At 58.8% G+C, this 57671-nt stretch carries 53 protein-coding genes and 1 pseudogene (1 of these 54 only partly in view); 13 read left to right on the forward strand and 41 right to left on the reverse strand.

Annotated features, from left to right (window positions below; translation table 11 throughout):
- Window positions 1-422 precede the first annotated feature (422 nt).
- From DW029_RS11145 to DW029_RS02845, 7 genes are all read right to left on the reverse strand, one after another.
- The gene (locus tag DW029_RS11145; protein WP_147351863.1) at window positions 423-920 is read right to left on the reverse strand and encodes a hypothetical protein; all 498 of its coding nucleotides are present in this window, start codon (window positions 918-920) and stop codon (window positions 423-425) included.
- A gap of 76 nt (window positions 921-996) precedes the next feature.
- The gene (locus tag DW029_RS02820; RefSeq protein WP_118345219.1) at window positions 997-1509 is read right to left on the reverse strand and encodes a hypothetical protein; all 513 of its coding nucleotides are present in this window, start codon (window positions 1507-1509) and stop codon (window positions 997-999) included.
- A 20-nt stretch (window positions 1510-1529) separates the two neighbouring features.
- A complete protein-coding gene (locus DW029_RS02825; protein WP_118345220.1) occupies window positions 1530-2081 on the reverse strand; it encodes a hypothetical protein in 552 nt (183 codons plus the stop codon).
- Window positions 2082-2090: 9 nt separating this feature from the next.
- A complete protein-coding gene (locus DW029_RS02830; RefSeq protein ID WP_117758847.1) occupies window positions 2091-2300 on the reverse strand; it encodes a hypothetical protein in 210 nt (69 codons plus the stop codon).
- Between the two features lie 106 nt (window positions 2301-2406).
- Window positions 2407-2943 (reverse strand): hypothetical protein, encoded by a 537-nt coding sequence (locus DW029_RS02835; RefSeq protein ID WP_118345221.1) that lies wholly within the window; start codon window positions 2941-2943, stop codon window positions 2407-2409.
- Window positions 2944-2959: 16 nt separating this feature from the next.
- Window positions 2960-4225: a hypothetical protein gene (locus DW029_RS02840; protein ID WP_118345222.1), complete on the reverse strand. Its 1266-nt coding sequence runs from the start codon at window positions 4223-4225 to the stop codon at window positions 2960-2962.
- 130 nt (window positions 4226-4355) lie between these two features.
- A complete protein-coding gene (locus tag DW029_RS02845; protein ID WP_147351864.1) occupies window positions 4356-6332 on the reverse strand; it encodes a hypothetical protein in 1977 nt (658 codons plus the stop codon).
- 412 nt (window positions 6333-6744) lie between these two features.
- Between DW029_RS02845 and DW029_RS02850 the strand changes: the two genes are divergently transcribed.
- From DW029_RS02850 to DW029_RS02865, 4 genes are read left to right on the forward strand one after another with little or no spacing between them, the layout of a single operon-like run.
- Window positions 6745-8337 carry a DUF3375 family protein gene (locus DW029_RS02850; RefSeq protein WP_118345224.1) on the forward strand — a complete coding sequence of 531 codons (1593 nt, stop codon included), beginning with the start codon at window positions 6745-6747 and terminating at the stop codon, window positions 8335-8337.
- Window positions 8318-8938, forward strand: coding sequence for a DUF4194 domain-containing protein (locus DW029_RS02855; RefSeq protein WP_118345315.1), 621 nt, complete (start codon window positions 8318-8320; stop codon window positions 8936-8938). Before DW029_RS02850 ends, DW029_RS02855 begins: the two co-directional genes overlap by 20 nt.
- Window positions 8928-12341, forward strand: a complete 3414-nt coding sequence (locus DW029_RS02860; RefSeq protein ID WP_118345225.1) for an ATP-binding protein — start codon at window positions 8928-8930, stop codon at window positions 12339-12341. Before DW029_RS02855 ends, DW029_RS02860 begins: the two co-directional genes overlap by 11 nt.
- A 4-nt stretch (window positions 12342-12345) precedes the next feature.
- Entirely contained in the window at window positions 12346-13527 is a 1182-nt protein-coding gene (locus DW029_RS02865; protein ID WP_118345226.1) for a DUF3322 and DUF2220 domain-containing protein, read from the forward strand.
- 68 nt (window positions 13528-13595) lie between these two features.
- Here DW029_RS02865 and DW029_RS02870 read toward each other — a convergent pair whose 3' ends face one another.
- From DW029_RS02870 to DW029_RS02980, 22 genes are all read right to left on the reverse strand, one after another.
- Window positions 13596-14924, reverse strand: a complete 1329-nt coding sequence (locus DW029_RS02870; RefSeq protein ID WP_118345227.1) for a hypothetical protein — start codon at window positions 14922-14924, stop codon at window positions 13596-13598.
- 2 nt (window positions 14925-14926) lie between these two features.
- A complete protein-coding gene (locus tag DW029_RS02875; protein WP_118345228.1) occupies window positions 14927-16654 on the reverse strand; it encodes a hypothetical protein in 1728 nt (575 codons plus the stop codon).
- Window positions 16655-16940: 286 nt separating this feature from the next.
- The gene (locus DW029_RS02885; protein ID WP_118345230.1) at window positions 16941-17600 is read right to left on the reverse strand and encodes a hypothetical protein; all 660 of its coding nucleotides are present in this window, start codon (window positions 17598-17600) and stop codon (window positions 16941-16943) included.
- A gap of 105 nt (window positions 17601-17705) precedes the next feature.
- Entirely contained in the window at window positions 17706-18248 is a 543-nt protein-coding gene (locus DW029_RS02890; protein WP_118345231.1) for a DUF5067 domain-containing protein, read from the reverse strand.
- Between the two features lie 121 nt (window positions 18249-18369).
- Window positions 18370-19023, reverse strand: coding sequence for a CPBP family intramembrane glutamic endopeptidase (locus DW029_RS02895; RefSeq protein WP_118345232.1), 654 nt, complete (start codon window positions 19021-19023; stop codon window positions 18370-18372).
- Entirely contained in the window at window positions 19020-19481 is a 462-nt protein-coding gene (locus DW029_RS02900; RefSeq protein WP_118345233.1) for a hypothetical protein, read from the reverse strand. The genes DW029_RS02895 and DW029_RS02900 overlap by 4 nt, the downstream gene beginning before the upstream one ends.
- Window positions 19478-21589 (reverse strand): DNA topoisomerase, encoded by a 2112-nt coding sequence (locus DW029_RS02905; RefSeq protein WP_118345234.1) that lies wholly within the window; start codon window positions 21587-21589, stop codon window positions 19478-19480. Before DW029_RS02905 ends, DW029_RS02900 begins: the two co-directional genes overlap by 4 nt.
- Window positions 21555-21938, reverse strand: a complete 384-nt coding sequence (locus DW029_RS02910) for a helix-turn-helix domain-containing protein (RefSeq protein ID WP_118345235.1) — start codon at window positions 21936-21938, stop codon at window positions 21555-21557. Before DW029_RS02910 ends, DW029_RS02905 begins: the two co-directional genes overlap by 35 nt.
- A 5-nt stretch (window positions 21939-21943) precedes the next feature.
- Window positions 21944-22954, reverse strand: coding sequence for a type IV secretion system protein (locus DW029_RS02915; RefSeq protein ID WP_158572598.1), 1011 nt, complete (start codon window positions 22952-22954; stop codon window positions 21944-21946).
- 176 nt (window positions 22955-23130) lie between these two features.
- Entirely contained in the window at window positions 23131-24021 is an 891-nt protein-coding gene (locus DW029_RS02920) for a hypothetical protein (protein ID WP_118345237.1), read from the reverse strand.
- Window positions 24022-24045: 24 nt separating this feature from the next.
- A complete protein-coding gene (locus tag DW029_RS11230) occupies window positions 24046-26862 on the reverse strand; it encodes a phage tail tip lysozyme (RefSeq protein ID WP_158572599.1) in 2817 nt (938 codons plus the stop codon).
- 177 nt (window positions 26863-27039) lie between these two features.
- Window positions 27040-29841 carry a VirB4-like conjugal transfer ATPase, CD1110 family gene (locus DW029_RS02930; RefSeq protein WP_118345238.1) on the reverse strand — a complete coding sequence of 934 codons (2802 nt, stop codon included), beginning with the start codon at window positions 29839-29841 and terminating at the stop codon, window positions 27040-27042.
- A complete protein-coding gene (locus DW029_RS02935) occupies window positions 29841-30341 on the reverse strand; it encodes a PrgI family protein (RefSeq protein ID WP_158572600.1) in 501 nt (166 codons plus the stop codon). Before DW029_RS02935 ends, DW029_RS02930 begins: the two co-directional genes overlap by 1 nt.
- A 4-nt stretch (window positions 30342-30345) precedes the next feature.
- Window positions 30346-30636, reverse strand: a complete 291-nt coding sequence (locus tag DW029_RS02940) for a hypothetical protein (RefSeq protein WP_117758863.1) — start codon at window positions 30634-30636, stop codon at window positions 30346-30348.
- Between the two features lie 502 nt (window positions 30637-31138).
- Window positions 31139-33244 carry a type IV secretory system conjugative DNA transfer family protein gene (locus tag DW029_RS02945; protein WP_118345240.1) on the reverse strand — a complete coding sequence of 702 codons (2106 nt, stop codon included), beginning with the start codon at window positions 33242-33244 and terminating at the stop codon, window positions 31139-31141.
- Complete coding sequence (locus DW029_RS02950; protein ID WP_118345241.1) at window positions 33244-34608, reverse strand: hypothetical protein; 1365 nt, start codon at window positions 34606-34608, stop codon at window positions 33244-33246. The genes DW029_RS02945 and DW029_RS02950 overlap by 1 nt, the downstream gene beginning before the upstream one ends.
- A 146-nt stretch (window positions 34609-34754) precedes the next feature.
- Entirely contained in the window at window positions 34755-36464 is a 1710-nt protein-coding gene (locus tag DW029_RS02955) for a hypothetical protein (RefSeq protein WP_147351865.1), read from the reverse strand.
- Between the two features lie 18 nt (window positions 36465-36482).
- Window positions 36483-37838 carry a hypothetical protein gene (locus tag DW029_RS02960; RefSeq protein ID WP_147351866.1) on the reverse strand — a complete coding sequence of 452 codons (1356 nt, stop codon included), beginning with the start codon at window positions 37836-37838 and terminating at the stop codon, window positions 36483-36485.
- Window positions 37816-38265: a hypothetical protein gene (locus DW029_RS02965; protein ID WP_118345244.1), complete on the reverse strand. Its 450-nt coding sequence runs from the start codon at window positions 38263-38265 to the stop codon at window positions 37816-37818. The genes DW029_RS02960 and DW029_RS02965 overlap by 23 nt, the downstream gene beginning before the upstream one ends.
- Before the next feature lie 10 nt (window positions 38266-38275).
- A complete protein-coding gene (locus tag DW029_RS02970; RefSeq protein WP_118345245.1) occupies window positions 38276-38608 on the reverse strand; it encodes a MarR family winged helix-turn-helix transcriptional regulator in 333 nt (110 codons plus the stop codon).
- A gap of 208 nt (window positions 38609-38816) precedes the next feature.
- Entirely contained in the window at window positions 38817-39290 is a 474-nt protein-coding gene (locus DW029_RS02975; protein ID WP_118345246.1) for a DNA-binding protein, read from the reverse strand.
- Window position 39291: 1 nt separating this feature from the next.
- Complete coding sequence (locus DW029_RS02980; protein ID WP_118345247.1) at window positions 39292-39579, reverse strand: hypothetical protein; 288 nt, start codon at window positions 39577-39579, stop codon at window positions 39292-39294.
- A 246-nt stretch (window positions 39580-39825) separates the two neighbouring features.
- On the opposite strand from DW029_RS02980, the gene DW029_RS02985 reads away from it, so the two are divergent.
- Window positions 39826-40251, forward strand: coding sequence for a helix-turn-helix transcriptional regulator (locus DW029_RS02985; RefSeq protein WP_118345248.1), 426 nt, complete (start codon window positions 39826-39828; stop codon window positions 40249-40251).
- 123 nt (window positions 40252-40374) lie between these two features.
- Window positions 40375-40794, forward strand: a complete 420-nt coding sequence (locus DW029_RS02990; RefSeq protein WP_118345249.1) for a helix-turn-helix transcriptional regulator — start codon at window positions 40375-40377, stop codon at window positions 40792-40794.
- A gap of 109 nt (window positions 40795-40903) precedes the next feature.
- Here the strand turns inward: DW029_RS02990 and DW029_RS02995 are convergent, their stop codons facing one another.
- The 7 genes and pseudogenes from DW029_RS02995 to DW029_RS03025 form a co-directional block, all read right to left on the reverse strand.
- Window positions 40904-41158 carry a hypothetical protein gene (locus tag DW029_RS02995; protein ID WP_118345250.1) on the reverse strand — a complete coding sequence of 85 codons (255 nt, stop codon included), beginning with the start codon at window positions 41156-41158 and terminating at the stop codon, window positions 40904-40906.
- 215 nt (window positions 41159-41373) lie between these two features.
- A pseudogene (locus tag DW029_RS11845) lies at window positions 41374-41718 on the reverse strand (BspA family leucine-rich repeat surface protein); the annotation flags it as partial.
- Window positions 41719-41733: 15 nt separating this feature from the next.
- A complete protein-coding gene (locus tag DW029_RS03005) occupies window positions 41734-42102 on the reverse strand; it encodes a hypothetical protein (RefSeq protein ID WP_199582484.1) in 369 nt (122 codons plus the stop codon).
- A 565-nt stretch (window positions 42103-42667) separates the two neighbouring features.
- Window positions 42668-44035, reverse strand: coding sequence for a DNA cytosine methyltransferase (locus DW029_RS03010; RefSeq protein ID WP_118345253.1), 1368 nt, complete (start codon window positions 44033-44035; stop codon window positions 42668-42670).
- A gap of 454 nt (window positions 44036-44489) precedes the next feature.
- Entirely contained in the window at window positions 44490-45263 is a 774-nt protein-coding gene (locus DW029_RS03015) for a hypothetical protein (RefSeq protein ID WP_118345254.1), read from the reverse strand.
- A 134-nt stretch (window positions 45264-45397) separates the two neighbouring features.
- A complete protein-coding gene (locus DW029_RS03020; RefSeq protein ID WP_233543786.1) occupies window positions 45398-45745 on the reverse strand; it encodes a hypothetical protein in 348 nt (115 codons plus the stop codon).
- A 71-nt stretch (window positions 45746-45816) separates the two neighbouring features.
- A complete protein-coding gene (locus DW029_RS03025; protein WP_118345256.1) occupies window positions 45817-46227 on the reverse strand; it encodes a PBECR4 domain-containing protein in 411 nt (136 codons plus the stop codon).
- A gap of 748 nt (window positions 46228-46975) precedes the next feature.
- Here DW029_RS03025 and DW029_RS03030 point away from each other — a divergent pair.
- Together DW029_RS03030 and DW029_RS03035 are read left to right on the forward strand one after the other, a co-directional pair.
- Entirely contained in the window at window positions 46976-47278 is a 303-nt protein-coding gene (locus DW029_RS03030) for a hypothetical protein (RefSeq protein WP_118345257.1), read from the forward strand.
- Between the two features lie 311 nt (window positions 47279-47589).
- On the forward strand, window positions 47590-49050 hold the full coding sequence (locus DW029_RS03035; protein ID WP_118345258.1) for a MutH/Sau3AI family endonuclease: 1461 nt from the start codon (window positions 47590-47592) through the stop codon (window positions 49048-49050).
- 6 nt (window positions 49051-49056) lie between these two features.
- Here the strand turns inward: DW029_RS03035 and DW029_RS03040 are convergent, their stop codons facing one another.
- The gene (locus DW029_RS03040) at window positions 49057-49548 is read right to left on the reverse strand and encodes a DUF5067 domain-containing protein (RefSeq protein WP_118345259.1); all 492 of its coding nucleotides are present in this window, start codon (window positions 49546-49548) and stop codon (window positions 49057-49059) included.
- A gap of 163 nt (window positions 49549-49711) precedes the next feature.
- Between DW029_RS03040 and dcm the strand changes: the two genes are divergently transcribed.
- Window positions 49712-50974, forward strand: coding sequence for a DNA (cytosine-5-)-methyltransferase (gene dcm / locus DW029_RS03045; protein ID WP_199582487.1), 1263 nt, complete (start codon window positions 49712-49714; stop codon window positions 50972-50974).
- Window positions 50975-51006: 32 nt separating this feature from the next.
- Here the strand turns inward: dcm and DW029_RS03050 are convergent, their stop codons facing one another.
- Complete coding sequence (locus DW029_RS03050; protein ID WP_158572603.1) at window positions 51007-51639, reverse strand: zinc-ribbon domain-containing protein; 633 nt, start codon at window positions 51637-51639, stop codon at window positions 51007-51009.
- Between the two features lie 85 nt (window positions 51640-51724).
- On the opposite strand from DW029_RS03050, the gene DW029_RS03055 reads away from it, so the two are divergent.
- Window positions 51725-52414: a hypothetical protein gene (locus tag DW029_RS03055; protein ID WP_147351869.1), complete on the forward strand. Its 690-nt coding sequence runs from the start codon at window positions 51725-51727 to the stop codon at window positions 52412-52414.
- A gap of 79 nt (window positions 52415-52493) precedes the next feature.
- Here the strand turns inward: DW029_RS03055 and DW029_RS03060 are convergent, their stop codons facing one another.
- Complete coding sequence (locus DW029_RS03060; protein WP_118345262.1) at window positions 52494-53762, reverse strand: DUF6273 domain-containing protein; 1269 nt, start codon at window positions 53760-53762, stop codon at window positions 52494-52496.
- A gap of 648 nt (window positions 53763-54410) precedes the next feature.
- Here DW029_RS03060 and DW029_RS03065 point away from each other — a divergent pair.
- Window positions 54411-55574, forward strand: a complete 1164-nt coding sequence (locus tag DW029_RS03065) for a restriction endonuclease subunit S (RefSeq protein WP_118345263.1) — start codon at window positions 54411-54413, stop codon at window positions 55572-55574.
- A gap of 70 nt (window positions 55575-55644) precedes the next feature.
- On the forward strand, window positions 55645-56280 hold the full coding sequence (locus DW029_RS03070; protein ID WP_118345264.1) for a HEPN domain-containing protein: 636 nt from the start codon (window positions 55645-55647) through the stop codon (window positions 56278-56280).
- A 190-nt stretch (window positions 56281-56470) separates the two neighbouring features.
- Here the strand turns inward: DW029_RS03070 and DW029_RS11150 are convergent, their stop codons facing one another.
- On the reverse strand, window positions 56471-56677 hold the full coding sequence (locus tag DW029_RS11150; protein WP_147351870.1) for a hypothetical protein: 207 nt from the start codon (window positions 56675-56677) through the stop codon (window positions 56471-56473).
- 228 nt (window positions 56678-56905) lie between these two features.
- On the opposite strand from DW029_RS11150, the gene DW029_RS03075 reads away from it, so the two are divergent.
- A complete protein-coding gene (locus DW029_RS03075; RefSeq protein WP_118345265.1) occupies window positions 56906-57343 on the forward strand; it encodes a DNA-binding transcriptional regulator in 438 nt (145 codons plus the stop codon).
- Between the two features lie 92 nt (window positions 57344-57435).
- Here the strand turns inward: DW029_RS03075 and DW029_RS03080 are convergent, their stop codons facing one another.
- Window positions 57436-57671, reverse strand: partial view of a site-specific integrase gene (locus DW029_RS03080; protein WP_118345266.1) — the end only. 1252 nt of this gene lie beyond the right edge of the window; 236 of the gene's 1488 nt are visible here — the last part of the coding sequence; its start codon lies beyond the right edge, outside the window — the gene reads right to left on this strand; it ends in the stop codon at window positions 57436-57438.

Genomic DNA, 57671 nt, shown 5'->3' on the forward strand with positions numbered 1-57671 from the left:
CCCCCCCCCCGAGGCGAAAATGCCGCTGCATGCATATGCGGCTCCCTTCGCTCAGGGTTTGCAGATACGCTGCAATCGTAGGGGTGGCGCGGGTTTTTGGAGTGGTCTTGCCGCTGCGGCATCCATAGCAACTAGGCACTACACCCAGAACAGCAGACGGGACGCCTTCCTCGGCGTCCCGCAGTACAGCAACTTGTTATTATTCCCATCCTTCCAAGACACTTAGCTCCCAGCCTTCCCACCCAAGTTGTTCCCTCACCCCAAACCCGCATGAAAAAAGCCGTGCCAGATGAAAACCACCCGGCACGGCGCCCCAAACACGATGGAGGGCGAGACAGGAAAGCTCTAAAGCATAACCCTCCATCTGTTCGAGTATCTCAAACGGCAAGAAGTGGCAACCCCTCGTGCCGCAAAGGCACACCTCAACGCTCCAAGGCAACTTCCACCTCATCTGGCTCCGCCTGATTGCCATACACCTCAGCCAGCTCATCGAGCGAGACCGACGGCTCGTCCTGCTCGCGTACCGTGAGCCCTCGACGCTCATCCATATCCTGGTCGGCGTTCAGCCTGATACGCCTTGAAACCTCATCGGCGGTCACGCAATCGGGCAACTGATCGATGCAGATGGCCAGCGCGATGAGATAGTTCGTGTCGTGTACGTCCACGACCTCCTCAAACACGTTGTAGGGAATCATGGCCGCAGCACCCGATGCCCCTGCAAGACCCTCGGCAAGAGTCCCCGTATCGTGCGCATCATTGAGCGAGCCGCGTTCTTGAATGTCATCGCCGCATGCCCAGATGCCCGCCTCGTCGCACTCCAGACCGTCACCTGCAAATCCCAGCCGCGGGCAAGCGCGGAATCTTCGACGGCATGGCAGTCGACGAAGATAGGGGAGTGCTCCGGCTGCTTCACGACCCATGCGGCACTATGGTGTACGAGATCTTCTTTGGCCTTTTCCAGAAAATAGGGCTGATGGTGGGTTCCCATGGTGACTCCTAACGCTCGTCACTCGACAGTTCGCGGTCCTCTCGGCAGGCTTCAGGCTGGACAGATTCAATACTTGCCGGCGCCGCGCCCTCGCGCCCGAACTGCTCATACGCCTCGGGCGTGATATAAATCCCGAAGCGCTCGGCCAACTCGCCCTCGATACCTAAATCCGCATGTTCCACGCCCACCGCGCAAACGCCGTCCGGCAAGTTGAGCTCGCCGCGTCCGGCATGCTTGACATCGATATCGCACCACGCCCGCCCGCTGTGAAAGGTGGTGAGCTGGAGCGTGTACCCCGGATGGGACGAACGGGAGAGCATGTACGAAGCACCGCAGCCACTCGACCAGCAGTACGAATCCATGGCCCCGTTGACGAGTCTCGAGATCATGGCCGTCTCCTTGACCGTGTTGCGCACGATGACCTCATCCGCCGCCTCGAAATCCCCGGATTTGTACGCCGCGATAAGGAGTTCCCTGACGGGCTCGAATGTCATGAGGTGGATGTTACCGTGGTTATCCATGGGGTCGCTCCCAGGTCTCTCTAGATGCCTATATGCAGAAGTTCCATCGCTTGCTCGCGGTCGAAGGAGGCGGTGAGCTTGCCGAAGCGCTCGATATAGCCGATATGCTCTAAGCGCTTCACCAGGCGGCGGAAGGGCTCATATTGGACGCCCGCCTGGTTGGAAAGCTCCCGAATCGTGACGCGCTGCCCGACCGATTTCTCGAGCGCATCGATTGCCGCCATGTAGAACTCGCGCTCCGATGGGGTAAGCCTGAAGCGGCAAGGATCGTAGCGGTCCGAGATTTCATCGACAGCCGTGTCGGCACGGCGGTACACTTCGGTCGGGATATGCTGTCCCGAGGCCTTCTCGAGAAGGGCGAAGACCCGAAGCGATTGTCGCGCCGTGAGGGAGAGGGCAAACTCGCCGCCCGCCGCACTCACGGAGCACTTCTTAGCGACCAGCTTGGCGACCTCATCGGACGGCGTGGCATCGAGCGATGAATACCCGCCGTCCAGCAGGTAGAGCTTGGCGAGTATCTCGACGAGCTCGGCGCGGTTGAGTGTTATCTCGCAGGAGCCTTTGGCTATCATCGAAACCTCCTATGCGATAGCAACGTTGCCGGACGGATCGAACTCGATGAGCTTCTTGACCTTCAGGGAGGTGAGAATCGATTCGAACGTGGATTCGACCGGCGCGGTGTTGATGTTTTCCCGAAGCTCGGCGCGGCTGACGGTATGGTCCCTGTTCTCGTATAGGTAGAAGAGCACCTGCTGTTCGGTCCTCTCGAAGATGTTGTCCTGTTCGTTCATCTTGTCTCTTTTCTCAGACGACTCTATTTGCCGAACAGGATACGGGCATCCGCGCTAGCGCCGCTTATCTTGCCGCAGCGGCACGCCAGCCGAAACCGAAAGAACCCTAGCGCTCCGTCGGTCGGGCAATATCGCCGAGAGCACCGCCCGCGCAATACTCGTCCATACGCTCCGCGATATCGTCCAGCCCCTCTTCGAGCCTAAACCCCTCGGGGACATCGAGCGCACCGATGGAGCAGAGCTGGGCGATGGTCAAATCGAGATAGTCCCTACCGCCGTCCTTTGACATTTCACCCAAAAGGGAAGGGGAGTTCTCAAGGTCGGGGGTCTTGACGACCGCATCGATGTTCCAATCGTTCGCCTCGATGCCCTTGCCCTCGAGAATGTCAGCCACATCGGTGCGCGTCCATTTGACGGTGGCGTCCTCGATGATTTCCGGGTCTGCGATATCCCATGCGACCGACAGGTCGTCGACCCGCACGGCGTTCCCAGACCACTCGCCGGTCTTGCCGTCATACCCCTTCGCGACCATGAACGGCTCGCCCCCGCCGCAGAACAGAATCGCGGTCGAGCCGAACCTCACGAGTTCGACGTTTCCCTTCGGATCGGGCTTGATTCCAGTTTCCTGGATATCGATATCCATTTCTTCCCTCCAATAGTCAGGCTTTGTCCCTACCGCTACGGCCATACGCCTGCGCTGATTCGAGCTCGACGGCCTCCATAAGGTCGTCGAGTGATTCCATTCGCCCGTTGCCGGTGAAATCCCAACCGAAAATCGAGCAGATATCCCGCTCGACGCTTGCGATGTCGCCGCTCATCTCCGCCATGCGCACGACGAGGTTCTCCGCAGGGCTCCCGCGGCGCACGCGCAGGCGCGACATCTCCCGGGCGAGCTCTGCGTCTTCCATGGCGATGACCCTATCGCTCAGCGACTTGGCGATGAAGAGAACTCCATATTTCCTGCCGCCGTGCGCCATGCTCGGAGACTCATCGAGTATCAGCTTGCCGTCTTCCACGACCAGCTCGAAATCCCGACCGTCGTCATCGAGCCGATAGCGCCCGCAGGCGAGGTCGGACGCGAATTCGCCGACATTGCGGGGCTGCGCCCTGGTGAAGGACTCGGTGTCCGAGAACAGGTACTCGCAAAGGCCCGAGGCAGTGTCCTCGAGGATGACGATGCGCCCCGTCGTGTCGATGGTCTCGAGCATGGAGCATACGTTATCGGTCGCGCTGGAATCGTAGAACTCCGCCTCGGACTCGAGGTCCCTGCCAAAGGCATCGCGGATGACGCCCTGCGCGAACCCGATATCCGAGCGCAGCCTGTCGTAGGCGGCTTGGTCTTCACCCGCCGCCCGCCAAGCGCTGTCCAGAATCTCATCGATAAGGCCACTCGGAATCTCGACGTCTGAAAAGTGCGAAGGGTCGGCGATTCGCGAGATGGCCTCGCGTGCCCAGCTCGCGCCGATATCGTCGGCAAGTTCGCTAATCCGCACCGGTCCGCTCGCCAAGACGATATGCCTGTCCGGTCGAGACGGCACCGCAGGCTGGGCGGCTGTAATCGCGATGGCCGCGAGGTTGCCGAGGTTGATAAGTCTATGGCTACCCACCGCCTTTCCCAGAACCATCTCATAGCTTTCCACTGCGGGGACATCCCGCATCTCGCGAATCTTTTCCGCAATCGAGAAAAGCCCGCTCGGAATGGCGGAAATTCGCGCGGCTGCGGTGGCGCCGCCGTCATCGGACAGGACGAGCTGCCCGTTGGGCTCCGGGTACAGGCGTTCCGAAGCCCCCATGCAACCCGAAATAAAGGAACCGGCGGCAGACCCGTTCCGCTCCACCGTCCACGTATCGCCGCGGCGGCAGAGAAGCGCCGCGTCGAGCACCTTGAATCCTTCGAGAATGTCTATGGGGATTTCCCGCACCATCGCCGCTCCAGTCGCATTCGAGATTTACGCAATCGTACATCCTGACTTTACGAACCCGTACGGTATCCGGTCTCCGCGGGGACAGAAATAGACCCGGACGGGCCACGCCGGACGGCCTGCCCGTCAGCCTCTAGAACTCGACGTCCTCGTCATAGAGATCGGGTTCGGATCCCGCAATCACGTAGGGCTGTCCGTCTTGGCACGCGACCGCCTCATCGCTTTTCGCATCGCACAGGTCGTTCAGCGGCATGTCCTCGGCGCTGCCCGTGCGGTGATATTCCAGGGCAGCGGCCTTGCTGCCCTGACGGGTGGCCGCGCCGTCGCGATCCTCGAGCATCTGCTTGGCCGATGCGGCGGCGGGGGACATTTCCGCACCCGTGGCCTCGAGCTTTTCCTCATAGTTGCGGGCGTTGAGCAGACGCGCATCGTAGGCGTCCTCGATACCGGCGACCAGGGCCCCCGCACTGAATTCCTGCGGGCTACGGAAGTCATAATCGAAGTTGTCGCGGGAATCCTCGCCGTTGACGGGGTAGACGCGGACGGGCATGGCAGACCTGAAGCTCGCCGTGAAGGGCCTACCGGACTGCGCGTAGGGCAGCTGCCTGGCCGAGAGGAATTTGCTCACAATCATGCCGCCGAGGTCTTGCTGTCCGACCTTGGTATGGGGCGGGAGCTTGCAGAGCAGGAAGTTCTTATCGGGACCGTCCTCGGTGGGGACGGTCTTGACCTTCATGTCGCACGGTGCGAAGGTGAGCCCCGTGTATTCGTGGGTCGGGTTGCGCTGCGGTTCCGCCTTGGCCGCTTCCTTGCCCTCATAGGCCGCTGCGACCGCCGCCGCCAAATTTCTCGGCATGATTGCCGGATCGCCCTCGGCGGGGTAGTCGATGCGCTGGTTGTTCTCGTCGTACCTGAAGAAGTGCACGCCGCGGTCGGAGCGGAAACCGTACCTGACGGGCTCTCCCGCATCCTTGTCCTGCTTCATGAACTCGCGGGCGGGCATGGAGACCTTCATACCGGAAAGGTCCTTGCCGCCTACCACGGTACCCTTCGGCATCGTCATGTTGATACGCAGGCGCTCATTGCCGTTACGATCTGTGTACGGCTTCACGCGGACGTCCTTGTTCTCGAATCTGATATTGATGTACTCGGGCTTCTTCTGGGTGTCTCCGTTTTCCATATCCTTCTCCTTTTCCTTATTATTCTTCTTCTCTTTTTCCTTCTTATCCTTGCCCTCTTTGCCTGCCTCATCCTGTTCGATGGTTTTCAAAACCGGAGCTGCGGTCTCATCCACCTGATCGCGAACTTCATCCTTGCGCTTGGAGGCGGCATCGACTTCCGACTGCACCAGATCGCCGAGACTCATCGTCTTGCCCTCAGGTCTCCTGACGGTCTCGATATGGATGCCGCCGTAGCCGTCCTCGAGCGCTTGGTTGACCATGCCCTCGAGCTTCAACCGCATCTCGCTTCCCTCGGGAAGCGACTTGATGGCCTCCTGCACACTGATCGCCGCATTCTTGAAGCCCGCGATGGCCCTCTCGCAATCGGGGGCGGCATCGACCTTCTCGGCCCCCTTTACGGGATGCTTCTTTCGGTCGAGTGCGACCTCTCCGCGGACGATATCGATGATGTCGTGGTATCCGTAGTCCAGCTCTCTACTGATGCGCGGTCTCACCCCGCAATCTCTGAGGAAGGACCTGAACTTCGAGAGGGTGCACTCGGTAAGGCTGCCGCTGGGGACGAGTTCGTACTGGCAGGCATCTAGCTCAAGTGCCGTCTCGACCGAGGTGCGGTAGAAGGAGTCTTCGCGGTTCCCCTTGTAGCCCCAGAAGCTGTCGACCACGGGACCGCAGACGATCACGGCGTCCAGTTCGGGGTCGATGGAGCGCTGGTTGCGGTCGGCCTGCAAGGACGCAAGCTCGACACAGCTATCCAAGGATCCGTCCGTGAGCCGGATCGCCCGCTCGTCGCCGCGCAACGCCTTAAGCTCCATCTCTCGACGAACTGACGGCACGGCGGCGGCCCTGTAGCCCATCTCGGCAAGCGCGCCTGCGGTGAGCTTGCCGAGCGTGTTGGTATTCGGTCCGTGCAGGTTGATGACCAAGGCCATGATGGCTCCCATCAGTTTGAAAATCATTCACAAATCGAAGTATGGGAGACGTCGGAACGCCCAAACTTAAGCGGGACACAAGTAGCGTCGCAAACGTGTGTCCCGCGCCCTCGATGAGGCAACCAGAAGACCGCCCGCAAACTCCGCGATATTGACCATCAGTCGCGTGAAATCCATGCTAGATACAGGTTTTTGCTTGTGTTCGCATATGGAAAGAAATATAATATACTTGCATCGGGCGTTCCCCAAGCGCCCTGACGGACAGGAGATAATACATGCATAGAACCATTGCGGGTTCGGGCAGATTAGCGCCTGAACCGATCAAGGAACCCATCGAAGACCGCCGGCATCCGGGCGCGATCGGTTCCCTGCCGCCAAATCGCCGCCCCAACATGCGGGAGGCGAATCGCAGATGGCATCGACTGGCGTAATCGGCACATACCTCACGGCCGAGGAGCGGCTCTGCAATCCGATTCTGCGGATGCTGAGTCGCAAGCACGACGCCGCCTTCTGCATCGCCATCGTGAAGAGCGTGTTTCCCAGAACCGCAGACGCCCTGCCGACTGCGGAGTTCTCGGCACGTCTCGAGACGTGCCTGGCTATCCTTTCCCGTGATGGGTCCAGTGAGCTTCCGACATGGTGCTCAGATGAAGACGGAACCGTAGAGGACCTGTCGACGGTAGCCGGTCGGGTATTCAACGTCCTTGCCAAACCCCTCACGGCGGGCGGCTACGGCTGGCTTCGCCATGAGCGCACGGAGGACACGCTTGAGGAGACGGTGTTCATCTCCATGCCCGGGCTGTCCGCCCTTGACCTGTATGACAGGCTCGGCATGGAATCCTCGGCGTTCACCGGCGTGAAGGCCGAGGACTTCGCCTCCCAGCTGACCGACCTCACGACGATGCTCACCATGGACAGGCACGCGCGCATCAGGCAGCTGGAGCAGCGCATCGCGCCCTACCTCGAGCAGATTGAAATCCTGAAGGCGGGCGGTGACGTGGACCCAATCGAGACCGGGCAGGTCGAGGAGCGCCTACAGCACATGTACGACATCGTCACGCAGATGCCGACCGCGATCCGCCGCACCCGCGATGCGGAGAAGCGGGCCATAGACCGGCTCGCCGAGACATACCGCACGGGGGCCATGACCGCCGCCGCCTCGGTGACGAGGTATACGGATACCTTCATAGATCGATTCGAGACGAGCGACGACGGCAAATCCTACAAACAGGCGACCGACACGCTGTTCGGGCTGAGGGATGCCTCCAGGCTCAACACGCTCAGGCTGATGATTGCAAGCGCCCCGCAGCCGACCGATGCCGTCCAAGACCTTCTGGACGGCATCGAGTTGCGCTTGGGCGACATCTTCACGGAGCTGCGGGGTGTGCAGGAGGTGTTCGGCGAGGGCATGGCGGTATTCCACCGCGTGTCATCTCAGCGCGAGAACGCCCGTTGGCGAACGGAACTCGAGACGCTTGCACGCGCATCCGAATGCTTCAAGGCATGGACCGCCCGCACCAAGGGCCGCAACCCGAAGTTCCCGCTATCGCTGCCTTATGGCTGTCAGGGCAACATGTGCTTCTACCCCCACGAGGCGGACATGAATTTCGGGAAGGCACGGCCCTTGCCCCTCGCAGCCTCGCGAGTCGACGATGAGTTCGATATGGACAAGCAGATCGACAACGCGAGGAAGATCAGCTCGGGCAGCGCGAGAAGGATTCTCGCGAAACTCATAGCCTGCGCTGCACCCGATGGGGACGGCAACGTTGACCTCGCGGCGGGATTCAACGCGCTGGAGCGGCCCGACAGGCTCGTGCAGGACATGGCTGCTTTGTTCTGTAAGTTCGGAAACGGCACGCCTGTCGCCGAGAACCTATGGAAGACGGTCGATGCCGACGGAAACGAGATCGCCTTTATGACCGGCGAGCTTAAGGCTCCGCTGGATGAGATTGAAAGATACCTGAACGGAAAAGGGGAGAGTGAAGATGACCGAGACGGTGAATGACTTCGCATGCTTCGAGGGGGACACTTCCGACGTTCCGCTCGATATCAGAAGGCTTGCCGTGCGCTTAAAACGCGGGGCGACAATCGACTACGGCGATGATTGCCTGTTCGACACGCTTATCGACAACGCCGACGAGGTCAGGAAGAGCCTGAATGCGGATTTTCTAGACCTGTACATCGATGAGGAGAACCGCGTCGCATGGGCCGAGGGCGTCGATGGGGAGCGCTCGTTTCTCAAGAAGCCGGGCCTGCAGGCCAACAACGTCGGCTTCTTCCTAGCGGCGGCGACCGCGTTGCTGGAGCGCAGGCAGGACGGACACGAGAACCCAGCCGAGTGGGTGACGACCAAGACGTCCCTCAAGGAGAGATTCACCAAGGCGAACGCAAAGCTCGAGGGCGATGGCCGCGGCAGTGTGTCATCGGCATTCGATGCGGCATATCGCGCGGGACGCCAATGGCACTGGATAGACGACACCGGGTGCGGCGAGGACCGATGCAGGGTCACGCCGCATGTCGCGGCGCTTATCGAAAGAGGTTTCGCGGCCGAGCTTCTCGCCGGGATGAACGAGGATACGGAAGGGGAGCTTGCCGATGCTGAATAACTCCGGCAAATCGATCATCAACGACTATTGGCAAATCGAGACGCTCAAGATGGTAAATTGGGGCGTCTACGATGGGGGCGACCCGCCGCACGCAGTGGAGTTCTCAAAGGGCGAGGAGGGGTCGCTCACGATGGTCACGGGCAACTCGGGAACCGGAAAGTCCACGATCCTCGATGCCCTGATCACCCTCCTCTTCAAATCTGGGCGCCAGATGAACCAAGCCTCATCGCAGGGGCAGGAAAAGGACAAGCGAAGCATCTACAGCTACGTCCGCGGCTATATCAACGAGACGGAAGATCCCGATACGGGTCGCAATATCGTCAGCTATTTCCGAGGGACTGCCGACGATGGGACCAAGCTGCCCGTCTGGTCCGCCATCACCCTCACCCTATGCAACGCGAATGCGGGCCGTCTCACCCTCGCCGGCTTCTTCTACGTGCAGGCGGGCGAGACCAAGAACGCCGCCAAGGTCTGGGTCCTGTCCGATGGCGCGATAGACCCCAGAAGCGCCGAGCGCGTGGCAGACCACGCCTTCTCGCCGAAGCGCATCAGGGAGGTCTACACGGACGCGCTCGTGGTATCCGACAACAAGGAGGACATGCGCCGCAAGTACCACGATATCGTGGGTATCGACGAGCGCACGGAGAACCTTCTGTACAGGATCCTGACGGGCTCGGCGGAGTCGGACGTCACGAAGATTTTCCGCAACATCGTCCTCGACAGGCCGCGCACCATCGAGATGGCCGCATCCCTGGTCGCCCTGTACGACCAGAGCCGCGAGACGATTGACAGCTGGGAGGGCAAGGTGAAAAAGCAGCAGGCGTTCGACCGCCTGCGGAAGCTCAACGGCAAATACGACGAGGCCCGTCTGGCTGCGGTCCCTTATGGCACGATCGGCACCGAGAGCGAGAGCGCCGGCGAGCTGGACGGCATCCGCCGTTGGCACGCGAAGCGTTTTGTCGGCATGATGGACAGGAGGATTGAGGCCCTTAAGTCCGCCCACCTGAGAACCGAGTCCGATATCTCGCGGCTCGAAGGCGATTTCGAGCTATCGGGAAAGAAATACGAGCAGGCGCAGAAGGCATTCAATGCCGCCGGCGGCGCTACCCTCGATGAGCTGGACGCGGAAATCAATTCAGCTGCCACCGCCCTCTCCGCGAAGGAGGGCAACGTCAAGCGCCTCGGCGCCCTTTTCGCCGAGATCGAGGCCGAGGTGCCCGACAGTGAGGACGCTTGGAATCGTCGCCTCTCCGACCTCTGGGAAAACGATGCGTCCGCACCGATTGAACTTGCCCAACTCGAATCGAAAATCGATACGCTCCAGACCGAGTTACTGCCGGCAAGGTCATCCCTCGCCGACGCGAGAGACGACCTCCAGCGTGCGCAAAGGCTGCGCACGCGCGTCACGGCGAGGATGGAGGGGGCAAGGCAGGCCGTCTCCCAAGCTACGAGCATTGCCGCCGACAGACTTCGCTACGCCTGCGAGATGTTCGATATGCGCGATGGCTATGCCGACTGGCGCGGCGCGGCAAACCTCGCCCTGCTCGACCTCGCCGATTGCCTGATTGTCGATGAAGCCGACAGGCAGGCATTCCTGCGCGGGATCGAAGTCCTGCCCGCCGATTCCATCGGGCATCGCTGCCGCTACCGCTTCGTGGACCCGCAGGCCTATCGGTTGCTCGATAACGACGACCCGTCCCGGCTCTCGGGACGAATCAAACTCAAGCACGGCTCCTTCGCGGCCTTCCTCTCGAACGCAATCTCATCAGATGACCGCGATTGCCTGTGCGTCGACGACGCATTCGATGAGACCACGAGCTGCCGCCAGCTGAAGTCCGACGGCATGCTCCGCGATTCGCACGGGGGCGAACACGGCTACGAGTCAGCCCCTAGCATCATCGGATTTGTCGACGAGGCGGAACTGGAGCGCTTGAACGACTGCGTGGCCGAATTGGCCAAAAAGGCCTCAGGCCTCATGGACGCGCTGACGAAGGCTCATGCCGAGAAGAAGGTCATCGAGGCCAAGCGCCGTATCTACGCCCAGATTTCCGATATGCCGTTCTCGGATGTCGATATAGCCACGGCAAAGTTCCAGCTTGAGTCGCTCAAGGCGCAGAAGGAGAGCCTTGCCGCGAACAGGGAACTCGACCAGCTGCGAGAGGCACTGGATGCGGCCGACCGCGAGCGACTTGACGCACACGAGCGCCTGCGCACTGCCCAGACGCTGCTGTCGGATACGAAATCGAGCGTGAAGGCGTATTCGGCATGCCGCGACGCACTTGAGGTCAAGGTCGAGCGGCGCCGTGACCTGCTCGACCCGGCTGACGAGACCGTTGGGATCCTTGAGCAGGTCTACCGAACGAGAACCGACGAGGCCGGCCTGCCACAGCGCGAAGATGCCGAGGGACTCGAGGCGTACGCAGACGAATGCACGGAGGCGTTCATCGATGCCTTCCGCGACAAGGCGGGGGCGATTCAAGCGACCGCTGCGGCGGCATGCAGGGCAGTGGAGCGCGAGATGGTATCGTGCAAGGAGATTTTTGGCGCGGCCACCCCCGAGCTCAATCATGTCGGAACCGATATCCGCGACATCTCGGCGTACCTTTCGATTGACCTGTCGGGGTCGGAGCAGGCGCTGATCGATATGTTCGCGCAGAACCTGCCGAAGATCAATCTGGCGTTCAAGAACTTCAGCGAGTGTGAGCGCGAGTACGAGGATGACGTACTGGATGCCTTTGCGACCATCAACGGCATTTTGGCGCGTTACCCGTTCCGCGCAGACGGCGCCGCCCTTGAGATCAAGCCAACTTTCAAGAGGAACACGTCCTCCTATCGGGCGGTGCGCGAGATGGTCAAATCCGTGGTGGCGGACGAATACGACAACGCATCGAGTTACCGTTCGATGCCCTTGGAGGACCTGAAGCGCAAGCTCGATGAGATTGGGACGGTAGTCGACTTCCTGCGACCGGACAAGATGGGCAACCCCTCGAAAGTCGTGGACAGCCGCCAGCGCTTGAACGTCAAGGTCACGGTAGGCGAGGGGGACAACCTTGAGGTCATCAACGCCGCGGCGAGCATGAACGGCGGCTATCGCGAGAAGGTCAAAGCCTTCATCCTGTCCGTAGCCCTGTTCTACACGCTGAAGTCCTCGGCGGATTCCCGACCGCTCTTCGCCCCAATCCTGTTCGACGAGGCGTTCATCAAGTCCGATATGGACACGACCCAGACGGCCATCAAGGCCATGCTGGGGTTCGGGTTCCAGCTCTTCATCAGCTGCCCCGACGGCAAGCAGGCATCGATCCTTCCCATGACCGATACGGCATGGTTCGTCACGCGCAAGAACCTGATGCAGCCCGCGTGCCTGAACAAGGCCGTGCGCGTACACGAGATGATGGGGGAATAGGGACATGAGAACCGTAAGCGATATTCAGGGGCTGCTGGGAAGCAAGCTGCTCGGTGACGCCCGAACCGATTATTCGATTTGGAACGTATCGCCGGGCAAATCGGACCCGTATCCCCTGAAGATGCCCCTGGGCGCTCCGTCGGGCAAAAGGCTCTCCGAGACGGCCGACGGCTTTTCCTCATGGAAGCAGTCCATCATGGCCTTTGCACAGAGGATGGACTGCCCGCTCACATTCGAGAACCGAAGGGTACCCAAGACCGCTGCCGTGATTACCGTCCCGACATCGATTGAAATCCCAAACCCGGCCACGGCGGTCGCCATCGTCGGCATCAGGGCAAGCGCTGCGGTCGCAACGTGTGCAGAGCGTCAAGTACTGCTCAAAGGCTATTCATTTGAATCAGAGGCGGCCGCAACGTTCATTTGGAAGACCCGAAAGCGCTCGGATGTCGATTTCGAAATGCTTGTCACGGCCGCCGACTGGGTGAGGGGGCACGAGACGCAAGGCCGGACCCCTCGCGAACTGCCCATCCCCGATGTCCAAGGCAAATTACTGAACCCGAAAGGCGACCGAACGCTGGTCGCCTTGCTTGCTGGTAAGTCAGGTCTCGGGTTGCGGGACCGTCCCGAAAAGGTCGAGCTGAAATATCTCGACCCGGCCTCGCCGACGGGATTCGGCCTTTGCGTTCTCGGCACTCAGGATGATAGGGACTTGGCGAGACCGTCCTATCCGTGTCACCGTGCCATTATCCTCGAGAACAGGGATACGTTCAACTCGTTTCCCATGACAGGGGCTTGCAGCTCCGCGACCGTTGCCATCCTCGGCAATGGCAACCAGGGCCCGACCACGGTGAGCGAAATTCCGTGGCTGGCAGAGATCCCCGATGTCTACTACTGGGGCGATATGGATACCGATGGTCTGGAAATCCTCGCGCGGTACCGCCGCGCCGGCTTGAACTGCAAGAGCCTGCTCATGTCCTACGGCGACTTCATTAGATTAGAGAAATATGGAACCACTTGGACCAAAGACAATGCGATGATTCGGAGCCGTCCCGAGGATATTGAACTCGCCAAGTACCTGACATACGAAGAGCGGAGGCTCTATCAGGCTCTCTGCGCGGGCAATCTCCCGAAATCTCGTATCGAGCAGGAGAAGATTCCCTATACCGAGATCCTGTGCGGCGTGTAATCGCCCGCAGCAACACGAAGGGGCGTGCCCGCACAGGAGGCACGCCCCTTCGTCAATCCACCCGAACCCTAGTAGTTCGCGAGATGCTCCGCGGCATCGAGCATCGGCAAGCCGACGCCCTCCATGCCGTACCTCATCGATTGGGCCTCGTCGGTCTTCTCCTCGCAGAGCGAATCGAGGCCCCGCTCGCAACCCGGCAATTTGTCCGAATCCATATACGGCTCGGTCGCCACGGTCACGACCAGCTCGGCGAGCTCGCGGTTCTCATCGATCGCAGTCGGCAGCTCAATTTCCTCGATATCGCTCTCGTACCTATCGGGACGGAAAGGCTCGAAGATGACCGAATCGTAATCCTCCGTGTCTCGAGCGCTGTTCGGGCGGTAGAAGTAGCAGGACTCGCCCTCGACCGTCACCGTTCCTTCGATGAAGTTGTCGTCGTTGGTGTTATCAATCTCGACGTGGATATCCGGAATACCCGTGCGGATGCATTCCTCTACCCGCGCCCGATCGGCGTTGAGGGTACGTTCCTCGGGTTCGATGCCGAAACGATCTGCCATCGTTTCGAGAAGCACGGGAACTGACTGCGTGCTGATGACATCGCTGCCGGACAGGAGCAAAGCCAGGCTGCCAAGGTCGACATCGTTGGAGCGATCCCGCCCAGCAGATTCGATAAAGGTCGGCCGAAAGGCGATGGAGTCGACAACAGGCCCGCTATAGGCGATGTCGACTACGTTCTCGAATCCATGGAACAGCTTCTCGTAGGCAAGCTCGGACGGGAAGACGTTGAAGACGCACGTATCGCGGTCATGAAGACCGAGCGGGTCGTATTCTGTGGTCGTGACGAGGAGGTTGAACTCGGGAAAATAGCTCACCGTCTCGCTCGACGTGAGCTTATCGAGTAGCTCCTTGGCATCTGCCCCGACCGGACGCTCCGATATCTCGGAAAGCGGCTTGCCGTGCGACAGCTCAAAACTCTCCCGATTCGACATCAGGTGTTTTTGGTAATAAGAGGCGCGACGTACCATATCGGAAATGCTGTCGGCATCGATGGTCGGACTCCACGAGAACAGGCGGGACAGCATATCGATTCGGCGGTCGTGGAAGGTGGATCCATCGGAATCCTGCTCGTATGAATCGATGATGGCGAGGGCCTTGCATTGCCCGCCCTCGAAAACCATATCGGATACATAGTCGCAGCCTTTGAAGAACTCACCGCTGGCGATCTCGTGGGTTTTGACGTTGAAGATGGCGGTCTGCCGTGTCTCCGGCTCTTCGCTCGGATCGAAACTGGAGGTGACTGCGAGAAGGTTGAACTCGGGGAAGAACGTCATGTTGTCGTCCTTGACGAGTGTCTCGAGAAGCTGGTCCTCGTCCTGGAAGCCATGGGGTCTGTACATATCTACTCTCCGATTTCCGAATTGTCGTGGTTTCTGTCTTCCGGTTTGCGCACGCCCGAATCGATATCCTGCGCGGCGCACGCGACTTCGCCCCTGTCCTCGCACATATCGTCCAGGCTCTCGCCGTCCCCGACAATCTCGTCGGCGAACCGCTCGCAAAACCCGTGCGCATCATCGAGGTCGGCGCAGAAGTGTCCGTAACCGCAGTTATGCCCGTCGGTGAGGACCTTCACATCGAACCGCGCTCCCTGGTCATATGCGAACGAATCTTCCTTGATCTCGGAAATCTGGAACTCGGTTTTCACGCCATCATGTTCCATGATGTACTCCTCGGTCGGGAAACCGCTCACCTTCTCGGCAAAATGCGGCTTGGAGCACATCTCGGGGTTGTCCCACAGGTCATGGATGAACGCATTCTCATCGCCCTCTCGGTAGACGAACCCCATCGTCTCGAAGCCGTCCTCCGGTAGATAGAACCCGCCATCCATCTGAAAACCCGAATAGAGGTCCTCGCCCTTGTCGGTAAGCTGGCGCATCTCAACGAGCGCACGCCCATCGTGGTGCGCCCCGGTCACGAACAGCGACCCATTTTCATCCCAGATGCCGTCGATTTCACAATCGGCGAAGATGTTGTCCCCGCCGTGCCAGCTCTCAGACGTATCGACCGCCAGCTCGAAGTTCTCGTAGATGGTGATTCCGCCGCGCGGACCATTATAGAGACCGTTGCTGCCCTTGACGAGGATGGAGTTCCCCCAGCTATCGTTGATTTTTCCAGATGGGTTGACGCGTCCGGTGCCGAAGAACTTCCCGAGCTGTTCATGCACCTCGCAGTAGTCCTCGCCATCCATCTTATCGAATACGGTGCGCTGCTTGGGCTCGAGCTCGGCATGCTTCTCGATGGCACGGCCATTTTCCACGTCGAAGCCCATCTTCTCAAGAGCCGATGCGATGTACTTGCATTCATGCGCCTCATTGGCAAGTGTCGCGCAATATGTCTTACTGCAAAGTTCGACATCGAAGAACTGTCCAAGTGCATCGATTTCGTCATCATCGAGCACCTGCTTCAGCGCATCCATATTCTTCTCGCAAGACTCCGTCAGCTTGTTCGCACGTGCGTCCGACAGCCTGCGTCCGTTATCCTCGAAAAACCGCGCCTGTACCTCATCGGTACTGCAGCCGTCTGCATACCTGTCGAAACATCTGGCCGTTGCATACGTCGCATTGGCGAGATTGATATCATCCGCATCTATACTGATGAACTTGGAGAAGGAAAGCGTCGCGCTGTCGCTTCCGCGGCTCAAGTCGACCTTGATGCTGTCTCCGTCCTCACGCACGGAGCAATCGACGGCGTTGACGATCTCAATCGGGTCTTCCGCAGTGATAAACAACTCGACATCGGAGCTGACATCCATAAGTTCATATCGGCTGGCACCTTCGAGCCAATCGATGATATCGTCGATGCTGTCGCGGGCGTCCTCGAGCAGGCTCTCGTTGCTGACGGCCTCGAGGTGCCCATATCCGTTGAAGCGGTAGCAGTCGGCATCCGACTCAACGTGGCGGCTCTCGCTGAGAGCTTCGGCTACGCCCCAGCCATTGAGTTCGGCGGCTTCCTTCACGGATCCATACGTGTCGAAATGCCCGTACTGGTTCGCGATGTCGTACGCCTTCGCGCAATCCAACAAATCGCTTTCCTGGTTGAGCAGGTAGTCTTTCAAACCCAAGCGGTTCATAGTTCCTCCAGAAGGTCAGGGTGGTCACATTCGAATCATCGCGCTCGGCACAAGACGGAAATCCCGTTGGGACACAAGTAGACACGCAGTTGCGTAATTCGATTCTACATATGCGAACTTGAGCAACGGCAGCAAGCCCTGAGAACCCTTCCTCATCCGCATATCCCCCTGCTTTTCCTCGTTCTTCTTATCCTTCTTCTTATTTTTCTTTTTCTTTTTCTTCTTCATATCTGTGTAGTTCGGTAGCGTCCTACACGCCTACCGAGCTACACGCAGAACCAAAACCTCAGCGGTTCACGTCCTCACGCTCACCCAAATCCTCGTCAGCATCAAGCGAAGCCTCTTCGGACTTGGCGGCGGCGAGCTCGTCGATCGATTCGCCTGCATCGGGCTGCGTCTCAAGCTCGGCAAGCGCATCGTCGACCTTCAGCTCGACTTCCAAAAGCGTGAGCATTGACGGCATGGTGAGAACTTCATCGCCGAAGACCTTCTCGACTGCCTCGCTGGGCACATCAAACAGATATCCGTCATCATCGCGCAACATATCGACGCCGGCGGGCGAAAGCTCATGGAGCGTCAGGAGGCACGCCGGCTCGCTGTACACCTTGAGCGCCAGTGCCTTGTCGCACTCGCCCCAATCGGCTCCATCGCGCGAGAAGGGAATCTCATCTTCAATCTGGTCGACGCAGCTGAGAAGGCCATCCCCGCCCAACAGGAAGTAATCCTGTTTTTCCTCGCCACCGGACGTACGCTGCACAGCGAAATACGTCTGGCACTCCGAGGACCATTCTCCCTGATCGTCCTTGGGAAACATTATTTCATCCAGCGCATTGATGACCGCGGTGGAGACGGCGCGCGGAACTGCGAGCTCGTCCTCCTGATATTCGGTTCGCGCCTTGCCCCCAAAGGGCACGAAATCGTCCATAGTGTTCTCAGTCTGGCTCATGGCAGGTCCTTTCAAAGCGGTTTACCGCTTCCATACTCGGCGTTTGCCGTCCGGTGGCGCGGCGACGGGACAGAAGTAGCCCCCGCCGCCAAGACACGCAACTGCCTACTCGGTGTCGTCTTCCGAAATCTTGCTCGGCATGATCGTCAGTGGAACCTCGCCACCGCACTTGAATTTGATTTTCACAGGCGTCTGCAAATCGTCGATATTCCAGATGGCGACCCCGCTCGCAGTCTGCCCCGGCTCAACCTCGACCGACTCGGGATTTGTATAGCTGCCGCCCTCGTCGTAAAGAGCCCCGAACTGCAACATCTCACCGTCCTGCACCGCGCACAGCAGATCGACAGGCGAGATAACCGTCTTGGTGTCTGAATTGTTCGTAAGGAGAAGATCGCAGACGAGAACCTTCTGCGCACCGAGGGAGCCGGACGAGGCTCCCGTCTCAGTCGAGGCGTTGACATCCCAAAACCCGCGTCCCAGGCGATATCCAGCAACGCTGATATTCACCGAGGAATCGCCCGGTTCCACGCTCGCTGATTGAATGGTATTTGATTGATTGCCCTGTGTGCTGGTTCCGCAACCGGCGAGGGCGGCACCAAAACCGAAGATGGCGAGAGCCGTCATTGCGGAAACGATGATTCGCTTCATGTCTTTATCCTGTCTGTCTCAAAGGCCGCTTGGGGTACGGCCTTTGACGAAATGATAACACGACGAAAAACCTTTGATGGAATCGACGGCACGCCGACGATATTTCCCTCAAACCCTTTCGCTAGACGAAGTGGACGAGAACAACACCGAGAATCAAGCTCGAAAGGTTGCAGGCGCAATGCGCGATAATGCTTGAACCGATTCCGTCGCGCTGGGAAAGGCCGCCCAGAACCAAAGCGCAGACAAACGCGTATGCCGACTGCACGATATTGAAATGGAAAGCACCGAACAGCCCGGCCTGCACGAGGTTCGCCGCCCAAAACGGCAGACCTCGGCGCTCAAGCGCGGCCAGAGAGACGCCGCGGAAGCAAAGCTCCTCGGCGAGCGGATCGATGGCGCAGAGTCGGGCGAGATAAGGGAGAGTGATGGCGACCGAGGCTGCGGTATCGACCTTGGAGACGAGCGCGATGATGCCGATCGAGACAGCTTGGAGAAGAACTCCCGCGCTGATAGCCGAAAGCACGCCGAGCGTCCCCATGCGGCCGACCCCGAGGCCGAAAGACCGATACAGCCAGACCATGACCGCGAGCACGAATAGCGATGAGACGGTGTGCGCGGCGTCTTCGGGAAGTCCCAAGGAGAGGGTAGCCAGCCCCGCCGCGAAAAGCGAGATTCCGAAAAGCGCGGGCGCGATAAAGGCGAACCGCAACGGGATACCATTGCCCTCGATAACAGTCTCGGTATTGCCCTCGGGCTCGACCTCGATTTGGCTCATTTAACCCTCCCTACGCCCAGATGCCTGCCGATTGCGCGGACACCCTTCGCGCAGGCGACGAAACAGCCCGCCGCAAGCGCCGCAGTCGCTGCAAGCGCGACAAGTCCGAGCGCGACCGTGCCAGCATCGATCGCCACCTCGCCCTCGAGGGCTTTCTGCGCGATATAGCCTGAAAAACCGATAGATCCCAAGCACGAGAGCCCCGCCGCGAGCGCATTGCGCTCCGTATCGTTCCACTCCTCGGTACGGGGTTGGACAGAGAACAGGAACCCGTCCGCCAAATCGACGAAATCGCCGACCTCAAGCCCGTTGGTCTCGAACAGGGGGCGGACGAACCGAAACGCCTCGCCGCTGTCCACATGTCTGCCGCAATCGGGCTTCCTGAGCACGATTACCGTGACCTCGTCAGCCCTATCTATTGCACCGTTCGTGCGGCAGCGCACTAAGTCCCCGCTCATTTCCGTTTCCCCCTCTCATCGAACACGAACTCGACCTTGCCCGACTTGTCAGCGGCGAGCCTGAGCTTCGCGCTGAATTCTTTACCGGCTTTCGACTTGAACCCCGAGATCTTTCCAGTCGTACCGCTCTTGAGCAGCTTCCCAAGCTGGGCCGCCGTCAGCTTCTTGCCCGCGACCGTCTTCCAAATCGTGAATCCGCACCCCTCGGTTTGAAACCAGTTACCGTCCTTGTCGCGCTTGCCCTTGTTTGACGAGCAGCTGCACGTCTTCGCGCTGGGCCCTCGGTCGATGATGTCCGCGCCGCATCGGGGGCATTTCCCGACGACCTTGGAACCCACGGGTCCCAAGCTGCCGAGCTTCTCGCCGTTTTTCTTCATGACCTCGATATCGTGGACGACCATATCGGTGACGGAGTTCACCACATCGCACGGATCAAGCTCGAACTTGCCGACCGCCTCCATCTGGTTGAAGAGCAGCTCGGTTGCTTCAGGCGACGCTATCTGGCATCCGCCGAGCAACTTGTATGAGACGGCGCCGCAATCGGTAAGGGATAGCGCTCCCTTCTTCTCCTTCATGAGGGCGCGGTCCTCGTCCTTGGTGATCTCGGCGAGCGTGCTGGTGCGCGTGGCACCCGTGCCGACGTTGTACTTCTCGAGGCGTTTCGTGAGCCATTTCATGGTCGGCTTCTGGGGACGCTTGTTGGCGCCCTCGAAGCAGAACGGCGCTGCGGTCTTGCCGAATTCGGCGGAGTTCTCCTTCTCCGCTCCCTCCTGCGCTTCCTCCTGCGATGCATCGGAATCGAAGATGGCCTTGAATCCCCGTGAAAGCGGTATCTGCGTCGAGGCCGTGAACTCGGGAAAATCGGCAACGTGTGCCTTCACGAGCTCATACTCATAATCCTCCGCGAGCATCGACAGGTAGTTCTTGGCGAGCACGACATAGATATCACGGGCGCACTTGCCGTATTTACCGAGCGAATCGAGATTGGCGGGGACGTTCGTACCGGGTCGGTTGGCGCCGTGAGCGCCGCCCTCCTTGACGTGCGTCTTGCGGGCGGTCCGATGGGAGCAGATGTCGGAGTCGACACCGACGACCGCGCAAATCTTATCCACGAGGGGCAACAGCTCGTTGAACTGCTCGGGCGTGATTTGCTTATCCTCGGTGCGCGGGTAGCTGACCACCTGGTCCTCATACATCTTCTGGTAGCAGGCCAAGACGTCTGCGGGCTTGTGGCCGCGGCGGGCGAGGATACCGGACAGCCCCGCGAGGTCGAGCAGCTTGCCGGGCGCGGTATGCTTTTTCGTCCTCGAGTCCTCGACCACAGCCGACTCGTGGAAGACGCCAAGATCGATCTTCTCGGGCGAATCGAGACGCCAACCGTCCCCGTCCTCATAGGAACGTGCGAACACGTTGCCGTTCTCATCGCGGAATCGCGCCTCGAAGAACGGCTTCTTGACATAGCTGTTATATGCCTCGAGTTGGTCGCCCGTGAGCTTCACCATGACCGATTTCAGGCGTCCCTCTCGCACGAACGTGCGGAACCCATGGTCGCGGGCGATACAGGTGGCGGCGCGGACGAACTGCATCGAGGCGAGGTCCCAGCGCTCGCGCACGTGCGCCTTGACGAAATCCCCGTCCTCTTCCATGGCCCCGAGGGCGAGGCGCCCCTTGAAGGCCTTCTGCACGCTCGCGGGAGCCTCGTCGGTGAAGTACATGCGGCTCGTCTTCCCGCGCCAACCGCACTTCTCGAGCGCCTCCCATGCCAAAAGCTCGCCCTCGCCGGAAGGGTCCACATCGGTCGCGATGCAGACCTCATCCGCCCCGGCAAGCTCGCGCTTCAGCTCCGAGATGACCTCGGAGCAGCCCTTCAGCACGCCCTTCTTCCATGCGAACTGCGTCAGATCCCACGGCAGTCCCGCAAGCGACCACTTCTGCATTGCTTGCGCCTGGTCGGCGGGAACCTGCTGGTCGGGTGGGAGCAGCCCCATGACGTGCCCTCGGAGGGCGCAGATTTTATACTGCGAGCCGGCATAGGTTCCGCAAGCCCCGCCAAGGGCCTTCGCGAAGTTGCGCTTAGCACTCGGTTTCTCTGCGAGTATGAGAATCATCGCAAGTCCTTTCACGGCAGGTCAGTCCGGCCTTGGTGTTCTTGTTCTTCCAAGCGGCATCGATTTCACGGGCCTTCAGCACTGAACGGAGCATCGGCCCCTCATCGCTTCCCATGAGCCAATCGCAGGGCACGCCGAGAACCAAAGCCAGCCTCAAAATGCATTCGTAATTCGGCAGGCGCGTACCCGACAGGTATTTCTTGAAGGAATCCTTGCTGATACCGCAGACGCGGCCGAGTTGGTACAGGTTTTCATAACCGCACGCCTCGGCGGCCCTGCGCAGGCGCACCTTGAAGCGGGCCTTGCGCAGGGCAACCGTACGGTCGGTATCGGGATCGACCGCGACCATGGCTATCAGCCGCCCAAGATGCTGCGGGCGATCTGCGAGGACTTGGTCAAGGTCATGGCGACAACAATACAGCAGGCGGTTACCTTTGCCAGCATATTGAACACGGTGCCGAAACCGCTCATACCGGTCCCTATATCGCCGACGACCGATACGACCAGATAGGGGAACATGTAGAGGACTACGACCATCACGACGCCCGCAAGGCACAGCGAGAGGAACTGTCGGAGGTACCCCCAGCCCCAGCTGCGGGTCTCATCGAACCCCATGAGGGCGAACGGGATGGGTGCGAACATGGCGGTCAGGTAGATCTCGATGGCGCGGCCGATCATCATGGCGTATGAGATAACCACGGTAAGGCAGGCAATCAACCAAGCGATGCCGCACACGACCAGAATCATCAGGCTTTCCAAGATATTGCCGTCCTTGGGGAAGGTGATAAGGTCACCCCTGCTCCACCAGTCAGCTGAGGTATTGGCTCCGAGGGAGTTGGCGGACGTGCCGGCGGACTTGATGATTTCCAGAACCATCGTGTACAGGTCTTTGACGAGTCCGACGCCGTTGCGGACCATGTACATCATGACCGCACACCAGACGAACAGCGCGACGACCTCGCGGACGGAAGGCATCATGCCGCCGCCTTGGTCCATCTTCTTCGCAATCTTGAGGAGCTGGAGCAACATGCCCATGGCGAGAAGGGTGGCGGCTACAGGCTTAATGGCGCTGTCCGACACATTGGTGACCAGGGCGGCGAGGTTGAGTTTCCCGCTTGCATTACCTAGGAGATGGTCGAAATCGCAAATCAAATCCGATGCGGCGACCGAATCCTTAATTAGTCCCAACGTGTTTGTCAGTATTAAATTGGCGAGAGGCTGGACAATTGTGTCGTTGAGGAACTTCATGATGGCCTCGTTGATGGAGGCCGTCCAGGAGCCGAGCATTTCCCCGACCTTGTTCATGAGGTCATCCAAGCCGAAAGCGACGGCGCAATGCGGAGTCAACAGCATGAACAGAGACATGATTCCTAGCGCTAGAGCGAAAGACGCGACCGCACGCCTGACCGACGGAGCCTCGATGCTGCCGAGTTTCTCCTGAAGGGACTTTGCGGCGGAACTGAGACCATGCTTGGCCTTGTTGACGACGCCTTCATTCCTGGCATAATCGAGGGCTTCGATTCTGATGCTGGCAACGTCCGTCATTGGACATCGACCTCCTCGAACTCATGGGTATCGGTGTGGTAGATGACCAGAATGCTCGGGAGGGAATCCTCGGCGGCGTTCGTGGCATTCTCGATGCTGAATGTCAGGGTGCGGGTGGATTCGGCGAAGTTCTCGATGACCGTGCCATCCCAAGTCAGCTCAGTCGTGGTGGAATGGTTGGCAAGCAGGTATTCGGTGACGGAGCGCTTGAACTCCTTGGTACGCCCGTCGATGGCCTGCTTGAAGTTCTTGTCATCGATGCCGTTGATTTTGGCGCTCTCGGCTGAACGGTTATTCGAATAGCCGTTCTCATTGTGGAACATATCGCACTTGAGCTCGAAATAGGTGTCGTTGCCCTCGCCGGTAAGCGCGGCGGGATCCACCCTGGTGAGGGTCATGATATGATCGTTGCCCTCTGCATCGACTACGGAGAATACCTCCCAGCTTAGGGCGCCAGTCTGATCGGCGGTAAGGGAGTCGACTGCGGTGATCGCAAAAGTCTGGACCTTCTTCTTCGTCTTCTTGGCCGAACCGTCGGCGTCCCCGTAGGTCTCGGTGATGACGCCGTCCTTGATGGTCAGAGAACCGCTGCCATCGCTCGCCGCCCATTTAGACTTCTCGATCTGCTCGACGGTCTGCTTGGTTGCCTGGTTGTAATCCTTGATAGCGGAGCGTTGGCGCTCGGTGAGCTCGGTTTTAGAGTCCGAGGTTTTCTTTTTTTGTGATGCCTGTTCGCTCTTCTGTTCGATCGCAGGGGAGTCGGCATCCCCGCCATTACCCTTCGCTACGCAAGACGTGATCCCGTTCATCGCGATGAACAGTACGATGCCCGCCGCGACCGCGACGACTGCCGTGTTGTTCTTGAGGAACTCTACGAATTTATCCATCCTGTCTCCTTTCCTGTATGCGGGTTATTTCGAAAGGTCGATGCCGCCAATCCAGCCCCACTTGCAGCCGGTGCCGGCGCCGTAGAGCCTGATGAAGCTATCGAGCGACTTGACCGTAATCGGACCCTCGTTGCTCATGACCTTGTTGTTGCCGATGTAGATGCCGACATGGCCGTATGTGAGTCCGGCGGAACCGGTTCCTGGATGGGAGATGTCGGCGATAATCATTCCCACCTTCAACTCATTACGGTTGGAGCTATGGCACCAGGACCGGCACATATCGCAGGCGTTGCCGCCGAAATAGCCGACCCCGGCCGAGCGGAATACGTTGGTGACCCAGGCGGCGCACCAGCCCTGTCCCGGTGACGGCGTGGCGTAGGCCATATTGACGACGGTCTGCTGACGAGCCGAAGCACCCGCAATCTGCGGGGCGCCCGTACCGGCACCGTGGTCTCCATCGCCATCGGACGGGTTCGTAAGCAGCTCGTAGTATCTGTCGGCGGCTTCGTAGCGAACCTTCAGGCGGGGGATGCCGGCACCTTCCCAGCCGTAGCAGAACTGCCTGACGGCATCCTTCAGGTCGGTGGAGGCCAGAAAGGCCCGCTTGCTGCCCGAGACGACGGTACCCCCGACGGGGTCCAGCGAGCGGTTCTCGGAGCCGTCCGGGCCGTGTTCCGCCCTGATGGTGTAGGCGCGGCTCCAATATCCCCAGCTGTCATGATCCCAGAAGAAATCGAGCTGGACCTGTACTTCCGTCCAAGACTTGCCGACGGACTTGGCATAGTTCACGAGGTTCGTATGGCGACCGTTCGTCCATTGGCAAAGTCCTATGCCGTTGGCGTTTGTTCCGCCGCCCTCTTCCGAACCCGGATTCATGCCGCTCTCGGCGTACATGTTTCCCATGATGGCAGCAATCTGCAGGTCATCGAGGCCCTTCTCCATGAAGAACGATGCGACCTGCGATTCCACCTCGTTCATGCCTTGGACTTCTTGGTCGGCGCTGCCGCCGGATAGGGCTAGCAGGAGGATGAGCACTGGAACCACGGCAAGTATGAGCATGCCGAAAGTCGAGCTTCCGATAACGGTCAAAAGGGAACTGACTGCCCCGGCGAGTGCGACACCGAGCGACTTCAGAAGAGCCTGAAGCGCCGTGAGGGCATGTTGCCCCGCCACCTTAAGTCCGGACGCGACCTTGCTCAAGAGCGAGGCCTTCTGCTCGGCCTCGAGCGCCTCACCCGCCGCGGCCTTCGCCTTGGCGATGGACATGGAGCGTCGCTGCATCGATCTCGAGAACGCGGCACGCTGCCCGTCATCGGCCAGCCTCGCAGCCTTCTTCTCGGCCTGCGACATGAGCTGGGACTTGCTACCTCCCTTTGCCTTGGTGCGAGCGGCCTTGAAGTCCTTGACCTTACCTCGGGCATAGCGTCCGGCGCGTACCGCCTCATCCGCCTTCTCGAGACCGTCGAGGCTGCCCTCCTCGTCGAATGCGAAGACCGCCGATTTTGCGGCCTCGGAGGCGGAACTGAAGAAACCCCGTGCCCCGTCCGGCTTTCCGACGGCCCTGCCGGTCTTGATTGAGCGGCCTGCGGAGACGGCGGCGCGGGCAGTGGAGCGGATGGTTGTGCCGGAAACGGAATCGTCTCCGATGGATGCCACAGCTGAATTCACAAGCGCGTTGGTCGCGGCGGATTTGAAATTCGCGGCTGTTTTGGCTCGCTGCTCGGCCTTGGTGAGAAACTCCGAGGCCTCTTGGTGGGCGGCAATCATCTCATCGGAGGCCGCGCGGACTTCCTTCTTCTCGGCAATGACCTTTCGGGCGGCGCTGCGGACGCTATCGGGCGCGGCCGTGACACTGGAATCAGATGTCGAGAACCCGAAGTCGCGCGAACTGGATACGCCGGCACGGGCGACGCTGTCGGCGCTCGTGCCGAGGTCGCCCTTGAAGCCCTCGACCCTCGTCGCGGAATCGGAAAAGCCGGGCATCTGGTTGCCCGAGCTCCATCCCGATGCGTCGAGCGTCTCCAGGGCGGACTTCTCGGCCGAGGCGAAATCCTGCTTCGCCTCGAAATAGGCGGCCTTCGAGTTGTCGAGCTTTTCCTGCATCTTCTTGTTGAGATGCACTTCGCCCGTCTTGCCGCCGCCAAACATATCGGCAGATGCCCAGGATGCTGGCGAACCTTGGAGCGAGCCGAAGCCCACGGCCTCCGAGGCGAATCCGGCTTTGTCCTCCGCGGGCGCACTTGGGGCGGCCATGGGGGAGACATCGCCAAAAGACTGCTGTCCTGCCTGCACAGATCCCGAACCCTGCCCCAGACCGCCACTGGGCTGGTCGAATCCCGTCCTCCCCGTATCACAGGCGGAAGAAAAGGCATCGCGGGCATCTGCCTGCACCGACACGGCGTTGCCCTCGATAAAATCTCGGGAGCCGGCGATACCGGACACCTCGATGCCGTCCATGGAGGTCATCATGCTTTGCTGCTCGAAGGCGCTGCGCTCGGATGCTCCTGTGAACGGCGCGACAGACCCCTGCTGCTCCATGCGGGAGGCGAAGGCGCGGGAAACTTGTTGGATCGGTTGCGTTGCGACCCCTGTGGTTGTCTGCTGAGATGCCATCGCGCTGGGAACCTGCGCAGGGCCGCTTGCGGACTGTCCGAATCCACCGGTGTCGGTGCTATAGGTGCCAGGAAGGGAACCTTGCGCGATGCCTCCAACACCCGCAGAATAACTTGAGCTGGCGGTCTCGACATGCCCGGAAAGGTCTGCGATGTTGCTCGCTGCCCTTCGAATACTGTCGTCATATGCCGCAGCTGCCTGTCTCTGACGCTCGATTTCAGAGGACATGTCCGCTACGCTGTCATTTTTCGAATTGAATGCATTGCCTGCATTTCCGTTTTTGGAAGCGTCCGACAAGATACCCTCCTTTCGAAATCAATGTGATTACGATGTCGAAGTATCGACCCTGCGGTAGGGTAATACGAGGCGGTTGCCGCAGCGGCAACCGCCTGTCTCCATATTTGGCTACTCAGTCGAATCGCCCATAGAACCCTGCGGATCCCGCTTCGGCTCGGAGCGCTTCTTCTTGCGCCCGCGGACGCGCTTGCGGCGGCGGAACTCGTCCTGCGGAGCCACGTCCTCGGCGGCATCGCCATGCTTGGCAGCCTCGAGGGCCTCGCGGGCCTTCTTCTCCGCCCACTCGTTCGGGTCGGTCGAGAACAGCTCGTAGAGGTGGTTGTCGGTCGGGAACTCGCCCTTAATTGGGACGCGGGCGGAGCCGAAGACGAGAAGGCCCCATCCGCGCGGGGCGCCCTCGTCGATGCAGGCGACCTCGAGGGGCGACAGGCCCAAGGCATCCGCCCAGTAGTCGCGGTCCTCCTTGGACTGCTTGAGCAGCATGATGAAGTCGGAGTTCTTGACGATGGCGTTTGCGTCCTGGTTGCGAATCATGGACTCAGTCGACTGCGTGATGCCCGTCAGGTACATACCGAACTTGCGGCACTCATTGGCGAAGCGGCGGAAGTAGTTGAGTACCGACGGGTACTTAAACAGCGATTCCATCTCCTCGATGTACAGCCATGTCCGACGTCCGTGGTCGAAGTTGTTGTACATGATGTTTCGCACCGTCTCGCAAAACGAGATCAGGGCGAACACGAGCATGGAGTCCGGCACGTCCTTGAAGTTGAGGCCGACGGTGCGGGCCGTGAGGTCGATATCGGTCTCATGGTTGAAGAAGTTGGAGTAGCCGCTCACGAAGCGCTCGTAGCGCAGGGCGATGTTATGCGCCATGGGCTCGGGCTGGCGCTTCAGCTCCTCGTAGAAATCCTCGAGGATGGGCTCGCGGCCTCCCTCCATGTTGTATTGGCGGAAGATGTTCTCCACGCAGCGCTGGATGATGGAGCGCTCCTCCTCGGAGAATACCGTCATGGTCTCGTTGGCCGCCGCCGCGGCCTGCGCGATCATGGCATCGGCCTTGAACGCCACCTGCGTTCCGAAATCTTCGGACTCTCGGCGCTTGTCCATGCCGAGCGGGTTCAGGTGCGCATCAAGGCCGACGCCGAAGGACGCATAGGTGCCGCCCGCATGCTCGACCAGCAGCTTGTACTCGCCGGCGCGGTCGAAGATGATCACTTGGTCATCGGGTTTCGAGAGAAGCGTTCCCTCGATCTCGTTCTTGGCGAAGAAACCCTTACCGGATCCCGTTTTGCCGGAGATGAAGCCGACGGGACTTGCCAGGTTGGCTCGGTTGCCGAACACGAGGTTGTTCGACAGTTTGTTCTGGTAGTACCAGCTACCGCCCTCCTGCTCGAGCTCCTGGGTGGCGAAAGGGACGAAGATGCACGCCTCCGACGTGGTGAACGGGCGCGAGATTTCGATATGGTTGAGGCCAAGGGGCAGAATCGAGTTCAGACCCTGGCGCTGGCGGTACTCGAGGGTCTCCACCTGCACGCCAGCCGATGAGGCGACGTCGAGGATCTGGAGTACCTGCTCAGTCAGCTTCTCGGGACTCTCCGCCCACGTGTAGATAAGGCCGGAGAACATGAAGAGGTGCTGCTGCTGGCCTTGGAGCTGCGTCAGCAGGTCCTCGGTCTCCTCGCGGGAATAGCGCAGCTCCGAGGGCAGGATTGAGTAGTCGTAGCCCTGCTGGACGGCCTTCTTTTGCTCCTCGATGGTCTCCGCATCGATCCACGCGCGGCGGGTCTTGACGAAGTTGATCGCCTTGGACTTCTCCATGGGCTGGAGGTACCAAGTCACCTCGATGGGCATCGACATGTTCACGAGGTTCGCGACGACCGTATCCTCGAGAGGGGAGTCATATTTGCGCATGACCAGCACCTGACAGTACTTGTCGTCGACCTTGAAGTACATATTCGAGCCGTCTGGCTTGAAGTTGATGCTCATCGGCGCGATGAAGTCCTTGGAGCTGTCGGGGCTGTAGATCGACAGGTCGCGCTCGTAATCGAACGTGAACTTGCGGTCGGGGCGCAAAAGCGACTGGACGACGGAAAGGCGCTCAAGGCCCGTCATAGGTGTGACGTCGCAGCGAATCTGCTCGAAATTGCCCGCCAGGTCGGTATTGATGCGCGAGAAGCGGGTGCGAGCCTCGAGCGGGTTGTTCGCGTGGATGCCGATGGTCATGTAGCGGGCCCGCTTGATGTTCGAGACGCCCTCCGCGAGCTTGTCGGAAAGCACCTCGTTCATCGTCTCGGCGTCCTCCTTGAGGACGTCGTTCGCCTGGCGGGACGGGTCGTAGAACTGGCGGTCGCGGATCTGGTCATGGCGCAGCGGCGTGTTGACGACGGAGAACTGCACCGTGGTGTCGGCGGGGAAATAGTTGTAGATATCGCACATCGCCGCGAGGATGGTCTTCTGGTCGTCGTCGCGGGCGTTCTGGTAGGTGATGTCGTCGAAGGAAAGGGTCTCGGAGTAGTAGCCCTCCTCGACCTCGCAGATGCCGTTCTCGAACATTCGGTTGTAGCCGATGGCATCGACCACGTTCTTGGCGTTGTCTCGGCGACGTCGCTGCTCGGCGGTGAGCTTGTCGCTCTTGGAGCTGCGCTCCTTGAGCTTCTTGGTCACCTCTGCGGCGCTTTTCGCCTGCGTGCGCTCCGCCTCCTTCGCCGCGGCGCGGGCATCGCGAATCTCATGGCGCTTGCCGGCAAGCTCGCGGTCGAGCTCCTTATGCACCTTCTTGACGTAGCGCTTGCGCTCCCGCTTGCTCATCTTCGCAAACTCGGGGTCGAGTTCGAAACCGACCTCACCCGGGCGGCGGAGACCCTCGGCGAGCGTCTCCATGTTCTTGAAGCTCTCGTCCTTGTTTGCCATTAGTCGCTCCAAAATTCTTCGATCTGTCTCTTGTTGGGGGCTGTGGTGTTCATCGGCTCAAGCGGCCCGCCCGGTTCCCACATCTCCAGGCCGTTGGTCTTGTAGAGTTTCGTCAGCACTTTGCTGCTGGCCTTCTTGCGCTCGTCCGCATATGCCTTCTTGAGTCCGTCCGCTTCGGCCTTGAACTCACCGCGATTGCTGGCGCTCACGTAGATCAGGCATTGCTCGTTGAAGTTGTGCGCGATCCACAGCGGGGCGAACTTCTCGAAGTTCATGCCGTGGGGCGTATAGAAGCCGATTAAAGCGGCGGGCGCTGCGGCGAGCCATACGAGGTAGATGACGTCGTTGATGTCCACATGGAACACGAACGTGCAGAGCATGCCAAAAGCCAAGGCGCAGCCCACCGCCGCTCCGATACAGATAATCGTGCGTGCGGTGAGGCCGCCGATGACCTTGGGCTGATACTCGGTTACATCCTTGTGGACCGGTACCGACAGCACCTGTTTAGCCTCGCACCCAGCTGGTGTCGAGCGTGCCGAAGTACAGGGCCGCAGCGGAGACGATTACGCCGCCGATCAGCGTACCGACGCCGGCGGCGATTGCCGCGCCGTTGCCGGAAGCACCGTTGTGGACGTTGATGCCGATGGTGACGCCGCCCCAGACGACCATGATGGCGCCCAGCATCTGGATACCGCCCTTGAGCAGGGAGGTGATGTTTCCGAGGATGCCACCGGCGGAGTCGAGTTGGCCGAGCTGGACGGTGGCGACGGCGAGGGCGTGATAGATCGGGTTCATATGGGATCCTTTCAGGTAAGTCGGCGCAGATGCGCTAAATCGACCATGTAGCTTAGAAATGCCTTATTGGTCCATTTGCGCCGAATGTGTTACTATGCGTATGCGCCGTAAAGGCGCCAGGGTGAAGAGGTTCGTGAGAACCGCTGTCATCTCCTGTCTAGCGCACCCATGAACTGTTTGGGGCCCGCAAGGGAATGCAGGTAGGTCGTTCGCGGCCGGGGTGCGCACCGCTAATCAAGGCGTCGGACCGTCACGGGACCGGCGCTTTTCCTTTTCAGATGCTTCGATAGACATGCGATCCTCCATACCGGGCGCGAGATCGGCGACGCGCCGACCTGATGGACGCCACGAAGATACACGGCGCACCCAAAAGGCGTTCAAGTCTTGCCGCAGCGGCAACATGACAGCCCTCGCGCAGGCAACACATCTAGACGTGAGATAAAAGGGGTTCGTCGGGAATGCCCGCGAACCCCTTGCACATAATCTGTATACTCGCCGCCGGCTATTCCGACTTGTCGGTCTTTTCCGCATCGGCGGACTTGTAGTGCTTGCCGCCCGCGGAATTCGGGCGGTTCTGCCCCGGCTTTCGCCTGGCTTTCGCCTTGGATCGGCTCGCGATGCGTGCGGACAGCTCGCGGTCCTCACGCCGGCGCTTCTCCGCCATGTACTTCTTGATGTCGAACCCGGGCGTATCGGCCATCAGCTTGTAGTTCGGGTGCTCCGTGAGCGGGTACTTCTCGTCGACGATGGGGTTGGCGCCGTTGATGAGCACGACGCATTCCGTCTTGGGCAGCTTCGCCACCTCGGCGGGGTCGATGAGGGCGCGGCCGACGGTCTGCCCGCTCTTCGACCAACTGCCCTGCCCGCCGTGGCTCTGGGAGTAGTTCTCCTGGAAGACGGTCTGCTGACCGCACGAATCGGAGATGAACTCGCAGGTCGAGGTCGTGCCCTTGTTCGCCTTGCCGCCGCCGAGGTACAGGACGGTATCGCAGCAGCCCACGATGGAGTCGGCAGTTGCCTCGTCGTAGAGTTCGGCGAGTTGGGACTTCGCCTGCAAGATGACCGACATCGCGATGTTACGCGAGCGCAGGACGGAGATGAAGCCGGAGATATCGGCGGGAAGCGACAGCGAGCGGTACTCGTCGAGGATGAAGTTGACGGGGCGCGGCAGCTTGCCGTTGTATTTCTCCAGGGCCTTGTGGCACAGCACGCGCACCGTCTGGTAGACCATCATGCCGTGGAGGAAGCCGAGCGTCCTCTGGTCCGTGTCGTCGAAGATGGCGAAGATCGCATTCTTCGAGTCGGGGTCGCCGAAGCGCTCGAGGTGCATCTGGTCCTCGCCGACGACGAGCTGCTTCACCTCCGCGGCGGTGAACGGAGCCAGGCGGGCGTTGCAGGTGATGAGGATTGACTTGAGCGTCTTGCCGGCGGCCGACTGGAACTTACGGTAGTTCTCGAGGGCGTAGTCCTCGGTGGGGTCGAACCCGCGCTTGCCGTTCTTGTGGATGTTGTCGTACGGGCGCTTGTTGTCCGAATGGCGGCGGAAGGCAGACGGGGCGAGATCCCAGCGCTCGCCATCTGCGCCGGTGTACACCGTGAGCTCCTCCGGTGCGTCCAGAGGGGTCGGGTTCTCCGCCGCCTGTTCCTGAACCTCGGGGTTCTTCGGCACGCGCTTGACGCGACGCATGCCGGTCTCGATCTCATCGAAGATGAGGTCGAGTGGGCTCTTGTAGTTCTCGTTGGACTCCGATGCCTTAGCCATCGAAAGCAGCTTGAGCAGGCCGCCGATGTTGTAGTCCTTGGCGGGGCAGTAATCGCGCATGAACGCAATGAGCGCCATATAGAGCATCTTCTCGGATTTCTCCCAAAACGGGTCACCCGAACTTGACTTGGGCGGCGTCGTCATGGAGATGAGGAGTCCCGCGAAGGACTGGATCTCGAGGTCGGTCCTGACGTAGTGGAGCGGGTTGTAGATGAGCGAGCGGTCGGGGAAGAACGTGTTGAACGAGCGGATCTCATAGCCGTTATCGACCAGCATGTTGCCGACGTCGAGCATGAGGTCGCCCTTGGGGTCGGTGATGAACAAATCCGAGTTCATCTGGCACACATTTGGTTTCACGTAATATCGTGTCTTACCTGCACCCGATCCACCGATGACCAGCACATTCATGTTGCCGTCGTAGTTCATCGAGAATCCCTCGCGGCTCCAGGCGCGTCCGGTGTTCTTCGAGAGCAAAAGGGCATTCGCCGACCCCTGCGGGTTCTTGTCCTCGATGAACGGCTCCAGCTCCTCGGGTGTGGCCCATCGGGCCGAACCGTGCTCCTCGCCGACGCGCGTGTTCTTCTGCGCATAGACCAAGACGACCATGGCGATAGTCCACGGGATGCACAGCCCGAGCAACATGCCGAGCATGCCCGCATCGTTCAGCAGCAGGTGGAACGGCTGGGCGGTGATATAGCCCCACATCTCCGTGGGCGCCGCCGTGATGCCCTCGAGCATATCCGAATAGGAGCAGGCGCAGTCAACGAACCTATTGCCGAGATAGGCGAACGGTATGGTGGCGGCCGCGGCTCCCAGAAGCGGTGCCACCTCCTTCGAGACCTTCATTATCGGTTCACCGTCTCGAGCGAGACGTCCTTTGCTTCTCGGGCAGCGGCACGGGAGTTCTCGAATGCGGACTCTTCGCTCTTATCGCTCATCAGGCCGTCGATGTCGCGTTCCTTCATGCTGATGGGCTCGTAATCTGGGTCGTTGTCGATATATTCGGCATCGGAATCGAGCCTGTCGGGCGTGCCGTCCCCATCGCGGTCCTCGGCGGAATCTCGGATGCCGTCCCCATCGGTATCCCCGGTGCCGGGCGCGTCCTGACCGTCCGCATAGGGGGTGGAGAGGTCACCGTTGTGTGCATCGGGGCGGGCCTGTACGCAGTCCGCCGTGGTCTTGCTGTTGGAGATATCCTCGTGCAGCTCGGCCTTGCGAGCCTCGCGGGACAGCGTCTCGTCGGCATCTTCGGCACTCAGCTCGCCTTCGGATTTGCCTACCGGCGAGGACTCGACCGTCTTCGCGGCAAGCTCCTCCTCGGCGATCTCCTCCGAAGACTCCGGTCCGGTCTTGCCGTCTGCGAAAGGCCCGGAACCGTCCTTATCGGACTCATTCGACTCACGTCCATCGACAACGGTCTTGATATCCGACTCAACGGATTCCGGCAGCTCGGCACCCATATCGCCGCCTGCCTCGTCATACCCTTCGGTATAATCGGTGAACGCGGGAGGCTCATACTCTACGCCGATGCGGTCCTTGAAACGCTGGCGCATGAACATCTCGCCGCGCTCGGGCCCCATGGCCTCGACTTTTCTCTTCTCGATGTCCATTGCCTCGAGGGCGCGGCCTTCATCGGCTTTGTCGAGGACGATCTCGTTGCCGATATGGCGAGCGTTGATGTTGTAGTCTTGCAAGACGGAGCAGTAGTAGGCCGCGTTGAACGAGGCAGCCTCATCCCCGGCTTTGCCGAGCGAGAAACGGGTGCATTCCCCATCCGACTGGCTTTTGAGATATCCCTTCTCCGACTTGCTTTTCTCAAGATTGCGAAGCTCGATGGCGCGGGAGGCGTATCGATGGTCGCGGCTGATGTCGTAGATGGCGTACTGTATGGAGTTGCTGCCCTTTTGGTCTTTGGGATGGACAAGGAAGTGGCCGACGACGGTGGAATTTGCGAATAGCTTCGGGGAAAGCTGCTTCAGCTCGCGCAGGGTCGCTTGCGCCTCGGCGGGAGAATCGAACCAAGTCGTCGTGTAGTTCTGCTCTCTCATCCCCTTGCCGTGATTCGACAGCCCCTTGGCTGCTTCATTGGCCTCATTGGCTTCGGCTCGCAGCCTGTTCGACTCATTGATTTTATTTCTCAGCATCTCCCTGCCGAACATCTCGAGTATGTTGAGCAGCTTGATTCCCGCCTCATCGGAAATTGATGGCATATCCTTTACCTCCGCAAATCGCAGCGGCCGAACCCCATGCTCGACCACTGCGCAGGCTACATCGGAAGGTAAAGACCCCTCGGGGTCATGCCGCGGCGGCTAAATTCAACTGTCTAGCGTCCATTCAACGGCAAGGCAGATGCCATCTATCGCCATGCGCCCATCGGTACGGATTGGCCCTGCCCGTTCTCTGCGAGGATGCTGCCGTCATCCTTGTAGATGAGTTTCTTCACGACGAACTTCTGGAATCCGGAACCGAACGCGACGGTGGTCGTTTCCCCAGGAAGAAGCCCATGGGGGAGTGCCAGGCTCTTCACGCCGTCGGCTTCTTGCAGCGCAGCCGATGCCCCGTCCGCACGCGAGGACTCCTCAGCGAGCTTCAGGTTGACACGCTCGAGCTCCTTGGAAAGCCTGCTGGAATCCCGCTCGGCCGCTCGTGCGCGGCTCTCGGCATCCGCTGCCTTCGCGGTGGCCTCCATCAGCTTGGATTCCGCATCGGCGAGGTCGTCTTTCAGATTCGAGCATACCGAGAGTTGCTGGCGCAGCGCACCGACCTTTCCCTTGAAGGTCTCCAAGTCTTCCCGCAGAAGCTCCGCGGCTCGCGCCATGCCCTCGGCGCGGTCGGCGCGTTCGCGCTCGGACTCGACGGCCTTCTGTAGGCTCTCCAACTCATCCCTGTGCGCCTCTTGGGTGGCACGTTCGACCTCGCCCTGCTTGGAATCAAGCGCCGCTTGAAGCTCTTCGATTGTCTGCTCATGGTCATGGCGCTGGCGGTAGCTCTCCTCCCGCGCAGCCTGCAGATCGGCGTTGATCGTCTCGTTGTTCGCCTGGGCGGCCTTGAGGGCCGCGACGGCATCGGCGTGCGCCTTCTGGGCGGCAGCGAGTTCCTCGGCAAGGGTTTCTTTTTCGTGGGCGAGGTCACCGATCTTGCCGGCAGTTTCCCGCTCGTTGTCGCGCAGGCGGCAAGCGCTTTCTCGCTCGGCAACAAGCGAGGCTTCCAACTCCTCGATTCGTCTCGACGAGCCATCGAGCTTACCGCGCAGTTCGTCCCTCTCGACAGATACCGTTTCGAGCTCGGCCTTGACCTTTGCGATGGAATCGGTGAGGGCTGCATTGTCTTTCATCAGCTCGCGGTTGGATTCCAGTTCACCCTCATGGAGGCCGTAGATTTCTTCAAGTTCGCTCTTGCGCTTCTTGAGTTCCTCCCCAGAGACCCTCATGAGGCGCTCGTAGTTATCCTTGGCCTCTTTGAGCTGTCTCTCGTAATCCTTTGCTTGGTTCTGGAGGGTGGTCATGTTTTGGGAGAGCTCGCTCGACCGCTCCTCGGCCACCTGCGCCCGAGTGACAAGGCTGTTGACCTCATCGTTTGATAGCCCGCTCGTGTTCTCCAAGCGGGTCCGCAGTCCGAGAACCTCCTGTCGGAACTCTTCCTTCTCCAAGCGCTCGCCCTCGAGCTGGTTGCTGACCTCCCCGAGGCGCTCAAGGAGACTCTGCGCTTTCCCGCGCTCGCAATCCAAGGATTCGAGCGTCTCCGCATGGATGCGCTTGAGGCTCTCGATCTCCTTCGAGGCTGCGGCGTTTTCAGCCGCCGCCTCGGCCGCTGCGGCCAGTTCGGCGCACCTGAGCTTGATCTCCGCGCACTCGCGCTCATGGGTGCTCTTCGCGTCCGCCAGTTCACCCTTTGCATCCGCCAACTCGCCCTTCACGGCCGAAAGTTCCGCCAGGGCAGAGTCGCGCTTGGCGAGCGCTTCGCCGACCAGGCGTCTCGCCTCGGAACGGGCGGCCTTCATGCGCCGGGCGCGGTTACGGGAGCTGTGAGCCGCCTTGCAGGGGGCATCCGCAGGCATTTGTCCCATTGCTACTCCAATCGAATCCTAGTTTTCCGGCAACTCGTCGATATCCCTCGGCACCTCGATGCCCTTGACCGAGCACAGGTAGCGCAGCGCCTCGCGGCGGGTCTTTGCTCGCGGTGCGACCATCGCGCAATGGTAGTCGCCCATGAACGTCCAGATGATGCCGGAGGTGGTCTTGTTGGCGGTAAGGGAGTACTTCTTCGCGAGCTTCTCGGCCTCGTTCGAACACTCGGAATCGTCCTCGTGGGTGTCCTCATGGACGGCATCCGCTGCCTTTGTGTTGGCCGATCGAACCTTCTTCAGGTAGTACCTAAACCCGTCCGCGCGGCGCAGCCAGTTGAGCGGGAACATCGCGTAGCGCTTGAAGGCGACCGACCCGCCTTCGGAGTTCTGCGTCATGAGCTCTTCGAGATACAGGTCCCACGCATCGCAGATCTCGTCGGCCTCGACACCCGAATCAATGACGTCTCGAATCGCATCCATGGTTCTCTCGAGGAAGATGCCGTCGATATGCTTCGGCGAGGAGTCGGCGATGAAGCGAGCGGCCCAGCGGACATCGGCACTCCAGCCGCGTGCATCGTCCGAGCCGTTATCCCCGCTACCTACAGATGGTTCAACTTCCTCACGGGAATTATCAGAAGAATAAGAATAATAATTATTTTTATTATTCTTATTATTATTTATATATACGTCGCGTTCAGAAGAAGATGGATCCATGTCCTGCGGTTTTGCTACATTTCCGCAGCTAGACGATGGTGCATCGTTTTCATCCACCTCGGCGTTTGCGCAGGTCGGGCAGATAGGACGACTTGGCGCATCGTTGTGACAAAATGACGCATCGTTGTGACAAGTTGGCGCATCGATGCGACAAAATGACGCATCTGCCTGACCTGCGGATTGTTGAAAACTCGAGTTTTCAACAGCCGAGATGTGACAACTTGGCGCATCTGCCTGGCCTGCGCTTTGTTGAAAGTCGAAATCGAGGATTTGCCCGCCTTGCGATGCGGAGACGGGAGTCGTTGCCTCGATTGCGGCGTTGATCTTCTCCTGGATGGCGAAATACGAGCGGGGCGATTTCATGCCGTTCGCCTCCCTGCCGGTACGGTACAGCTCGTTATAGCCGATCAGCCCCGTCTTGCAAAGGCTGTCGAGCGCACGCTGGACGGAGCGGCGTGAGATATACAGATCGAGCGCGAGCTGATCTTGCGTGACGTAGTAGCCGTATGCCGAGTGATGGCTCATCGAGTAGATCTTGGCGTATACCGACAGCTCGGCGCTGGACGCTTTGAGTCCCAGCCCCGCGGGGTCCACCATCCAGTCGAATACGGTATAGAAGTTGCGGTCGAGCGCGTTATCAGGACATCTTGTCGTAGGCACCGTCCTCGACCTCGCTTTCGCTTGATCCGTCGCACGACTTGTCATCCTCGGTGCCGCTGTCGGCACCGGCGAGAATCGATTCCACGGCATCGTAATCGCACTTGAAGCTCATGGACAGCCCGTCCTCGTCCATGACGGCGCAGACCAGACCCTTGGAGGCAAGCTCGTTGAGCACCTTGAAGACGCGGGCGATGCCGCACTCGCCGGAACCGCGGCGGGCAGGGCAGCCCTCGTCGAGGGCGCGGGAGATATATTTCGAGGTGATACGGTCGCGTGCGGGGTCGTCGGTGCAGTCGCGCTCGAAGATGAGGGCGAAGACGATTTCACGGGGACCGTTGAGTCCGAGCTTGCTCATCCAGCCGTACTGCTTCCAGTAGGGCTCTTGCTCAAGGCGCTTGCGTGCAGGGTCGTTGAATCCGAAATCCATGATAGTCCTCCTATTTCGCTATCGACATGACTCTGTGCCGACCGTTTCGGCCGGAAGGCACATCGATAGGAGATGGGGAGCCAGATGACCGTTCATCTACGCATGCGACCCAAGTGCTCGGCTCGTTCTCTCCGACATGGGTGCGCTCGATATAGCCGCGTTCGGACAGCTTGCCCAAAACGCGCCTGACGGTCGCGACCGAGGTGTTGGTGAGAAACGCGAGCATGGGTTTCGAGACGCTGACGCCCTTATCGCCTGCTTCGCAGATCAGGGCGAAGACGATGAGCTCGTTTCCCGATAAATCGAGATCGCGCATCATCCACGAATTGATGGTGATGCTCATTTGAGCTCACCTGCCAAGGCGCTCCTGTATGCCGAAAAGACCCCGAAGAGCTTATCGCTCTCGGGGTCGATGGCTAACAGGTTGCACGGATAGGCGGCAGCGTTCACGGCTGCACGCCCAGCAGGGCGGGTCATGCAGTTCATCTCCTATCGTCCGGCTTGGGGAACCGGTATGCTTTGATTTTGTGGCCCGATGCCGAGCTTGTCAACTAGGCATTTTTGAGGAGGGTCTTGAGCAACAGCTTGACGAGCTGGGCTTCTCCGATTTGGTCAATCAGAGCCTCGTCCACAACGTCTCCATCGGCATTCGCCGGATCGTCGTCGGATGACACTGCTCCCAAGAGCGTTTCGCCCCCGAAGATGTCCACACCGTACTTCTTGAAGAGGGGGGCGTACTGCTCTTTGATCTTCTCCCTAGCGATACAACGCTCGCTCACGCTCTTGTAGAGCGCTTCGTAGCTGATTCCTGCGAGCTTGAAGATGTAGTCGCGATTGAAGGTGAATCGGTTCTGGAGGCGCTGATACTCAACGGTATCGGCGCGGCACATGGACTGGAGTTTCGAGCGGCTGCAACCGAGGACTTTGGCGGCCTGGTCGGAGTTGAGCACGAGCGGGAGCTGCAAGAGTTCCTTATCGCTGAAGGACGCGCTCTTGGCGTTCTTTTTGGCTGCGGTTTCCATCACGCTACATCTCCTCCGCAGCAGACGCGAAGGAGGGTTTCGCCATGCACGGCATCTGCTTCTCGATGGCGAATTCAAACGCGCCCAAGAGACGGGCGGCGCCTTCTGCGGGCAGCATCTTCCTCATGAACACGAATTCCATGGCGGTCGGCTCGCGAAGGAAGTTGCACTGGCTGTCGAGAAGCGCGGCTCCGCCGACCGACTCATTGATAGCCGTGGCGAACGCTTCCGTATCTTCGACGTAATCCAGAAGGATCTTGGATGCGGACTGGGGTACAGGGTTTTCAGTCATCGTGTCTCCGTAACTAAATCGAACTACTTGGGGGAATAGTTGACGAATGTAGAAGAGTGTTCCTCATTCGTAGCTACGAGCGAGATATTATCCCTTTTTTCGGTTTAGGGCAATATAATTTGGAATCGTAATTTACATACGTGGAAGTTACCTATTTGCGCGATTTATATCTACATACGCGAAAATGACTTCCAAATCATGTATTCTGTAGCCGGGTAGTAACCTGATCTACAGATAGGGGAGACCATGACCTTCAAGGAGATTCTTGAGAAGTACGGTATCACGGCATCGGAACTCAGCCGCAGGTGCGGGGTTTCGACTTCAACCCTGAGCACCTTCGTGAACGGCAGGTCGAAATGCCAGAACATGCAGATCTCCACGTTTCTGAGGATATGCAAGGGCTTGGACATTCCGTTTGAGACATTTGTGGAAGACCTGTTCGATGGTGAGGAGGAGAACCCCGGAAAGAAGGCGCTTCTCTCGGGTGACGAGGAATCCCTCGTGAGTGATTTCAGGGGCTTCAACGCGCAGGCGAAATCCTGCCTCATGCGCGTATCGAGCGCCATGAAATTGGATCCCACCAATATGCAGAGAAATCACGAGGCGCAGGTCGAGAAGATAGAGCCTGATGACGTGGAAGCAAATCCGGATGACGCAGGGGAAGCCGATTAGCTCGCCAGGCGGCGTCAGCGCTTTTCACGCTACAGCTACCGAGCTACATATGTAGCCATGTAGCTGCATAGCCGCCTACACGATGCTAAACAGACATATCGAGAAAGATAGGAGTTCGATACCATGGCTGGGAAAAAGCCCACCGCGGCTCCGAAAAAGCAGGTTGCGGGCAAGGACCGCCCCTACTCTAAGCTGGAGTCGCTCATCAAGGGATCCGGATACTCAAACAGCCAAGCGGCAAATCTTGCTGGCATTCCGGTGAGCACGTTGACGACGATTATCCGCCCTGAAACCGACTTGGGGACGGTCCGCGTCTCAAACCTCCTCGCCCTTTGCCGGGTCTTGAACATAACCATAGAACAGCTCTTCGACACCGAGATGCCGGTAGCCGAAGACACCGATGCCCCTGTCGGGCAGAGGCTTGAGCTGGTCACACTGTTCAATCGCCTGAATACCGAGACCCGCGGTGAACTGATTGGCATAATGAGGAGCCTCGCAAAAGACCCGAATCGCCTGATGGTCTGGCCGAAGGATGAAGAATAATCGAACTTGCAGGTAGCCATGGAGTCGGCTGTCAGACTACAAAGATGTGGCGCTACAAGGTTACATAGCTACATAGCTACATAGCTACACGGCTACCTAACCACCTGCGCTATTTAAGACAGACTACATACCACTTGCCGCCGTCCGCGATAATCGACCTTCGGTGCGTCTTGTTACCGCGACCGATAACGTAGACGTCGCGGACATATGCAAACCTGCCCGCAGTGCGGGACGGACACATGATCGGCGCTCCGCTGCTCGAGATTGCGAACCTCCGACCGTCTGGCCAGATGATGCAGGTCGGGTTGTCGTTGAGGTCCTTCTCAATCGCAACCTCCACGAGCTTCATCTGATCTGGATCCATACGTCCTCCTGACGGCAAACATCGACCACACACCCGCGAAACCGCGGGCGTTCTTATTTGGAGAAGTATTGCACCTAGCGGAGTGCATCCGAGGAAGGTGCCGCTGCGGCACTCTATGCGCTTACCAAACTACCAAGCTCCCGGGCTACACGGCTACATGGCTACGTACCTACCAAGCTACACAGCTACGCGGCCTCTAACTTGTTCTCGCATTCTCACTTTGCTGCCCAAATTTTCGGAGCGACAACGCCTGGCGCATCGGAATTGAAATGATCGTGTGATGCACTGGAAGGGATAATCCAATTCGAGCAGTCGAGTATAAGGGAATAGCAACCGTCGAACATCCAACCGCAACCTTTCAGGTTGGCAAAGTTTGTATTTCCAAAATGAACGCTTTTTAGGCTACGGCAACAGGCAAACATCGACGTCAAGCTAGTTACATTCGATAGATTCCAGTTCGATATATCGACATCGGTTATCTTCGTGCAGTTATAGAACAAATGGCCTGTGTCTGTGGCGGAACTGATATCGATTTTTGAAACATCGACTTCCGTGCAATTCGTAAAGTTTTGGAATCAATAAACGATGCTTCCAGGATAAATCCCATCATCGATCACGGCAATAGTCGAACACTCAGATGAACGGCCATACCAAGGCGTATTGACGCTTCCGTTGAAGTCATCCGATTTGTTTGGTCCATAAGTTTCAGTCTCGAAGCCAGTGTAGACCTCTGTCACCCTGCGGTCGTTGAACATGTCCCCGACCTTGGGAACCCCGCGGCGCTTGTAGAACATGAGGCTGTTGTCGTCGGCCGAGTACACCGCGAAGGCGATGCCGCGCTTCGGGTCTGGAATTTCGACCGAGTCCTTGAATGCATTCCCGCTCGTTCCCTCATCAAGCGTCTCGGTAACTGCATTGAACTGGTTCCTGATCGCGCCGGCCACCTGCGGACCCACTATCAGGATCACCAAGATGATGATAGCGATGATTAGGACGTACTCTACTGTCGATTGGCCTCTCAGGCGGCGGGTAAATCTGGGAGATACCCCCCCCCGAAAGGAATTCTTCCCGCATCCATGCGCGGCTCCTCTCGGATTGCTTTGATTGATATCGTTGAGGATAGATATGGCTACGGCGAAAGGTCGGACGGTGCCACGGCGGCAACGCGCTTTCGCATCTCTTAGGCTACATATCTACAGCACTACAAACCTATCGAGCTACATAGCTACACGCCTAGCAAAGCAAAAGGGGCGCCCCTTATGAGCGCCCCGCAGCAAAACACCTTGTTATTATTCTCGTTCTTATTCTCATTCTCATTTTTCCTCATTATCGATACCCCAACTCGATCAGCCTCCACCGACCGCCAAGCTACCGAGTTACACAGCTACAAGCCTACACGGCTACATAACTACACAGCTACTCTGATACGCGCGTGCCTTATTTCCGATAAAGGAAAAGGGCACCCGAGACGGATGCCCTTAAAACAAGCTCTGAAGTTCACAACAGCGCTTAACTCTTATCGACCATCGCGATGTGTTTCCCGATCCACCTCATGACGGGAACCGCCATGGAGTTGCCGATAGCCTTGTAGCGCGGCCCATCGGGACATTCCTCAGCAGGCTTGCCCTTCCATCCGATGAGGGTATGCCCATCGGGAAAGCCCTGGAGTCGTTCGCACTCCAGCGGGGTGAGTCGTCGGACGAGCATGGGGCCAGTCCCCGCATTCTCATCACCGATTTCCGAAGCGACCATAGCGCCGTCACCGCCGCATTTAAGGGTCGGGCAGATATTTCGGCAGATTGCCGTGTGGGCGTTCTTCTCGCGAACCCAGACGGCGAGATCCGACGAGGTGTCGAGTGTCGGGAAGATATCGGCTTTGCCGACCCCAAGACCGTTGCTGCCCAAGTGCGCTGTCTCGCAGACATATGTCTGCAAATTCGCGCCGTCTACCACAACGGGAGCGTCGTCCTTGCCCATATGCGCGGTGAGGCATCCCGCGATTTCATCGCTGATATGGCAGTGCGCCTGCGTGCCCGTCATGCAGACGATGTTCTGGCCCCTATCTGCGCACGGCGACGAATCTCCTCGGGCCGTAAGGCACCCCGCGATTTCCGTGCCGTACTGGGACATCGACATGCCCTGTTGGCCGGTGCCACACAGAGGCAAGACTGCCGATGCGTTCCAGTCCGCGGTGAGCGTGTTCGCCTGCTCCTCCGCGTATCCTATCGTGTTTGCTCGGGGCGCAGCGGAGTACTTGAAGCCTGCGCACGCAGCGCTGCGTCCAGCTCGGCGGGCAAGCTCCTTCCTCTTTTCACGGCTCGATTGAGGATTCCCTGACAGGCAGTCGGGCTCAAGGAGAACCTCTGCGGGGGATTCGGTTCCAAGATGTCCGACAAGAAACAGACGGCGGCGTCGCTGGGCCACTCCGAAGAATTGCGCGTCCAGTACTCTCCATGCGAGACTATACCCGAGTTCATCCATTTCGCTGAGCAGCTGTCCGAAAGCGCCCCCATCCTCGCTCGTGAGCGCTCCTGGGACGTTTTCCCATAGAAACCAGCGAGGACGAAGCTCCTGTACGCATCGAATATACTCGAACATAAGGCCGGACGCGCCTTTGAGGCCTTCGCGCTTACCCGCCACCGAGAACGATTGACACGGGGATCCGCCAACAACAAGGTCGATAGCTCCATCGATTTCTTCCTTCCAGTCGATTTTGGTGATGTCTCCGAGGTTGGGGACATCTGGCCATCTCTCGGCCAGCACGGCGCACGGGAACGGCTCGATTTCCGAGAATGCCACCGGCTCCCAGCCGAGTGGCCCCCAGGCGAGTGTCGCCGCCTCGACGCCGGAAAAGATGCTTACATAGCGAAAGCCCAAGGGGTCCTCCTGACCGCGAACCTACAACGGTTCCCAGTCTCCAGCACCCCGAAAAAACCGACGGAGTCTTGCCGCTGAGGCAATTCCGCAGCTAGATAGCTATCTACCGACCTATATCGAACAAAGGTTTTCGCCCTATGCGGCTTCGCGACTATCGCGCTGCGTGCCTACCTTGCTACACAGCTACAGAGCTACACACCTACGCGCATAGGAAAACAAAGGGGTGCCCGTAATGGCACCCCGCGGCATAGCTGGTCGTTATTATTGTTTTCACCCGAAGAATCTCTAAATGCCGGTTCGACCGCCTGTGGACACGATATAGGAAACTCGCTATTGTCGGCTGCCGAACTGCATGCCTATCGTGCTGCTGGATTACGGGGCTGCCTGGTTACCGAGCTACATTGCTACCAAGCTATCTGGCTATTGGCTGCAACACTCTCCCGCAGGTCGCTGGCTACTTATCGATATCCTCGCTGCGCCCAACCGCGCGAGAATCATCCATCGGGTCATCGATGGCAGAGCTTGCTCGTTCGCAAATATGGTCGAGCGATTCCGAATGGACGTCTTCCGCCGCAGTTTTCTCATCCCATGCGCTGGTGACAATTTGGCAGACAGCTTCGATACCGGAGATTGAGCTCTCATAGGTAGATTTGAAGTCTTCGATGATTCGGTCGACCGAGGGAGCGTCCGGGCATCCAGCGGCGATAAGCGCCTCCTCGACCGGATCCCAGCTGTAGACGAGATTGCGGACTGCAGACATCCAATCGCCGGTGGAGTCCATATCTTTGCCGCGCAGGTCGATGGTAAGTACGAGATCGTAACCGGTAAGGTCTGTTTCCCGCTCGATTTCCAGATATCCGAGATTGCGTACGTCATCGTCGGAGACGGTCCATCCTTCCGAATCGAGGGCATCGGCAATCGCTTCGGGAAGCGAATCGAATTCCCGAACGCACTCTCTTTGCTTGGAGAATCCATCGCAGATGCGTTCGACCCTGTCAAGCCAATTGTCGAACGGTTCGTTGCAGACCAGTTCGAACATCTCTGCGATAGCCTCGCGGGCGGACGCGCTTGACTCGCTGTAGAGCTTGAGAACGCTCTCTCCGAAGCCGTCAAGGTTATCGGATAGAACAATGCCGTTGTTTACGGCTGCATCTCGTGCGCTATTCGGTAATGAATCGAGTTTCTCGATAATCTGGCTGACGGAACTTTCGGTAGCGGGAAAACCCATATCGACCTCCAATGAGTACTGACCATATCCAAACGTTAGCAACCTATTGGGCAGAACGAGACAGCGGGACAAAGGTAGCGACATACAGGCATACACCGTTACGTGACTACCGAGCTACACGGCTACCCGCATAGCTACCTACTCTTACCAACAGCGGGGGAGACCGGCGTATTGCAGAACCGCTCGCGCTGCCGATTGAGCCTATTGAGCTCCTTGGCAAGCGCAGTCTTGGCATCTGCAAGTTCGTCGATACTCACGCCCTCATTCGGATCCAGCCCCAAAACCTCATCCATGATGGTGGGGTAGGTCTTTCGCAGCTCGTCCGTATTCCCGAAGCTGCGGATAATGAAGCCGAGGTTCGCCCGGTTCTGCTCAAGCAGGTTCTTATCTACATATAGCAGGGTATCGTAGCATTTAGCTGAGGCATCCTTGCTGAGCATGGCCGTAATCGGCAACCTCTGACCGCATGACTTCTTGTCCACCTCGGCGGGCTTCAAGAGTTGCAAACTGCTCGGCACATAACAGGACGAGCTGTGATATTGGGCATCAACCTTCAGGCAACCGATGGCGAACTGAGCTGCATCGCCCGACACCCATATATCCGCATTGACTTTTGTCGATGGGGATTGACCTCGCTGACGTGGGTGGCCGTGCTGATAAACGCGTTCATCATGCGAGCGGCCGTGATTTTGGACGGAAAGTATTGCGAAAGCGAGCTTCCCAGATCGTGGGGCGTCAACGTACCCGCGAGAGCCTTCTTATAGACCACCCACGGCTTGACATTACATCGGTTGATATCGATCCCGACGAGGTGGTTAAAGCGCTTCTTGGAAAACGACACCTCGAGCATACGGGCATCGTCTCCCGAGCCGTAGCAGATAAGGAAGTCCCTGCCGCACAGGTTGCGGTCATATCCCCGTGCGAGATTGATAACCCGCCGGACATCCCTCTTGTTCGCTTTCATGGTGGCCTCCTTGTCTTTTCGACAAGGATGGCCCGGTGAATTGGAACCCCATCTTTCATGCCGCTGCGGCATCCGTCACCTATGCAGAATCGCCCGTGATCCACATTGGCAATATTCGTGCAGTTTTTTCTGGATTTAGACCGAAACGGCAAAAAAGAAGGAGGGGCGCGAAGCCCCTCCTTCTGGACAGCCTGTATCCCGGTTCCCTGCCTGCCAGTTCACTCTCTCCGAAGATATCGGAGCGCTTGGGGTCGTGCCCCTATTCATGGGAAATTCTATCGCGGCCATGCCCGCTAGATACGTCACGCACACCGTATCGAACGTCAGGTTTACCAGCCGGGGCTGAACCCTCTTACGAGAGCGAGAATATTATAGTATCCACAAATCCGAAATACCTTGACGCATTTGAGAACTACCAAGATATGGGCCTATATCGTCATAAACCCACCGAGCTACATAGTCATCCAACTGCATAGCTACCTACCTACACGGCTACGCGCCTACACGGCTACATAGCTATTTGATTACGTGTGAACTTATGCACCTCACTTTGTTGTCCATGCACTCGGAGTGATAACACCCGGTGCATCTGAATTGAAATAATCGCGTGATGCGCTGGAAGGGATATTTCAATTCGAGCAGTCGAGTGTAAGGGAACCGCAGCGGCAATTCATCTACGGTGGTCCGGTTGCTTTCCCTGCGCTACAATAGAACACGCGTTCGCTAGCCATTTGAAGGGAGTATCATCGTGGGGGAGAGCGAGAAAACCATCCGCTTGGTCACCGCCTTGGTCGAGTGCCGCCCAGACGGCGAATATGCTCCTTGGGGGATTAAATGGTATGACGGCAAGATTTACCCATTTAACCGCATTGAATCCTACAGCTCCCGCTCATGGGCACTCGGTCCGAAACATCAGTCCGAGTCTTGGCGCGTGGTGATGGGGGACGGCACCTGCCGAGACATCTGCCATTACAAAGATAGCTGGTATGTCGTTCACGACCCCGACAACGACACCCCCGCAGCCAGCGCCCCGCAGGGACCGTGCAAGTAGCCCGCTACTGCACTACCCGTTCTCACGGCTACCGAACTACACAGCTACACGTCTACATAGCTACCTAACTACAAACCTACCGATCTTCTAGCCTACACACCCAGCAAAACGGCAGGTGAGCCACGCAAAGGCTCCCTGCCGAGCAAGCGCCTTGTTATTATTCAAGATTGCTTTCCGGCAGCGGGAAATAGCTTCAGCCATCCCATAATATCGCCCCCGCCCGTACCGCCGAGCGGACCGCGCCCCGCAATACCTCCCATAAACCAGAATGATCGCTATCCTTGGTCGTAGGGGAGACAGAAGGGGAGAGCATGGCCAAGGGAAACCACAGCTTCACTGAACAGGATATCCGTAAGCGCTTCGGCGCCATCGTCGGCCATACCGTGGCCGAGGTCGATGCCGCCGGCGTTCTCACCGCGTCGGCGGCATCCCGCAACAAGGGACGCATCGGTGCAGTCATCGAGCAGTCGGTGCTTGGCTATCCTGCAGACTCCGACCGCCGTCCCGATATCGTCATCGACGGGCAACCCTGGGAGGTCAAGGCCACGGGTCTAAAAGAAAGCGCCCGTGGCGGCTGGCGTGCGAAGGAACCCATGTCCATTACCGCCGTGGCTCCTGAAGGCATCGTAACGGAGAGCTTCTCAACCTCCGCCTTCTGGCACAAGGCCGCCCGGCTGCTCGTCGTCTACTACCTCTATGTCCGTCCCGGCAGGGGAGTGACGGTCGAGTACGCCGGCTTCGAGTTCAAGGGTTACGACCTCCACACGTGGCACGAAGTAGACCGATGCCGCCTAGAGGCGGACTGGACAACCGTGCGCGAGTTCGTCCGCACCGCCCTCGCAGGCGATGTCGATACCGAGATGCCGAACCTATCCACGCTCATCAATCCCCAGTTGCTCTACCTCGACACCTCGCCGAAGTGGCCGAATAGGCCGCGATTCCGCCTGAAGGCATCCCTTGTCACCCAGATGGCACGTGAGCGCCTAGATGACGGCATGCGCATGATTCCCGACCAGGGCGGTCTGTCCTCGATGGGGGCGCTCAAGGCATATCTTCACGGCATCTCAAACACCTATGCGGGCCAGACACTCGAGGACCTAGCCATGCCGTTCGGCCTGCCGCTCAAGGCGAAATCCGGACGTGAGAACAAGTCCCTCGCCGAGCAGGTAGTAGTCAGGCTCTTCACAGGTCACGCCGGCAAGATCTCGCAGGTCCCGCTCTTCGCCAAGGCTGGTATCGTCTTCAAGACGATGACATTGACGCCCGCGGGCGGCAGGACCGAGGATATGAAGCTGAACCCCTCGATCGACTTCGATGAGCTGTGCGACCCCTCGGTGGAGTTCGAGGACTCCGCATTCGCGGCCCCTTTCATCGACTCCACCATGGTCGTCGCCGTGCTCGAGGAGCGATACCGCGACTGCCCGCTGCGCCAGTGCCTCTTCATGGGATTCAAGACCCTTTGGCTCGGGACCTATCTCGATGCCGCTAGGGTGCTCTGGGATGGCATGCGCGGCCTCATATTCAGCGATGGTCTAGCAGATGCGCCCGTCCTGAAAAGGGACGGTACGCCGCGCGTGACGCCTAAGACGGGGATACCCATGACGGCGCCAAACTGGCCGAAGAGCCGTGACGGCGTCCTGTTCGTCCGCGGAACGGGCACCGATGCGAACGACAAGCCTGTGGAAGTCAACGGCGTGAGGATGTACCGTCAGAACGTATGGGTCAAGGGCAAGGAGTTGGTAGAACAACTCAGTGTGGCACGCTTTCTCTAGACCCTATTACTCCAGATTGAAAGTCTGGTCTAGCTTTACGGATTGATCTGTCGGATCGATGTACTTAACCTCAATGGGAGACAGGTCGTTAATGTAATAGACTGACGTCCCGTCATATTCACCGCCGGGGGCGAGTTCCTGAACCTCGTCTGACCGTCCGTCTATATCGGCGGCATATCCAACGCTCATGACTTGTTTGTTTTGATACACCTTGAAGTAATAGCCATCAGCAAAGGTGTCCACGGAGCCGTTGTTCACGGCATGCCATCTAATCGCGACGGTCTTTTCTCCATTGCCATGGGCGGAATCGTGCACTTCAACGCCTGTAACTTCAACATCGGCGAGCGCAAAATTCGAATCGTTCTTGGCTGTTTGGGAGCTGTCAGTTCCAATTGCCAGGTCGTTTCCTAGGCGGATGCATCCTGAAGTGCCGGTTAGGGCAACCGCAAGCAACCCAGTGATTCCGAGCGCCCGAGCGACAGTGCATACCTTTGACATTAGAACATTCCTTTCGGATTTGTTTACCAGCTCATTCAATCTATCGAACGCAGGGCGCACCTTGACAGTCTTGCCGCAGCGGCAAAATCCATCCCTTGATCTTGTCCGCAAGATCGGTTATCATCGATCACGCAAGAACGGACACAGCAGCGATTGGAGAAACGTGTCTGAGATCAAGATTGCCGAGCTCTTCGCGGGCGTCGGCGGGTTCCGCTTGGGCCTAGAGGGCTTCGCGGACCCCAAGCATCCCGAGTTCTACATGAAGCCGGCAGGTCCCTTCACCACTGTCTGGGCGAACCAGTGGGAGCCGCCCGGAACCGAGTCCCGCCAGTTCGCCGCCCAATGCTACGCCGAGCGTTTCGGAGCGGGATCCGTGGTGAACGAGGACATCAACATGGTTTTGGAGAAGGCCGAGGCGGGGGAGAACCAGATCCCCGACGTCGACATGGTCGTCGGCGGCTTCCCGTGCCAGGACTACTCCGTCGCGCGCCCCCTCAACCAGGCCCACGGCATCGAGGGCAAGAAGGGCGTCCTGTGGTGGGACATCTACCACTTCCTCGAGATGAAGGAGCCCCGCTTCGGCCTGTTCGAGAACGTTGACCGCCTGCTCAAGTCCCCCGCGTCCCAGCGCGGGCGCGACTTCGCCATCATCCTGAGCTGCCTCGCCGACCTCGGCTACACGGTCGAGTGGCGCGTGGTCAACTCCGCCGAGTACGGCTTCCCGCAGCGCCGCAAGCGCGTCTACATCTTCTGCGAGAAGGATGCCGCTGATACCGACCTGACCGAGCGCATGCGCCATGGCGTCATGGCCAAGGCGTTCCCCGCCATATATCCTGACGAGATGGCCGAGCTCGATGTCCTGCCCGACCCCTACGAGAACTCGACCCGCTTCGGCGGCGGCCAGAAGGTCTCGCAGTTCAAGGCCGCCGGCGTGATGCAGGGTTGCCACGTGCTCACCTGCGACTTCGCCGAGGACTACCGCGGCGAGCGCCGCGTGCTGGGCGACGTGCTGGTCGACGAGTCGGACGTCCCCGAGCAGTTCTACATCGCCGAGGAAAAGCTGCCCGACTGGCGATACCTCAAGGGTGCCAAGCGCGAGGAGCGCACCAACAAGAAGACGGGCTTCACCTACACCTACTCCGAGGGAGCCATGAGCTTCCCCGACTCCATCGAGAAGCCGAGCCGCACAATCCTCACCGGCGAGGGCGGCACCGGTGCGAGCCGCTTCAAGCACGTCATAGAGTGCCCCGACGGCCGCTTCCGCCGCCTGGTGCCCGATGAACTCGACCAGCTACAGGGATTCCCCAAGGGCTGGACCGACACTGGCATGACCGACGGCCACCGCGCCTTCTGCATGGGCAACGCCCTCGTCACGGGCGTCCCGCACCGCATCGGCAAGGCCATGGTCGAGGTCTACGGCCTATAGACAGAAAGAGGGGAGGGCTTAGACCCTCCCCTTTACTTTGCGCAGACAGGACATCTGCCGCCGCCCGCCTTCCTCCGATATATAATCGCCTGCCATTCATGCCCCTCGGGGCATCGCCACCAGACCCTCTTGGAGGAGCCGGCCACGACGTCGGTGGCCTTCAGCTCCCCGTTGCGCCCGTAATCCCATTCCGCCGCAATCTCGGGATGCGTGGTCGCGAGGTCGTTGACCCCCTTCACCGCGACGCGGTTGGTGCAGCAGGGGCAAGAGCAAGACCGCAACACGGTCACCGGAAACGCATCCCATGAATAGCCGCACCTGCGGCAGCGAACGTCCAGCCTCGTGTTGGCGCCCGCGTACTTACCGATGACTTCAATATCCGGGCAGGCATCCGCCGCACGCTCAACGAACGCCTCGTGCGTCAACGTCCTCGACCTCCCCGAGGTCTTGCCAGCAGCCGCTCGCCCGCATTTGGGGCAACGCGAGTTTCGCCGCAACATCGAGTCGGGGTTACCGTCCCAGACGTTGCCGCACACAAGGCAACGGCAGCGCAGGGGAACGCTGATGCCATCGTACTCACCGATAACCTCGAACTCCTCGGCGGCATAATGCGAGTTCTGCCGCAGCAGCCGCCCGAGGAACTCCTCATGGCTCATTTTCCCCATCTTTTCCTCCCCGAGATCTAGACGACATATCGTGACAGCGATAGACTTTTGCCTAACGAAACTTCCAAGGAAGAGGTTAAGCCAAATGAGCCCGAACGAGAATACCGACCAGTCCGCAATCGTCATCTGGGTGACTGCTCTTGAGGGGGCGTCCTTCGAGACTTACCGCAACGACCCGACCGCCGGTGCCGAAATTCGTCTCCCGCTGGCACCCGCCGCGTTAGCGGACGCGCTCACCCGCGAGGCCACTCGCGAGGGAGTCGAACTCAAACTCCTGCGCCTCTGCGCATGGAAATACCTCGGCCGTTTCGCGCCCTTCGAGTGGATCCCCCTCGGCGAGGACTACACCTTCGAGGAAGCCAACTTGCTCGCTGCCGCGGTCATGCATAATCCTGAAATCGACTGTGGCGTTCTCTTCGAATACTGCGACCTTCGCGAGGTTTACGACCCAATCGAATACCTCAACGTGGCCCTCCAGTACGATGCCTTACCGTATCGCAAGTGGTCGTCCCCACTCGACCTCAAGGAGATTGGGATGGACTTCCTGAGCACGAACGAGGTGTGCGACCTCCAGCTCGGCTGGGAGCTTGCGGGCAAGGACACCGCCCGCGACCGCAACGATATGTCCGTAGAGGAACTGATTGAGCTTGGCGAGGCCGAGGCAGAAAATCGGGATTTAGTTGTCTGGCGTTACGGCTACATGGATCCCTACGAGGGCAAAATCGACACCGCAAAGTATTCCAAGGAACAAATCCTCACGATATTGTTCCCATAGCGCCTAGATTGCCAACCAAGAGAAAGGGGCTTCCTCGCAACAAACGAGGAAGCCCCTTTGCTAGCAGCGGTAGGCAGAACTAGAAGCAGAAGACGGGTCGTATGGACATAGCAATCTCTCCAGTGCCATAGGAAGTAGGATCACCTCTATAGCTTACATAGACGAATCCATTTTTGCCCGTGATTTGAACCGTACGCAGATACCAGTTGCCATCAATGGCAATAACTGGGTTTGCACCGTTGTTATCCGTCACCTTACCCTTGAAGGCCTCATACTGGGTACCCTCCTTGCCGACCCAAGGACAAATATCGGTCCATAAACTGAAGGGGGTTTCGACGATCTCGGAGTAGCTGAGCAGGAACAGCTTGTCGGTGGTCGCGGTGATGGAATCTGCGGTGTTATCCGCATCGCCGGCGGCGTTGTGGGAAAGCTTCGAGACGGCCTTGATCTGAGAGCGAAAAACCGTCGGCAGCAACTCCCAAATCTCACCCGAATTCATCTTCTGGCGTATATCCGAAGCCTTCCAGCCGCCGGCGTTAGATTTGGTGGAGTTCATGAGGGAATCAATCCCCGATGAGACCGTCAGGAACGTCAGGCCGGCTTTCCCGCTGCCGTCGGCAAGATTATCGTGGTTGATACCGATAATCTTGTACTCGAGAGTCACACCGTTCAGGAGGGCGGTCTTCCATTTAGTTCCCTCGTCCATCGCCTTCTTGGCGGCCGGATAATACTTGCTGCCCGTGCCGTTCTTGGAAATGTCCTCGGCTACCACTTTCTGGTCGATGAGCGTCCAGTCCTTCGGGTCCTTGTTCTCAAGGCCGTCGGTGGGGTTCGCTCCGGGCTGGCTGGGTCTAGTCGAGGTGTTGCCGCTTCCCGTCGAACCGGTATTGCCGCCGGTCGAACCAGTGTTGCCTGTGGAGCCGGAGCCGGGCTTGGTTGTACTGGAGGAGCTGCCGCTGCCGGTCGTGCCGGTGTTGCCTGTCGATCCCGTGTTGCTGCCACCTGGATTCGTGCCGGACTGGCCGGGCTTAGTCGTCTGCGAACCGGACGAACCCGAACCGGGGTTGACGGTGCCAGAAGAGCTGCCGCCGCCGGTCGTGCCTGTGTTGCTGCCGGTCGAACCGGAGCCGGGCTTCATGGTGGTCCCGCCACCGGAAGTTCCGCCGGAAGTGCCATGGTTTCCGCCGCCCGTGCCGCCCGCATGGGTGCCTCCGGACGTTCCGCCGCCGATACCGCCGATGGCTCCGCCCGTGATGCTGCCGCCGACCGCGCCGGCAATCGCTGTGAACTGGTTACCGATGGCGCCTGCGACCGGAGGACCGGCGAACGCGACCGTAAGACTGATCACGGCGATCAGCAGTACGTACTCGATGAGACCTTGGCCCCGGAGGCGGGTACTCCTAGGAGATACCCCCCCCGAGGCGAATTTGCCGCTGCATGCATATGCGGCTCCCTTCGCTCAGGGGCTTATATTGCGCCCCGAGCGTAGCACCGGTGCAAACGTTCCCGCAGGTCGTGCCAGGGCGGCAAATATCAACGACTATTCAATCTAAACCCAGTCTGCATCCATAGCGCAGCTGCCCGCTACCGCTCTACACACCTACAGGGCTACACGCCTACACACCTACCGAGCTACGCGGCTACACATCTAGCAAAGCGGCAGGGGAGCCCTACAAAGGCTCACCTGCCAAGCCAAGCGCCTTGTTATTATTCAAGATTGTCTTGGTGACCGAACCGAACAGAACGTCAGCTCAGACCGACATTCAAAACCCAATCGATCTATCCAGGTGCATCCGCCAGATGTTTGCACTTAGTTTCATAGACCCATGACTTCAGAAAACTGAAACGTTCAACCAGGTATCTCCTCACCACCAATGTTGCCGCTGCGGCAACACTCCGAAGATCCTCATGTCTTCCTCCAAACTTCAATAAGCAATCGAAACGATTGGCGGCCACGTGGCAACCCCAACGCCACGCCCGCTTGAAGGCAGGAGACATGAACAAGATCGACACCTTAGTTGCTGAACTCTGTCCTGACGGAGTGGAGTACGAGACGCTGGGGGAGATTGAAGACGCGGAATACCTAAAGCTAGGCCGTGGTAAAGTTATCAGCAAGAAGGATATCGCTGGCAACCCAGGCAATTACCCCATCTATTCGGCAAGTGCAACGAACGACGGAAAAATGGGCGAATACGGTTCCTACATGTTCGACGATATTCGCCTTACGTGGAGCGTGGACGGTGGGGGCAAGTTCTTCTACAGGGATTCCCCGAGGTACTCCGTGACCAATGTCTGCGGATGGCTGAAAGTAGTAGATGAACATTCTTTCAGCCCGAGATTTCTTTATCACCTGCTTAGTTCTCAGTGGTCAACCATGTCTTTCGACTATGTGACGAAAGCTCATCCGTCTGTTATTCGAGATTTGTATATGATTCCCATGGTGCCCCTAGAGATTCAGCGCGAGATCGTCCGAATCCTAGACACCTTCACCGAGCTAACCGCCGAGCTAACCGCCCGCAAGCAACAGTACGCCCACTATCGCGATCAACTGCTGTCCAAGAAAACCCTAGAGGCGATGGACGGCAAGTCGGTCGAAATGAAGGCGCTGGGAGAGGTCGAAGATGCAGGCTATATAAAGCTGGGGCGCGGCAAAGTTATCAGCAAAAAGGATATCACTGCCAACCCAGGCAATTATCCCATCTATTCAGCAAGTTCAACAAACGATGGAAAATTGGGAGAATACGGCTCCTATATGTTCGATGACATTCGCCTTACGTGGAGTGTGGATGGCGGCGGTAAGTTTTTCTACAGGGACTCCCCGAGATACTCCGTGACCAATGTTTGCGGATGGCTGAAAGTCTTAGACGATCAATTCTTCAACACGAGATTTCTTTACCATCTGCTTAGTTCTCAGTGGTCAACTATGTCATTCGACTACATGACGAAAGCCCATCCGTCTGTTATTCGAATTCTGTATCAGATTCCAATGATATCCCTCGCCACCCAGCAGAAGGCCGTCGACATCCTCGACCGTTTCGACGCACTCACGACCTCGCTGACGGATGGCATCCCCGCCGAGATCGAGGCCCGCCGCCAGCAATACGAGTACTACCGCGACCGCCTGCTAGACTTCCCGCGCAAGGCAGGTGCTGCATTGTGACGATAATCAATTCGTTCATAACACTAAGGTTGAGAGTGGAGGGCGACGCAACAATGGGAGGGCCCTTTTAATGGAAAGTATATTCACTGACCATGTATTTCCGAGATACGCATGCCAACAAGTGATGAAGTCTCAAATGAACGGTTTAAACGACCCTACCCTAAGAGACTTCTCTCTGTTGAACTCGTCTGTACTAATGAAGGAAGCTCTCAAGAGCGAGATGTTCGAGGAAGAGTTCATTTATTCGTTCCTCAATGCCGCGAGAGAGTTGGCAATCGCCGGAAGAAAAGCTATCGACCGCCCGGGGGCGTATGTAATGCTCGAGCATTCCTATGCAATCCCAGTTCTATTCCTTACAAGACATTGTATGGAACTTGCCATCAAGCAAGCGATTAGGAAGTGCGAAGGTGAGCCCAAGAGAGAACATAGCCTCACAAAGCTGTGGAGTTCCCTGCTCTCGCGGTTCCCAGGACAGAGGTGTCGTGAGGACAAAAGGGCCATCAGCAACATGAGTGCGTTTATAGGAGCTATTGCTGATATCGACGATAACGGTATCAGTCTTCGCTATCCGAAAGACAATGCGGGCAACCTTACGCAAGACAAGTCGCTCTTTGTAAATGATGAGAAGGTTGCTTCATATCTCGAGAAGTTTGTTGAGCAGCTTGAGCTGATTAACTTAGACATCATTACGGCTAAAGTTAATTAAGTGGACGGTAGCCGCCAGAAGATCAGCCGCGCCGTCACCGTCATCAAGGACGCAGCAGGGCGGCGCATAACTCTCCCACGAAGGTGAACTCCTGAAGGATCGCAGAGCGAGACTCGCATCCAAAACCGAGCAGGGCAAGTAACCACCCACGATCCGCCCGACATTCATAATGGGTCTTCTCACTACACGGCTACACCGCTACACAGCTATAGAGCGACGCACAACCATCCAGCAGCCATCTAGCAAGACAAAGGGGTGCCCGAAATGGCACCCCGCGGCATAACTGCTTGTTATCATTATTTTCACCTGCGCGATCCCTGACCCCCTCTTTGACTTTCTTCTTCTCTTTTTTCTCATTCTCCTTATTCTTCTCCTTATTATTCTTGTTCTCATTCATCCAATTTAATCGCCTGCCGACCTACACCGCTACAGGGCTACAGGGCTACACGCCTACCGAGCTACGCGGCTACACACAAGGCTCCCCGCCATACACCTAGCAAAGCAAAAGGGGCGCCCTAAAAAGCGCCCCGCAGCAAAACACCTTGTTATAATTCTCGTCCTTCTTCTCTTTCCTTTTCTTGATAGATCACCTCTACATCTATGACCTCGTCCAACAATCTTCCAAATGATGGCGAGGGGTAAAGCCGATTTCAAGGCAAGGCGCGAACGGCTCGGACTCACCCAGCAGGACATAGCGAATGCCCTCAACGCCAATCTGAAGACCGTCAAGAATTGGGAAAACCCCAGGCAGACGCGGTACCGCATCTCGGACACTGCATGGGAATACTTCGACCGCGCCACCGATATCCAGTCGCAGCAGGTGGCATATGCCCGCTCAATAGTCGAGAGCCACAGGTTGGAGTTTGGTGAGGGTCCGATAGTCATGCCGATAACCTACTACAGGGACCAATCTACTTACGACAGGTTCGGGCGGGACGCAGGCCCCTACGGTCAGGCAAATGCGACCTCCCGCGCCATCGCCCGCGAGCTGGAACGCATGGGCATCCAAGTCGAGTTCCGCTATCCCGATGACGAAACCGCACCACTTGACTCCGTCCGCTGATTCCAGACCGAAATCGAAGGGCATCCCCAACTGTTAGGTAGGGGATGCCCTTCGCTAAGTAATGCCCCGCTCAAAAGGCGTTGCAACTTCTATCAGACCACCGTAGCCTCAGTCGGGATCGCCCCCAGCACCGCAGCATACTCGGTGGGGTAGAGCCGGCTAATCGTCTTCACGTCGCGGATGACGATATTGCGGTCGTCCGGCTCAGTGATGCCGTACCCGAACGCCTGGAGCGTCTCGACGGCCTCCTGGATACGCTGCTGGAACATGGGACCCGGATCGACCCGAAGCCCGAGGTACCCGCGCCAAAGGCAGGGCGAGACGCGCA

This window comes from Collinsella sp. AF38-3AC (genome assembly GCF_003474365.1).
GTDB lineage: Bacteria > Actinomycetota > Coriobacteriia > Coriobacteriales > Coriobacteriaceae > Collinsella.

Bases quoted from the DNA above. Each gene is read 5' to 3' on its own strand.
- DW029_RS02865 (WP_118345226.1), top strand. From the start codon at position 12,346: ATGAGAACCGTAAGCGATATTCAGGGGCTGCTGGGAAGCAAGCTGCTC.
- DW029_RS02895 (WP_118345232.1), bottom strand. From the start codon at position 19,023: ATGAGCCAAATCGAGGTCGAGCCCGAGGGCAATACCGAGACTGTTATC.
- DW029_RS02900 (WP_118345233.1), bottom strand. From the start codon at position 19,481: ATGAGCGGGGACTTAGTGCGCTGCCGCACGAACGGTGCAATAGATAGG.
- DW029_RS02835 (WP_118345221.1), bottom strand. From the start codon at position 2,943: ATGGATATCGATATCCAGGAAACTGGAATCAAGCCCGATCCGAAGGGA.
- DW029_RS02950 (WP_118345241.1), bottom strand. From the start codon at position 34,608: ATGCCATCAATTTCCGATGAGGCGGGAATCAAGCTGCTCAACATACTC.
- DW029_RS03035 (WP_118345258.1), top strand. From the start codon at position 47,590: ATGGCCAAGGGAAACCACAGCTTCACTGAACAGGATATCCGTAAGCGC.
- DW029_RS02875 (WP_118345228.1), bottom strand. From the start codon at position 16,654: ATGAACCGCTTGGGTTTGAAAGACTACCTGCTCAACCAGGAAAGCGAT.
- DW029_RS02820 (WP_118345219.1), bottom strand. From the start codon at position 1,509: ATGGATAACCACGGTAACATCCACCTCATGACATTCGAGCCCGTCAGG.
- DW029_RS03065 (WP_118345263.1), top strand. From the start codon at position 54,411: ATGAACAAGATCGACACCTTAGTTGCTGAACTCTGTCCTGACGGAGTG.
- DW029_RS02995 (WP_118345250.1), bottom strand. From the start codon at position 41,158: ATGGATCCAGATCAGATGAAGCTCGTGGAGGTTGCGATTGAGAAGGAC.
- DW029_RS02890 (WP_118345231.1), bottom strand. From the start codon at position 18,248: ATGAAGCGAATCATCGTTTCCGCAATGACGGCTCTCGCCATCTTCGGT.
- DW029_RS02965 (WP_118345244.1), bottom strand. From the start codon at position 38,265: ATGGATTTCGGATTCAACGACCCTGCACGCAAGCGCCTTGAGCAAGAG.
- DW029_RS02855 (WP_118345315.1), top strand. From the start codon at position 8,318: ATGACCGAGACGGTGAATGACTTCGCATGCTTCGAGGGGGACACTTCC.
- DW029_RS02850 (WP_118345224.1), top strand. From the start codon at position 6,745: ATGGCATCGACTGGCGTAATCGGCACATACCTCACGGCCGAGGAGCGG.
- DW029_RS02840 (WP_118345222.1), bottom strand. From the start codon at position 4,225: ATGGTGCGGGAAATCCCCATAGACATTCTCGAAGGATTCAAGGTGCTC.
- DW029_RS02920 (WP_118345237.1), bottom strand. From the start codon at position 24,021: ATGGATAAATTCGTAGAGTTCCTCAAGAACAACACGGCAGTCGTCGCG.
- DW029_RS02870 (WP_118345227.1), bottom strand. From the start codon at position 14,924: ATGTACAGACCCCATGGCTTCCAGGACGAGGACCAGCTTCTCGAGACA.
- DW029_RS02945 (WP_118345240.1), bottom strand. From the start codon at position 33,244: ATGAAGGTCTCGAAGGAGGTGGCACCGCTTCTGGGAGCCGCGGCCGCC.
- DW029_RS02915 (WP_158572598.1), bottom strand. From the start codon at position 22,954: ATGTCTCTGTTCATGCTGTTGACTCCGCATTGCGCCGTCGCTTTCGGC.
- DW029_RS11150 (WP_147351870.1), bottom strand. From the start codon at position 56,677: ATGAATGAGAACAAGAATAATAAGGAGAAGAATAAGGAGAATGAGAAA.
- DW029_RS02955 (WP_147351865.1), bottom strand. From the start codon at position 36,464: ATGGGACAAATGCCTGCGGATGCCCCCTGCAAGGCGGCTCACAGCTCC.
- DW029_RS02905 (WP_118345234.1), bottom strand. From the start codon at position 21,589: ATGATTCTCATACTCGCAGAGAAACCGAGTGCTAAGCGCAACTTCGCG.
- DW029_RS02970 (WP_118345245.1), bottom strand. From the start codon at position 38,608: ATGAGCATCACCATCAATTCGTGGATGATGCGCGATCTCGATTTATCG.
- DW029_RS11145 (WP_147351863.1), bottom strand. From the start codon at position 920: ATGGGTCGTGAAGCAGCCGGAGCACTCCCCTATCTTCGTCGACTGCCA.
- DW029_RS02990 (WP_118345249.1), top strand. From the start codon at position 40,375: ATGGCTGGGAAAAAGCCCACCGCGGCTCCGAAAAAGCAGGTTGCGGGC.
- DW029_RS03055 (WP_147351869.1), top strand. From the start codon at position 51,725: ATGAGCCCGAACGAGAATACCGACCAGTCCGCAATCGTCATCTGGGTG.
- DW029_RS02980 (WP_118345247.1), bottom strand. From the start codon at position 39,579: ATGACTGAAAACCCTGTACCCCAGTCCGCATCCAAGATCCTTCTGGAT.
- DW029_RS03075 (WP_118345265.1), top strand. From the start codon at position 56,906: ATGATGGCGAGGGGTAAAGCCGATTTCAAGGCAAGGCGCGAACGGCTC.
- DW029_RS02825 (WP_118345220.1), bottom strand. From the start codon at position 2,081: ATGATAGCCAAAGGCTCCTGCGAGATAACACTCAACCGCGCCGAGCTC.
- DW029_RS02910 (WP_118345235.1), bottom strand. From the start codon at position 21,938: ATGGTCGCGGTCGATCCCGATACCGACCGTACGGTTGCCCTGCGCAAG.
- DW029_RS03025 (WP_118345256.1), bottom strand. From the start codon at position 46,227: ATGAAAGCGAACAAGAGGGATGTCCGGCGGGTTATCAATCTCGCACGG.
- DW029_RS02860 (WP_118345225.1), top strand. From the start codon at position 8,928: ATGCTGAATAACTCCGGCAAATCGATCATCAACGACTATTGGCAAATC.
- DW029_RS02830 (WP_117758847.1), bottom strand. From the start codon at position 2,300: ATGAACGAACAGGACAACATCTTCGAGAGGACCGAACAGCAGGTGCTC.
- DW029_RS03070 (WP_118345264.1), top strand. From the start codon at position 55,645: ATGGAAAGTATATTCACTGACCATGTATTTCCGAGATACGCATGCCAA.
- DW029_RS03040 (WP_118345259.1), bottom strand. From the start codon at position 49,548: ATGTCAAAGGTATGCACTGTCGCTCGGGCGCTCGGAATCACTGGGTTG.
- DW029_RS02930 (WP_118345238.1), bottom strand. From the start codon at position 29,841: ATGGCAAACAAGGACGAGAGCTTCAAGAACATGGAGACGCTCGCCGAG.
- DW029_RS02940 (WP_117758863.1), bottom strand. From the start codon at position 30,636: ATGAACCCGATCTATCACGCCCTCGCCGTCGCCACCGTCCAGCTCGGC.
- DW029_RS11230 (WP_158572599.1), bottom strand. From the start codon at position 26,862: ATGTCCTCTGAAATCGAGCGTCAGAGACAGGCAGCTGCGGCATATGAC.
- DW029_RS03015 (WP_118345254.1), bottom strand. From the start codon at position 45,263: ATGGGTTTTCCCGCTACCGAAAGTTCCGTCAGCCAGATTATCGAGAAA.
- DW029_RS02845 (WP_147351864.1), bottom strand. From the start codon at position 6,332: ATGGCCTTGGTCATCAACCTGCACGGACCGAATACCAACACGCTCGGC.
- DW029_RS03050 (WP_158572603.1), bottom strand. From the start codon at position 51,639: ATGGGGAAAATGAGCCATGAGGAGTTCCTCGGGCGGCTGCTGCGGCAG.
- DW029_RS02985 (WP_118345248.1), top strand. From the start codon at position 39,826: ATGACCTTCAAGGAGATTCTTGAGAAGTACGGTATCACGGCATCGGAA.
- DW029_RS02885 (WP_118345230.1), bottom strand. From the start codon at position 17,600: ATGAGCCAGACTGAGAACACTATGGACGATTTCGTGCCCTTTGGGGGC.